The sequence below is a fragment of the Streptomyces sp. NPDC090741 genome (assembly GCF_044769045.1).
Lineage (GTDB): Bacteria > Actinomycetota > Actinomycetes > Streptomycetales > Streptomycetaceae > Streptomyces.
Window position 1 is genome coordinate 164,471 of sequence record NZ_JBIVXF010000005.1, and the last position, 55,064, is coordinate 219,534.

Sequence of the window (55,064 nt, forward strand, 5' to 3'; positions counted from 1 at the left end):
AAGTGGGACTCCACGGTGTACTACTTCAACCAGCGGAGCCAGCGAGCCGGCGGCGGGTTCGTGACCGACGGCGGTGCCCGCCCGGTCTCGAACAGCACGTACCAGCAGAACGCGTTCACGATCCGCAACATGCAGGCCGTCGGTGCGGTCACCGGCTACTCCCAGGCTGTCACCCGTGGCCTGGTCCAGGACCTGAAGCAGCAGGAAATCGAGGGGTCCATCCAGGGCCTGTACTGGGACATCGAGAACGCCATCCTGTGGGGTAACTCCAACTCGACCCAGTACGGCGCGTACCCCCAGTTCGACGGGCTCGACACGCTCGTGTCGACGTACTCCGGCAATGGCCAGAACGCGATCGACTTCAACGCCGGCATGTCGCTGGGCGCCCTCGACAAGCTGATCGACATGGTGGAGCAGCAGGCCGCCATGGCGGTCCAGGACGCAGCCTGGATGCTCGTCATGTCGCCGACGGCGGCGTCGAAGGTCTCTCAGCTCCTGCAGAGCGCGCAGCAGTTCATGGACAGGGTTGACGTCGCGGGTGGTCTCAACGTCATGAGCTACCGGAACGTGCCGATCATCAAGAGCTCGTTCCTGTCGGCGCGCGGCTACGGGATGGGGACTGTCACCACGGCGACGGCCACCACCGGCGGCACCCTCGCAGCGGCCACGTACTACTACCAGGTGGTGCCCGTCATCGCACGTCAGGGCGAGATCCAGCCGTCGACCGAAGTGTCGCAGGCGACCACCGGCGCGACCTCGACCGTGACCCTCTCGTTCAGCACTCCCACGGGCCTCGACGGCTCCCAGCCGAACCTCTACAAGGTCTACAGGTCCACGGCGACTGGTACCGAGACGCTCCTCGGCTACGTCGATGCCGTTGTCGGTGTCGGTGCGGACGGTGTCACGCCGGTCCTGACCGTGTCGATCGTCGACGACGGCGCCAAGCTCACCCCCAAGAACGGCTCGACCGTCCCCGCCACGGTCCCGGCCACCTACGTCGGCACCAACGCGTCCGCCAAGCCGTCGGCGGCGGGCCAGGAGAACATCTACCTGATGTCCCGCGACCCGAACTTCGTGGTCCGGCCCTACGTCCGGGAGCTCACTCCGCTCGACGTCTACCCGACCACGGCGAGCCCGGACACGCTGCCCTACGCCATCGTCTCGGACACGACGCTGGCCGTGCGTGCGCCGCGCTACCTGGGCCGGCTCGGGCGCGTCACCACGACCCTGTCCAGCTGACCCCCTGGCGCGTCGACCACCAAGTCGGCGCGCCCCCAACCGCAAGGAGGAGTCCCCTTATGGCTCTCATCCGCAAGGCCGCAGCGGGCAGCGACTCGCACGGTCACGTCTGGGATTGCGACGGCGCGGTCGTCGAGATCGATGACCCGGACCAGATCGCCGCGCTCATGGCGATCCCCGACGCCGGCTTCAGCGAGGTCACGCCGAGCGGCAAGGCCGAACCGGCGCCCGCTGCCCCCGACCCCGCGGAAGACGACAGCGACGACGGCGCGGACCTCGCGGCCGACGAGATCGCCGAAGTCGACCCCAAGGACGAAGACGTCGAGGCGCCGAAGGCCGCCGCGAAGAAGACGGCGGCCCGCAAGACGACCGCCAGCAAGCCGGAGTAACCGATGGCTGCGGACTCCCCGGTACCGCTCGCCAGCGCGTCCGACATGGCGGCCGGGCAGTTCGCCGACCTGGTCCGCGACTACAGCGCCGACGCCCTCGCCCAGCTGATGATCGAGTCGACCCGGCAGTGCGAAGGGATCGCAGGCCGCCGGCTGGCCCCGTTCACTGGCGTTCCGGAGTCGCATCGGGCGACGGGCATCGACCCGGACGAGCTGTCCGGGTCCGGGGCCAGGCCCATGGACCTCGCTGGGACCGTCGGGCAGTCCTACGCCAACGCGTTGGGCAGCACCGGCGACCAGGTCCGCCACGTCTGGCTGTCCGAGTACGCGCCCCGCTACCCAGAGATGTGGACCTACTCCTCCCTGCAGGTCACGCTCATTCGGTCCTACGGTGGATCGCAGACGATGACGGCTGCTTCGCTGATCGGCGCGGAGAACGACAGCGGCCACGTCTGGTTCACGCTCGGTACCTACCTGCCTGTCGGCTCGCTGATCCGCGTCGTCTACGGCGGCGGATATACCACGGTCCCCGCAGACCTCGGTCGAGCCTCCAAGCTCTTGGCGGCCAGCCTGGTCCTGGGCGAGATCGATCCGGCGGGAACCCAGTTCGCTCACGACCGTGGCGTCCTCACGGCGCAGGCGGAGGCCATCCTCTGCCGCTACCAGCACACGTAGGGGGCCATGGTGAGCAGCGCTGATGCGGTCGCCCGGGAAGCGGCGTGGCTGACGGCCTTCGATCCCGCGGACGGGCTGCCGGCCTTGCACGCTTCGCAGGGCGGCCCGTTCGATGTGATCCAGGGCTATGTACCGCGGACCCCGCAGCAGCGCCGGACGCAGCTGTACGTCATCCGTCAGCGCCTTCACGAGGTGCGGACTGCGCACGTGCGGAGGATGGCCCGGCACCACTTCCAGCTGCGAATCGTATGGCCGTCGTCGTCGCCGTCAGGGGCGGCGGAGGCCCCTCAGCAGGCCTTGGACGATGCGATCGAGCTGGTGCTGCTGCGGGTCGGCGGCCTGATGCTCGACAAGACGCACGGCGGACGCTTCCTGTCCGTGGCCGAGGACCCCGCCGAGGTCGTCGTCGACTTCGCCGATCCGACCGACTCGCTCCCCAACCGTGCTGATCTCCTCTGCACCGTCAGCTATGCGGCGGACGACCCCGAGATCAACGGCTGACCCTGTTCCTGCTAGCCCCCGGACCGTCTGGCCGGGGGCTTTCCCACGCCCCGACATCGGGAGAGCCCTGTGCGCCAGCGCAACGAGACCGGGGCGGTCTGGCACTTCGCCAGTACGCCCGCCACCGACGACCAGCCCGAGCAGGCGCCGTACAGCGTCGAGCCGGGTGACACCGCCGACTATCCGCAGCTCCTTGATGGATGGACGCCCGTCACCCAGGTCCCGCCTATGACGAAGACCCGCGGCAAGAAGGCCGCCGACGAAGAGGGAGGTGAGCCGTCGTGACGCTCCTCTCCCGGCTCGGATGGATCGGCATCGCCAAAGAGACCACCCAGGGCACATTCGTTGCTCCCACGTTCTATCTGCCGGTCACCAAGTCCGACTTCAACGTCGAGTACACGCAGCTCAAGGACACCAGCGTCAGGGCCAACGACACCAACCTGCAAGGGCTGTACCAGGGCGTCGGGGAGACCTCGGCGAGTCTGGAGATGGCTGCGTACCCCGACGTCCTGGGCTACTTCCTGCGGATGATCGGCCCGGACACCGTCACCGCGGGCGTGTCGACGACCCTGTCGTCGTCCTCGCTGGCCGGTGCCACGTCCATCTCGACGGCCGCCACGATCCCGGCCGGGTCGACGATCCGCATCGACACGGCCGCGAACACGGAGTACGCGATCACCGGCACTCCCTCGGGCTCTGGTCCGTACACGATCCCGATCGCCACCCCGTTGACCGGCCTGACCCTGGCGCACTCCTCGGCGGTGGCGGTCGTCGCCCAGACCACCCACACGTTCAAGCAGTCGACCTCGGTCGCGAAACCCACCTACTCCTTCGTCGACAGCAACGTCAACGAGACGTGGGGATACCCGGGCTGCATGCTGTCCGAGGTCGGACTCAAGATCGACCCGAAGGGCATGGCCACCCTCGACGCCAAGCTGACAGGCTGGATCCCCACGATCCAGACCGGCCTTGCCGCGCCGACCTTCACCGCGCTGCAGCCCCTGCTCGGCTGGCAGTGGGCCATGACCAACGCAGGCAGCTCCTCCACCCGCGGCCTGTCCTACGACCTGACGCTCAAGCGCAGCACGGACGCCATCCACGCCAGCAACGGCTCCCAGCAGCCCCGCGAAGTGTTCTCCGGGGTCCTCGACGCCGACATCAAGTACAAGGCGATCTACGAGAGCACGGCTGATTACAACCTGTACTTGCAGGCCCTGCAGACGCAGCCGACGACGGCCGTCCTCACCCAGCCCGTGACCGCAGGCGGATCGTCGCTGACGCTGACCACGACCACCCCCGGCTGGTCGAAGGGCGGCTACGACAAGGGCGGCACCTACGTCACCGCCGACTTCGAGATCAGCGGCATCTACAACAGCACCGACGCCGGCGCGATCCAGGCCGTCCTGAAGACCTGGACCACCTCCGCGTACTGACCGAGCTCCCTGGCCGTGCCGCACGTGAGGGCGTCACGGCACGGCCAGGGTCTGACGCCCTCGACGCCCTCACTTCTGGAGACGCGCTATGTCTGGCTACACCAACCCCTACGTCCTGCTGAAGTTTCCCGACCTCGGCAGTGACGTGTCCGTACTCATGCGGAACCCGCAACTGCTGCCTCAGAACGTCCTGACCCCCAGGGACGTCCCCCTGGATGAGCACGGGCAGCCCGTCGACCAGCAGGACGCGAACGAGGCGATGTACGAGGTGTTCGCCCGCGTGATCGTCGCCTGGAAGGTCTACGACGGCTCCCAGGCGATGCCACTGGAAATCACGGAGGACGCCGACCCTGTCGCCCTCTTCGAATCGCTTGGTCAGGGCGGCGACCAGCCCCGGCTCGGTGCGATCACCACCGACAATGTCGCCAAGATGCCGATGCGCATCATCAAGAGCGTCATGGAGGAGATTGCCCAGGTCGCGGACCCTCAGTAGGCCCTGGCTCCCCGTACTACGAGGATGTCCTCCTCCCGGTCGAATCGATCATTGAGGGGACATGGGGCTCCGACGACGCCCCAGCTGAATGGGCCGACTTCATCCTGATGAGGCGCATGCACTGGTCATGGGAGCAGCTGCAGGCCACCCCGCTGTACGTGCGCCGGTACTGCCTCGACATCCTCGGCATGGTCTCCGAGCATGAGCGGCAGCAAGCCGAACGGGAGCACGCCAAGGCCGATCGGGCGCGCGGGGGGTGACATGATCGAACTCCGTCCCGGTTTGTTCACCACGCTCTTCACGGAGATAGCGGCAGATGGGCAGCTCAAGTCAAAGTCCCTCCTGACTCAGCTGGCCAACGCGATCGAGCGGCAAGCGAAGGTCAACGCCTCATCGGGCTCGCACCATCGAGGCACTCCCACCCCGGCGAGTCCCGGATCGGGGCCGGCGGTCATCTCGGGAACGCTGCGCCGCTCCATCACCCATACCGCGGTCGCGCCGAGCGGGACGGGCTGGGAGACGAAGGTGGGCACGGGCGCGGGAATCTCCCCGCCCTACGGCCGGACGCCGGCCAGTAAGTACGGCTTGGCCCTGGAGACCGGCCTACGCAACGGCTCCACCTACCCGTTTCTGAAACCAGCTTTCCGGTTCGGGGTAACGGTCGTCGCTCCCCAGCTGTACGTGAGCATCTACCGCGCGGGCTGGCCCCGTATCTGAGCCCCCACCGCCGCTGACGACGAGAGGCGGTGGCCGTGCCTGAAGTTGCCGACCTCTTCGTTCGACTCCGGGCCGAAACGAGCCAGTTCACCGCAGGCATGGCCGCCGCAAGCCGCGGTGGCGAGAGCTTCATGACCCGCATGGGTGGCGTGCAGGGCCTCCTGACCAAAGTCGGTGCCGCCACCACCGTCGTCGGCCTGGCCTTCGTCGCCTACGGAGTCAAGGCGGCCGGTGACTTCCAGCAGCAGATGAACCTGCTGGTCACGGCCTGCGGCGAGTCCCAGTCGAAGCTCAAGATGGTCTCCGACGGGGTCATGTCCCTGGCCCGCAATACGGGTACATCCACCGGTCAGCTCGCCGAGGGCATGTACCAGGTAGAGAAGGCCGGCTACCGGGCTGGCGACGGCCTGCAGGTCCTGAAGGCGGCGGCGCAGGGCGCGCGTGAGGAAGGCGCCGACCTCAAGGACGTCACGAACGCGATGACGTCCGTGATGGCCTCGTATCACCTTGAGGCGTCTGACTCGGTCCGCGTTATGAACGCGCTGAAGACGGCGGCCGGCGAGGGCAAGATGACCATGCAGGAGTTCTCTGCGTCGCTGGCCACGGTCATCCCGATCGCCTCCGCCAACAAGGTCTCTTTCGCCGAGGTCGGCGGCGCCATCGCCACGCTGACCCAGCACGGCACCTCTGCGCGCGAGGCCACCCAGGAACTTGCCTCCACCATCCGCAACCTCGCTGCCCCGAATAACGTCGCAGTGCAGGAAATGCAGAGGCTGGGCCTTTCCTCCACGGACGTGGCGACGAAGCTCGGCGAGCGTGGTCTGACCGGAACGCTAGACCTGCTGTCGCAGACGGTCCTGAGCAAAATGGGCCCGTCCGGCACCCTGCTCCTGAGTAGCTTCAATCAAACGAAGCAGGCTGCAGAGAACGCCCAGACGATGATCAAGTCGATGCCGGCGAGCATTCAGGAACTCGCCCGTTCCTACAGCTCAGGGTCGATCTCGCTGGCCGACTGGCGCAAGGAACTGAAGGCGCTGCCGCCGGAACAGGCGAACCTCCTCAGCCAGTACGCCACCCTGCAGAACAAAGCGAATGGCTTTAGCGCCGAATTGAAAAAGGGCGGGCCAGCCGCTCAGACGTACACCGAGGCCATCAAAAAGATGACCGGCGGCGCCATCGGCCTCAACACCACTTTGCAGCTCACCGGCGAGAACACCGAAGGCTTCAAGGAGCGCGTCGAGAAAGTCGGCCACAGCTTCAACAACGCCAGCAAGGACGTTGAGGGCTGGGCGCTCACCCAGCAGTCCTTCAACGTGCAGATGGGTCGCCTGAAGGAGGCGGTGACCACCGCGGCGATCACGATCGGGCTGAAGCTGATCCCGGTCATCCTCGCCGTGATCACCTACTTCGAGCGGAACAAGCCCGCAGCGATCGCCCTGGCCGTCGTGATTGGCACGATTCTCGTGGCCGCCATGGCGGCCTTCACGGCATCCCTATATGCGATGGCGGCTGCGGCGGCGGTCAACCCGGTCACCTGGATCATTCTGGGTGTCATCGCCCTGATCGCGGCGATCGTCCTGCTGGCCACGCACTGGGACACGGTCTGGGCGTGGATCAAGTCCGTCGCGAAAGCTGCCGCGGACAACATCCTCCGAATCTGGGACAACATCGCCTCGAAGAATGTGGCGATCTGGAATGGAATCGTCGCCGTCATTTCAGGCGCCTGGCATGGCATAGCCTCGTTCTTTGTCGCAGCCTGGCATTTCGTGGTGGATCCGCTCGTCACGGCCTGGAACTGGGCCTCTCGGGTCACGGTCGCCGCCTGGGACGGGATCACTGCATTCTTCCGTCACTGGTGGCCGCTCCTGCTGGTAATTTTCGCTCCGGCGGTTGCGCTTGTCATGTCGATCTGGAATCACTTCCATTCGACGATCGTTGGCACAGCGGTCAACGCCTGGAATATCACGGTTGCATACCTGATACAGGCCTGGAATGCCATAAAGGCTGGCGCGGGCCTCGTTTGGGGCGGAATTCAGGGCGCGATCATCACGCCGATCATGACGGTTTGGGGCTGGCTCGTCTCTGCCTGGAATGCCGTATCCGGCTGGCTGCACAGCAACTGGGGCGGCATCAAGTCCGGCGCGAGCAGCGTCTGGGGCGGAATCCGCGATGTGATCATCAGTCCTCTCGTACAGGCCAACAACATGATCCACGCCACAGTGGACCGCATCGGCGCCACCATCCGCGACAACCTGCGCAAAGCCTGGAGCGACACCAAGAATTTCGCGGCCTCATTCTGGGACATCGGCGTCGCGATCGTTCAGGGCATCGTCAACGGGATCCGCGCCGGCGCCGGCTGGCTGTACAGCAGCCTGAAGAACCTCGCAGCAAACGCCCTGTCCGCGGCCAAGAGTTTCCTCGGTATCCAGTCCCCGTCTCGCGTCTTCGCAGATCAGGTCGGCCGCAACATCTCGGAGGGCGTGGCCCAGGGCATTGACGACCACGCCCACCGGCCGGTGTCGTCCGTGCGGGGCCTTTCTGGGCAACTTGCCAAGCAGCGGATCGCGGTGCCGGCGATCGCCTCCGCCGGGGGCTTCGCGCTTGCCGGCGGCGGTGGCGGCTCCGCCGGACCCACTGCGAACGTCACGGTCATCGTGCACGGCAGCGTCCTCTCGGAGCGCGACCTGCGCGACACGGTCGAGGAGCAGATGCTGCGTCTCGGCATGCGCAACTCGACCACCTACAGCCCCTACCAGCGGTGATCCCCCCGTCGTCGCGCCTCCTGGCGCCCGCCAGTCAGGAGGCGTGATGCCGAATCCCAAGATCTCCACCCTCATCGACGCCTTCACTGCGGCCACGCTGAACACCAGTCTGTGGAACTCGATCACCGGCACGGCCACCCTCGACACCACCGCCGACGTCGTGACCCTCGCGCACCCGACGGTCAGCGGCACCACCAACACCTTCGGGTCGACGAGCCTGTACGACGCGACCAGCAGCAGCGTGTACGCGCAGGTCACGGCCGCCCCCAACGGCAACGGAAACACCAAGACCGCGATCGTCCTGCGCGTCGACGCGAACAACTCCGTCGCGATCCGCGTGGAATCCGGTGCCCTCAAATTCACGCTGCAGACAGCCGGCAGTACCGTCACGACCGGGCTCGGCATCTACGACCCGCACACGCACCGCTGGTGGCGGATCCGCGAATCCGCAGGCACCTGGTACGCGGACACCTCGGCTGACGGCTGCACGTGGACCCAGCGGACGTCCTCCTCATACAGCTGGGCCGCGTCCGCCGTCGCGATGACCTTCGCCTTCCAGACCTCCGCCGGCGCCACTGAGGCGTCGGGCATGACAGCGACCATTAGCCACATCGACACCCCCCTCGGGGGCGGAATCAATCCGAACTGGCCCCTGATCGACGACGGGTGGGGGCCTTACTGGAATGCCAGCAGCGGCGTCCTGAACGACCGCTACGTCGAGCTCAACGATCGCACGCGGGGCGGTGCGGGAATCAGCCGCGGACGCCAGTACGAGCTGGACCAAGTCCGCTCCGGCGAGCTCAACGCGAGCTTCGCCAACACGGACGGCATGCTCGATCCGACGAACGCAACCTCGCCGTTTGCCGGGCGAATCCTCCCGTACCAGCCCTTCCGTAAGCGCGCGCAGTGGCCGCCCACCCCCAATCTCTGCTCGCAGACAGCAGCGACCGGCGGCGACCAGGGCGGATACGCGATCGGCTCCACGCTGACGGCCGACTCCATTTTCAGCGACACGGACGCATCCGGATCCTGCGCCATCACGCTCAGCGCATCAGCCTGGATGGGCCTCACAGTCCTCCAGGCCGGCGTCACGTCAGGCGCCACGGCTTCGGCGCGCATCGGGCACACGACTCAGCCGTCCGTGCTGCCCGGCGCCACGTACACCCTGCAGATGCGGGTCCGGAACGTCACGGCGTCCACATCACTTCAGGTCAAGGCCGGTATTGGCTGGTACAACGCGACGACGGGCGGCACTGCCACCGGCTTCACGTACAGCTCCAGCAGCACCCTGACGGGCTCCTCGACCGCGGCCTGGACGTACATCACGGTCACGGCGACGGCCCCCGCGAACGCGGCGGGCATCGATGTCGGGGTCATGGTCGCCGCGACGGCCGGCGCTACCTGCGCCATTCAGGTTGACGGCTGGCAGCTGGAAAAGGGAGCGGCAGCAACCCCCTGGGCAGCGCCGGGCGCCTGGTACTCCATGTACAACGGCTGGGTTGAGCGCTGGCCTTCAGGCTGGCGTGAGGGCGTCTACGGCACGATCGACCCGACGTGCGTCGATGCCTTCGCCCTTCTGTCACAGGTCAAGCTGTCGGATCCTCTGACCCAAGAGATCAACTCGCACGACCCGCGCTTCCTGTACAAGCTGGACGACCCGCAAGGCTCCGATGGGGCGAGCGATGCCACCGGCAATTTCGGGCAGGCAGAAATCGCCGTCTCCAAATATGGGCCCGGCTCCCTCGTCTTCGGCTCCCAGATCACCTCCAACAGCCCAGGCGGGGGCTTCACCGGCAGCTCCGGAACTGTCGTCACCATCGACAACCCCAACCCGGGCACCTCCATCCCCAGCGCGGCAACGTACCTCAAGCTGGGGCAGGCCGGCATCAATGGCCCAGCCGACCCGACCCTTTGGGTCAGGATGCTGGCGTTCAGGTACACCGGCCCTACACCCACGGCCGCCGCCTACATGTGGACGTCCATGGACGGCCAGCGCTCCGGCGGCTTCCCGTCCGGCTCCAGGATCTGGCTCAGTCTCGACAACACGGGGGTGCCCCGGTTCTGGCTGGCCGGCCCTACAGCGGCAGGTGCCCTCTACGCACCGGCTGGCAGCCCGAATTGCGCTGACGGCAACTGGCACTGGGTGATCTTCGGGTACAACGCGACAACGGCGCAGGCTCTGTTCAGCGTGGACGGAGGAACCTCCGCCTACTACCCGTCAACACCCGCCACCTACACGCCGACCGGCCTGATCAGCGACAATGTCGGCGGATACGTCGACAGCGGCCTCGGCGGTGGCACCTACCAAAACTTCAAGGGCGAACTTGCGTTCGCCGGGGAACTCCAAGGATGGGTCAGCAGCGCCGCCCAGATCACCGGCCTGTACAACGCCTGGAAGAACTCGTTCACGGGCGAGTCCACCACCGCTCGGTACCAGCGCATCCTGAGCTACGGCGGCTGGCGAGGGAAGACCGACCTGCAGACCGGCCTCACTACCTCCATGGGGTCGGCGAATTTCGGGGGTCAGGACGCCCTGTCTGCCCTGCAGTCGGTCGTCGACACGGAGGGAGGCGCCCACTACGCCGCAGGTGACGGGACCCTGGTCTTCCGATCCCGCGCCGCCCGGTACAACGCCACCACGGCTGCGCTGACGTTCGGAGAACGGGCCGATCTAGGCGAGTACTCCTATGAGGAGTGCAAGCTCGACTACGACCCCACCCGGCTCGCCAACGAGGTCACCGTCACGCAGGCCGGCACAGGCCAGGTGTTTGCGGCGCAGGACGCGGCGAGCATCAACGCGTACTTCCCGCGGACCCTGACCCGGACGATCAACAGCTCCTCGGCCACCGAATGCCAGGACGCTGCTTCCTACCTGCTGTCCAGGTACAGGCAGCCGGCCACCCGCGTGACCAGCCTGAAGCTCCACCCGTCGGCCATGCCGGCCCTGTGGCCTGCCGTCCTGGGGCTGGAGCTGGGCACCAGGATCCGGGTCATGCGCCGTCCCCCCAACGTCCCGGCGATCCAGTGCGACTGCTTCGTCGAGTCGATCAAGTGGGACATGGACGATCGCGGCGAGGCGTTCGTCACCCTGCAATGCTCGCCGGTCGACACCACCCCCTACGGCATCTTCGCGAGCTGGCACACGACGCTTCAGTCATCGGTGTCCTCCGGAGTGAGCAGCATCGTCGTCACCGCGAGCGCCGACACCACCAACCCACTCGCCGCCCAGCTGGGGTTCAACCAGCAGATCGTCCTCGGCCAGAACACGACCAACCAGGAGACCGTCACGGTGCTGTCCGTGTCGGCGACTACGGCCGGGTGGACAAGCGCCACGATCGCCCTCACCGCGGCCACCACCAAAGCCCACACTGCCGGCGACCTCATCTGCGAACCGCTGCCCGCCGGCGTCACCGACCCCACCACCTGGGACGTCACCACCCGATTCGACCAGACCGCATTCGCCTACTAGAAGGAGGGGGCCCGCCATGCCACTCCCGGTTCCCACCCCGGCATCGGTGAGCGCCGGCGACTACATCACCGGCGCCCTGTGGAATGCCAGCGTCTACAACGGGATCAACTTCCTGGCCTCCCGCCCGTTCTTTATCGGCGTGCAGACCGTCGTCCAGTCCATCGCCAACGCGACCTGGCAGCCGATCACCCTCGACACAGAGACGGCCGACCCCTACGGCGGGCATTCCACTGTCTCCAACACGTCGAGATACACGTGCCAGGTCGCCGGCTGGTACCGCGTCGGGGGTCGCGTCGCTTTCGCCGCCAACGGCACCGGCAGCCGCGGCGCACGCATCCACATCAACGCGAACTACATCCAAGGAGGGGCCGCCCTGTACGGGGCAGGCACCCTCATGGGCATTCCTGAGGTCGAGCACATCCTCTACCTGAGCGTCGGCGACTATGTCGAGCTCGCGGGCGGCCAGAACTCCGGCGGCTCCCTGTCCACGGCCTACGTCAACGAGGGCGCCAGCGTCATGTACGTCTTCTGGGAGCACGCATGATCACCTGCAAGTGCGGGGAGCCCGCGGTCGTCCAGTGGAGGCGCCGCCCCACCGACGGAGAGCTCACTTCGGCCCGTACCGCCGAGTCTGTCCGCCGCGCTCGAAGCGCGCCTGACGAGCGCATTCAAGCGCCCCTACCGTCGGCCGCCGACACCACGATCCCTGTGTACGCCTGTGCCGATCACGCACTCGCCCCGGCGCTGGCCGCCCTCGTACATCAGGCGACATGCGCCGGCCCGGACAAGAACGGCTCCTGTCCGTGCACCCCGGAGCCGGCGCCTGTGGACTTCCCCGAGGACCCCAGCAAACCGAAACGACGCCTACCGAAGGGCTGGTAGCCATGGGCATCTACGGACAGGACTGGGCCTCGTATCAGGGGACAGAGCCGAGCGTGGCGGGTCTGGACTTCGTCTTCACGAAGATCACGGAGGGGCTCGGGTACACGAGTCCGAAGTGGGTCCGCCAGCGCGACCACGCCAAAAAGACCGGCTTGGTCTGGGGCGCCTACCACTACCCCCACATGGCCAACTCGCCGCGCGAGGAAGCTGACTACTTCCTCGATCAGGTCGCCTGGCAGCCGGGCGACCTGATCGTCCTGGACTGGGAGGGCTACGACCCTGCCAACGAGGGCGTCAGCAAGGCCCGCCAGCTCGCATACAAGGAGGAGTGGCTCCGGTACGTCAAGGGCAAGATGCCGGGCCACCGCGTCGGCATGTACGCCAACGTCGACTACTGGAAGAACGTCGACAACACCGGCTACTGCGGCGACTTCCTGTGGATCGCCACCGCCGGCCGCAAGGCCGGTGACCCCGGGATCAAGTCGAGCTGGATGTTTCACCAGTACGGGGACAACCCCGTCGACAAGGACTACTGCCCCCTGTCCAGCCGCGAGGAGCTTCGCGCCTGGGCTCTGCTTGAGGAGGACGACATGCCCACAGCCCAGGAACTCGCCGCCGCGGTCTGGAAGTACCAGGTGACGAACGCGGCGACCGGACGGCCCGTCGCTGTTGAGGACGTCATGGCCTGGCAGGACAAGATCCACAACACGCAGGTCGAAATCCTCACGCGCCAGAACGCCGCCACCAACGCCGCGATCACCGCGCTCGCCACCCAGCTCGGCCAGCACGCCAACGTCGACACTGCCGCGCTCATCGCCGCGGTCGAGCAGGCCATCGCCGACGCGGTTGTTCACGTCGATGTCAACGTCACCGGCACCCCGACTCCCTCCGCCTGAAAGGCCCTCACATGAACCTCGCCCTCGACCGCGCCTACTGGCTCGGCCTCCTCGTATCCGTGGTGCTCCCGGTCCTCGTCGGCCTGGTCACCACCCGCGTCACCTCCGCCGGCACCAAGGCCGTGCTGCTGCTCGCGCTGTCCACGGCGAACGGCCTCCTCGTCGAGGTCGCCAACCCGGGCCCCGGCTTCGACCTCGGCACCGCCGCGATCCTCTCGCTCGTGGCCTTCGCGACCGGCGTCCTCGCCCACTTCGGCCTATGGAAGCCCGCCGGCGTCAGCGGCAAGGCCCAGGACTCCCTGATCACGGCCAGCTCCGCGCCCCGGAGCGTGTAGGTGAAGTGCCGTGCGGTCCGGCGGCTCAGGCGTCAGCTGGGCCGCCGCGGCACCATCCTCAGCTGCTACGGCATCGTGTGGCTGCTCGTCGGCTGGGGGCAGATCGTCCAGCCGCAACCCGACCAGCGCGGACTGAAGGTAGTGCTGGCCCTGATGCCTCTCACCGCGTGGGCATGGTGCTGGATCGTCGCTGGACTGATCGCATTGGTAAGCGCGTGGGCTCCGCCGGGCCGTGACGCTGCTGGCTTCGTCGCCCTGGTACTCGTCGTAGTGCCGTGGATGACGACCTATCTGGCCTCCTGGCTGCTCGGGGTCTACCCCCGGGGCTGGGCGGCAGCAGCAGTTTGGGCGGCAATCACCGTCCCAATCATGGTGGTGCTGGGGTGGGCAGAGCCGCCCCGGCGGAAGCGAGCGGAGCCTCCGTATGAATGCTGAGACGTGGGCCTCGATAGGCGTGTCGGCGGTGACCGGCGTGAGCGGTGTGTGGGCTGTACGGTCAGCACGCCGCACCCCCAAGCAGGAGCGCAGGGACGATTTCACCGCCGTCAGTGAGCAGCAGGCCGTCGTCGTCGAGCAGCAGGGCAGGGCCATCGAGCGTCTCGAGCGGCGCGTCGAGCAGGGCGAGACGAAGGCTGCAGTCCAGCAGGAGCGGCTCGCCGAGAACGATGAAGCCATCGCTTGGGCCCTGGTCCGCATCCGGGATCTCGTCGCCTACATCCGCAAGTCCGGCGGTGAGCCGCCGGCGTCACGGCCGATGTCCGCCCGCGCGGCTCGCGTCCTCGAGCGCAGCGACGTGTGAGAACTGGAGTGCGATCGTGATCGGCATCCTGCTCGCCCATCTCGCGGGCGACTACCTACTCCAGTCCCACTGGATGGCGAACGAGAAGACGAAGCGATGGTGGCCAGCGTGGGCGCACGCGCTCACCTACGGCCTACCGTTCCTGCTCGTCACCCAGTCGCCGGCCGCATTGACGGTCATCGTCGGCACGCACGCGGTCATCGACCACTATCGACTCGCCCGGCATGTGGTGTGGGCCAAGAACTTCATGGCCCCACGCAGTCACTGGCGTCCATGATCGGAGTGCTCGGCGACCGGCTATCCCGAGGACGTACCGCCGTGGCTGGCGGTCTGGCTGCTGATCATCGCGGACAACACGATCCACCTCGTCATCAACGTCGCCGCCGTCCGCTACCTCTAGGAGTCCGTCCCGCCCCCTCCTTCGGGAGGGGGCTTTCGTCATGCCCGCAGACCAGCACTCGCGATAACCGCCTCAGACCGAGGCGGACTTGGGGAGGCGTGACCTCGATAAGATGCCATACGGATGTTCGCCCCTGCCGCCTGCGCGGTGGGGGCCTCTTTGCGTTCGGGGCGTTCATCAATCGGTCGCCACGTGAATCTGAACCGGATGAGCCCCGAACTCAGCGATGGATACCGCCGTTTGTTCATCAATCAGTTCATCAAAGTGCTACTGTTCAAGAACTAATCGGCACCGTTTGATGATCAAAGGAGGGGTGGATGGCCCTGATCGGACTCGTCCGGGTCAGCCTCGACAAGCAGAACACCGAACGCCAGCACGACGCTCTGGATCCGATCTGCCTCAAGGTCTTCGAGGAGAAGGTCAGCGGCAAGCTCATGACCGAGGAGCGGCCTGCACTTGTGGCCGCCCTTGAGTACATCCGTGATGGCGACATGCTCTGCGTGCAGGAAGTCGACCGGCTCGGCCGCAACCTCCTCGAAGGGCTCATCGTCCTGAACGATCTCTTCGAGCGTGGTATCGCCGTCAAGGTGCTCGAGGGCATCGCGGCCGGCGAGCACAGGGAGAGGTCCCTGATCCTCGATCTAGCGCTCGCCCTCGCCGAGGACCGCCGCCGCGACATCGTGAGGAAGACGAAGGACGGGCTTGCCGCAGCCAAGGCCCGAGGTCGAGTCGGCGGACGGCGACCCGTGATGACGGAGCCTCTCGTGATCCAGGCCGTCGCCCTGCGGGACAAGGGATTCACGATCCGACAGATCCAGCCTCACCTCCGCATCACCGAAGGAAAGAACAAAGGCAGAAACCCCAGTGTCGGAGCCATCTCGCAAGCGTTGAGCGCCCACGACGCCGCCATCACCGACCGGCTCAATCCCCAGGAGGACCAGTGACCAGCACTGCCGTAGACCGCGCCGTCTCAATCCTTCGCAATGTCGGCCTGACCCCGCTGGCTGCTGACGAGGCGCGGGGGTTCAAGGCAAGTGGCTTCACCATTGAGCCCGGCCCGGAGGAGGACTCGGTCCGCATCACTGGCGTCGCCAAGTTCACCAGCCAGGACAAGTACGACCAGTGGAACGAGGCCAGGATCATCGCGCAGAAGGCGGTGGACGTCCTCGAACGTCAAGGCGCCGGCTGGGGCGAGCTAGACGGGCGTGAGCCGAACTGGGTGGTCGACGTCTTCCTGCCTAGCGAATAGGCAGTCGTTATGCGCTGGTCCGTGAGATGACGAAGGGAGGCGAGATGGAAGCCGACGAGAAATGCGCACACTGCAAGCAGGCGGGTAAGCACCTGTGGTGGTGTCCGACTAGGCGCCGAGACCACGTCCCCGCCTGACCGCCCTGCCACACTGGTGCCCCGCCGCTGGAGGAGAACCCATGCCGCTGCTCGACCGCCCCGCCCTGTCCGTCGATGAGGCTCGCGTATTGCGGGCGGAAACCTGTCGGGACCTGCTGCTGTACGCGGCCACGTCGTTGATGCTGCTCGGTGGGGCCCGGCCGCGCGAAGTAGGTGAGGCCGTGGTCAGCGACTACGAGTCTGGCGGGGCCGCCCGGATCTGGCTCGGCCGGCGATGGGGCGGCCTGCGTCAGGTCTGTATCGCGCCCTCGGCCGCCCGCGCCATCGACGCCTACCTGACCACGCAGGATGCAGATCCGGACGAGCCGCTGTTCCTCGGCCTGCAGGAGACAAGCACGCTGCATGACCTGGTCCGGTGGGCCGCTGTGCGTGCGGGTGTCGATGCTGGGGTGCATTCGCTGCGCCAGGCGGCGATCGCGGCGGCACTGTATGACGGGGCGCCCGTCAGTCACATTGAGGCGTACTTCGGGATCGGCAAGTGGGTCGATCCGGTCCGGCCCGCGGGGGTGCCGGAGGGCTACGACGTGGCGATGGCCCGCACCCTGGAAGCCGTGTTCGGAGCCTGACCGCCCTGTCACACTGGAGCCACCCGAAGGAGGAGACGTGGCGTCTTCGATTGTTCGCGCTGCCCGCGCCTACTGGCGGTTCAACGAGAGGGTCTGGCTGCTGATCCGTCGCGCGACGGTTCCGCTGCTGGTGGTGGGCGGCATCGCGTCAGTCGCTCTCTGGGCTATCGGCGTCGCGCGGGACAGCACGCCTTTGCAATGGGCACCGGCCGTCTACGCCTGGGTATTTCTCATCAGCTTCCAGCTGGCTCGGAGTCCCCGCTAGCGCCTGATCCCCTGCGCGCTGTCGGCGCCCCGTGCCACACTGGACTTGGTCCTGGTCTCCCACTAGGTAAGTGGCGTAAGCGAGGAGTGGAAGCTCACAGCCCGCCAGGACCGCGGATGCTCGTCTGCCACCGGGAAACCGTGGCACCCGGCATGTCGGCTTAAGCCGGGCGACGCCTCAGCCCCCGCCTTCGGGTGGGGGCTCTTTGCGTTCAGGGCCGCTTCGTGTCCGGGGTCTGATGGAGTGCGCTTCTGGCCGCGTCAAGGAACGCTGCCCGAGAGGCGTCTACCTCACTCCGTGCGCTGATGTACATATGACGTGGGTCATCCTCTGGAGGCCCGACGTACTGGGCACCGAGGCCGGCCGCCAGCTTTTCGACGGTGGCGAGCATCGAGCTGACGGCCTGATCAACCGACTCGGGCCCCAGCATTTGCACCCGTTCGGCAGCTTTGCGAAACGGGCGACGGTGCTCGGTCACGCGCTCGACGCAGGCGTTGAACGCTTCGTCCCAAGAGTCCGTGTCGTTGATTGCCCTAAGGCTCTCGTCGCTGAGCACGCGCTCCTCCAGTCGGGAGATCACTTCGTCCCATGCGGCGATCAGCGCGACGAACGCCTCCTGCCGCTGCCCTCGAAGCCACTGGCCATGCTCGACTTGCGCTTGATCCCGCAGCTGCGAACGACCTATGAACAGGCCGCTGAACGCGCCGATCAACGCGACGGCCGCCGCGGCGGCCATCCCCCACCCCTCAGTCATAGGCGTCATCCTGCCGTACCGGCGCCGGGGCGGACCAGCGGCGGGCGTTCTACTGCCCGCCCTCCTCGTACATGTGCGGCTTCCCGCCCTGCCAGGCGATGACCTCGGAGTCGGCGAGGACCAGCTCCTCCGGGTCGGGTACTTCGATCCGCCGCAGGAACTCGATCAGGTCCCGGTCGCTGTAGGCGATGCCGAGGACGGTGTCGACGCCGTGCACTCGAATCACGACCCGCCGGCCACCCGACGGGCTGATCCGATGTACGAGGATCGGCGCATGCTCCATACGTCCAGCGTGCGACGGGCCGGTCAGTCCAGCACGCCGAGCGCCGTGTCGGGCCGGCAGTGCGTGCACGCCTCAACCCCGTCGGCGAGCGCGCGCCGGGCGGTGTCCCGGGTGGCGGGGTGGCAGCGGGATCGGGTGTCCCAGCAGTGCCCGACGTGGACGCGGACAGGGTGGGCGCCGACACCGATGCCGTGCTCGATCAGCCAGTCCGGCGGCGGGGCGGGCGGCCGGCGGGCGGCTTCGGCGGCCAGGCGCTGCTCCTCGGCGGCGATCCAGCTGCGGGTCCGCTCCAGGTCGCCGACCTGCACCCGCTCCAGGAAGCGGAGGAGGTCGAGGCGGGAAGGCTGCGGATCGGACACAAGTTCGATTCTATGACTTCCGAGTTTTGGGTATCCATAACCCCCTGTCAGGAGTATGTTCTGGGTATCCAAAACCCGGAAGGAGTTCCAGTGGACGACCCCGACAAGGGCGGCAGGCCCGCCATCGGACCGAAAGTCCCAATCAACTTCCCTGCCGACCAGCTCGCCCAGGTCGACGACCTGGCCCGCGAGGCAGGCATCACCCGCGCCGCCTGGATTCGCCAGGCCGTCGCCGACGCCATCCAACGAGAGGAAACCGCCGTGCGCCTGCGAATCACCGTCTCCGACATCCGCCGACTCCTCAGCTCCGGCAGCGAACAGCCCGTCCTGTACGTGAACGTCGAGGATGGCCCCGCTCAGATCGACGTTTGGGCTGGCGCCTACGTAGCAGGCCACTGGCGCATCGCCACCCGCGACGAAATCACCGACATGATCGGCGACAGCCCCTCCGACAGCGACATCCGCGGCATCCTCGGCGACCTCCAGGAAACCGTCAACGAGATCGAGCTCTGACCTGACTCTCCACCGTGGAGACCGTAACGAAGGGGACCGAAGGCTGATGTGCTACACCGACGAGGACTTGGCTTCCCCCGGATTCGAGCCCGAGTGCAGCGGGGGCTACTGCATCCCCACATGCGTCGGCCCCTGCTGCCAGGACTACAAGGCAGCCGAGGGCGACGAAGACGAGGGCGAGGAGGTCGTCTACGTCTACGAGGCGCGCGTCCGCACCCCGCGCGGCGAAGTGCGGACGACCACGGTAGAAAGCACGGCGGATGTTGACCACCCGGCAGACTTGGAGCATCTCCAGCGCCGCCTGCAGAGGCAGGGCTACACGCTGCTCGACCTGACCCGGTTGACTGGCTGAGCGCGCACATCGCCGTTGTCAGTGGCCGGGTCTACCGTGGACACATCAACCGCGAGCATTGCTCCTGACTTGCGGGGATGCTGCGGGCTGCAGCTGCACGATCCCGCCCCACCGGACCCCCACAGGGGGACAGCGCCCGGCGGGGCGGCGGCACGTCAGGCCTCGGGCGGTGCCGGATGCAGGGCCTTCGTCACGACGTCTTTCTCGAGCTTGAGCCGGTTCTCCAGGCCGTACTTCGCCGCATGCTCCGTGACCGCGTTATGGAAAGCATTCGCCGCCTCCAGCCATGGCCGCCACCGCTCCGCTGAGTACGGGCCCTGCTGCGCTTCGATACGCGCTTTCTCGCTGGCCAGCTTCAGCTCGACTAGTCGCTGCCGCGCCGCCGCTTCGTCTACCTGTTCGTCTACCACGCCCGGATCCTAGGCGGCGGGCGGCTTGGTGGGCTGCTCGACACCTGGACGGCCGACGTACCACTCGATGAACCGCCGCAGTTCTGCCGAGCGGTCCGAGTCGGCTCGGCCGGCTGCTGCCGCGAAGTCCTGCCATAGCTCGTCGTCTACGCCACGCAGTCCGCGCAGCTTTTCTTTGTGTTGGTTGGCCATGGGTCGATTCTCTCAGGGTGGTTGACCACCTGTCCAGGGCGTGCCATAGTTAGGCCATCGAGGTGGTTAACCACCTAGGATCTGCGGAAACGGGGAGACGGCAATGGAACTCACCACGGTCACCTACAACGGCACCACCGAGACGGCCATCTCCTCCGGCCTGTTCAGCTGGACCGCTGGCGACCTGACCCTCCGCGTCCGCCCCGACCTCCGCTGGACCGCCACCCGTGGCGAGAAGAACGCCACGGGCACCACCGCCCAGGAAGCAGCCGACGCACTTGCTTCCGCGGAGGCCAAGGCCGAGCGCGTCGCCAAGCTGACCGCCCGCTCCACCAAGGGCCAGATCTTCGCCCGCGAGATGCGCGCCTACCTCCACATCGGCGCCCGCACCCGCCGCTTTGCCAAGCGCTGGACCGCTGACGGCCACCGCGACGTCATGCAGGCCATCGCCGACGCCAACAACTACTGCGGCTCCCTGAATGCCGAGCGCGAGGCCATCTTCCGCACCGCGTTCTCCGCCCTCTGCTCCTGGGAGAAGCACATCGACGGCTACCGCGCCGACGCGGCCCTCATCTCCCACATCAACGCCATGACCCCGCACCAGTTCGTCAGCCTCATCGGCGACATGATCGACGCGGGGATCAGCAACGTCGGCGAAGGCGAGCGGTTCTTCGCCGAAATGTCCCGCCGCCTGTACGCCCAGGCCGCCTAGGCAGCAGGTGTGACAGCGGCCCGCATCGCCGCAGCCCACTCCTCGAGCAGCTCGGCATACCGCGCCGTGTCCGCCCCGCCCGCGGCAACCAACGCCCGAATCTCCGCGTTGATCTCCGCGAGCGGACGCACCGGGCCAGGGCCGGCAGGAGTGGGGGACATGTGTCCGATCTTACGAGCCGCCGCCCACAATCGGTACCGGCCGGCCGCGGCCCCAAAGCACGTCCACGTGCTGGGCGAACCGGTCGTACAGGCCGTCGTCCTCGAGCCGGCGCAGATGGAACAGAGGCGACTCATGCCCGAGACCGTCGCCGATGTGCGGCGTGTACAGCAGCTGATCGTCGAAGACGAACACCGACTGGGACAGGTGCGCGGGTGAATCGCTGAAACGGGCCTCAACGCCGGGAGTCGGACCCATCTTCGCGAGTTGGTCCAGCGTGATCTGGATCCGGGTGGACACCGTCAGCGGGACACCCTCCAGCTCTTCCCGCTGCCGGGTCATCTCTGCGTCGGGATCCCCGAGGAGGAAGCGGATCTCGCAGCCGGCCGCGGCCTTCGCTTTCAGCCGGTCGGCGATCCGCGGGTGGTCCTGCCACAGGAAGTAGCTGGTGTAGCCGGCCATCGTGATCCGCTTGCGCGCCCCGTCGAGCAGGCCCGCCCACACACTGGTCGGGCACAGGTTGCGGAACGGGTACGTGGCGACAATCTCCCGATCATGCCCCAGCTTGATCGCCGACTTCACCGCCTGCGGCCACAGCGATTCCGCACTCACGCCCAGCACCTCAGCCACCCTCATCCGAGTATCGGGATGCGGCGCCCGACCGGCATCGGCCAGCCACCGCTCGACCGTCTTCACGGCCACATCGACTCTACGGGCCAGCGAAGTGGCGGTCATGCCAGCCTCCGCCAGCGCGTCTCTGAGCGCCTGATTCACGATCCCCCCTGGGCCGTCTGGGTGTCCCTGGGACGCTACCGCCAGAGCGTCCCAGGTGTCCCGTCGGGGACGGTAGAAACGTCCCAAGTGGCCGGGCAGAGTGCAGGCATGAGCAAGCCGCCACCCCTCTTCCCCCCACTCCCTCCGGTCGCCGACCTGTCGGAGCAGCAGGTCCGCGGGGCCGCCTGCGTGTACTGCGGGATCCACCTGGACAACGCGACCGCGGTAGATCTCGGCGAGCGGCACGTCAACCGTGCAGGCGCCCCGGTCCGCTGGTTCCCCCGCGCCTGCCCCCAGCACGGGGAGGCGTCGTGACCGCCGGCCGGATCTGCTGCGTCTGTGACCAGCCGATCACCGGCGAGGCGAACACGATCACGCGGCACAGTGCGAGCGGCGCCCGGCCGAACGACTACTCGCACAAGGTCGGCGACCCGGACTGCGTCCCGCGGCGGAGCGTCCCGGCTATGACGGCCCGGTACGCCCGGCGTCGCCCATAAGCTCCCGCCCCTCCTGCTGCGGCGGCTACGGGAGGGGCGGGTGCCAGCCATGTACCGGCCGGTAGGATTGTGTTCGCTTCAACAAAGTTTCAGACGCTTGTTCGATCAGACATTAGTCAAGTGTTGGGTAGAGCCTGACCGTTAGTGGCGAATTCGCAGGTCGGCACCGTGATGCATGTGCATATATCTGTGAACCCTCTGGCGACCAGTGCATGGGGCAGGCAGACTGGGGCAATCGCAGGGAGTGGCCGAAAGGTCACCTATGCAATGAGCGTGGCATCAGGGCATCAGGTCCCGCACTGGGACGCGCACGATACGAGCGATGCGGACGAGGTGGCTGAACCGTGGGTCTGTCTGGCCGTACTCAATGCGTTGGTACGTATTCCTTGGAATGTCGGCCTGCAGGTACACCTGTTCTTGCGTCAGTCGAGCCGCGCGCCGGGCGTCCTGGATTCTAAGGCCGAGCCATCTGAGCGCCTCCTGCTGATCGTCGTGCACCCACAAACGCTGCGGGTTTCATGATCATAAGTCAGCCCCAGGGCTGGGGCTTTTTGTGATCTTGGTCGCCAGTCGACCGATAGGCGCCGCCCTTACTTGGCGCGGCGAAATGAGGCGGGGAGAGTGGAATGACCGAGGCGGACTTCTTGGGGCCGTACAGCTGGGCGCCTGGCGTCTGCTTTCGTCACCCCCTGCTAGGAGAGGTCCAGACAGCGCAGATCGAAGTGCTGCACCCGCGTGGCGCACCTGACGTAGTGGTGCGGGCATGCCGCGAGTGCGTTCTAGAGCTGGAGGCAGATCGCCGGCGGGCGAGGAGCGCCTCGGGTGAGTGCGAAACCGCAGACTGAGCGCCCACCCCTGGGGAGTCGCTGGGGGGAGCGTGGGGAGTGGGGGGTGCTCGGGGAGACCCAGATGCCTCAGTCAGTCTCACTCAATCCAATTCAATGAGACTCAATATCAGCAGGTCATGGCCTCCACAGCGACCCCTGACAAAGAAACTGCAGGCGGCGGACCACCGGGCGACAGAACCCGGCGTACAGCTCCGGTTGTTCTGCACCCGACGAAGCCGAAGGGCCCGTCCCCGTCAGGGGGCGGGCCCTTCGCCGTCCTCGCCGTACGTCCTCGCCGTACGTCCTCGAACCGGCCCGCTAGCGCAGGTGCGAGGTGTCGTTCAGCAGGCGCACCGAGGCGTTGCCGTCGGCGTAGTAGGCCACCGCCGAGAGGGAGGCCGCGGAGAGCTCCATCTTGAACAGCGCCTCCGGCGGGGCCCCCAGCGCGAGCCGGACCAGGATCTTGACCGGGGTCACGTGCGTGACCAGCAGCACCGTGCGGCCCGCGTGCGCGGCCAGCAGCCGGTCCCGGGTCGCCGAGATGCGGCGGGTGGCGGCCGTGAAGCTCTCGCCGCCGCCCGTCGGGGCCGCCTTCGGGGAGTCCAGCCAGGCCTGGAGGTCGTCCGGGAAGCGCTCGCGCACCTCGGCGAAGGTCAGGCCCTCCCAGGCGCCGAAGTCCACCTCGCGCAGGCCCTCCTCGACGGTGACCGTGAGGCCGAGCCGGTCCGCGACGGCCTGCGCGGTCTCCCGGCAGCGGCGCAGCGGGGAGCTGACGATCGTCTGGACGGTGCCGCGCGCGGCCAGGGCCTCGGCCACCGCCGATGCCTGGCGGCGGCCGGCCGGGGACAGCTCCGGGTCGGTGCCGCCGCTGCCGGAGAAGCGCTTCTGCGGGGTGAGGGCCGTCTCCCCGTGACGCAGCAGGACGAAGGTCGCCGGGGTCCCCATGTCGGGGCCCCAGCCCGGCGTGGCGGACGGGGCCCGGGCCGGGCCCGGCGCCGGGGCGGGGACGTGTCCCGATGCGGTGGGGCTTTGCTCCGCGAACAGGGTGTCGGCCCCCGCCTCCTCGCGTGCCGGTGCGGTGGCCGACGTACCGGAAGCCGTGGCGAGGGCTGCCCGTACGGCCGCGGCCCCCTTCGCGGCATCCCCCGGAGGGCCGGCCGGCGGGGTCGCCAGGGCGCGGGCCGCCGAGGCGTCCAGGGCCGCCGAAGAGGCCGAAGGCTCCCACTGCCCGCCGCGCTTGCCCGCGTCCATCGCCTCGTTGGCGAGCCGGTCCGCGTGCTTGTTCCGCTCGCGCGGGATCCACTCGTACGTCACCTGCGCGCGCGGCAGGATCTTCGCCGCCTCCGCCGCGAGGGGCTTCATGTCGGGGTGCTTGATCTTCCAGCGGCCCGACATCTGCTCGACGACCAGCTTGGAGTCCATGCGGACCTGCACCACGGCGTCCGGGGACAGCTCGCGGGCCGCCTTGAGGCCGGCGATCAGGCCCTTGTACTCGGCCACGTTGTTCGTCGCGACGCCGATGTACTCCGCGCGCTCGGCCAGCGTCTCGCCCGTCGCCGGGTCGAGGACGACCGCGCCGTAGCCGGCGGGCCCCGGGTTGCCCCGGGAGCCGCCGTCCGCCTCCACGACGAACCGGGCAAGCCTCCGCATCAGATGCCCGAGTCGGCCGTACGGACCAGGATGCGGCCGCAGTTCTCGTGACGCACGACCTGGTCGCGGGCCGCGGCCTTGATCTCGTTGACCTCGGCCATGTCGAGCTCCAGGCGGCAGCCCTCGCAGCGGCGCTGGTACAGGCGGGCGGCGCCGACGCCGCCCTGCTTGACGCGGATCTTCTCGTACAGAGCCATCAGGTCGGCCGGCATCGAGGCGACGATGACCTGGCGGTCCTTGGTGGCCTTCGCGGCCTCGGCGTCGAGCTCGCCGGTGGCCGCGTCGCGGCGGGCGGTGGCGTCCGTCAGCTTCGCTTCGAGGGCGGCGACCCGATCGGTCAGCTCGGTGACCCGCTCCTGCGCGCCCTCCAGGCGCTCCATGACCTCCAGGACCACGTCCTCCAGGTCGGCCTGGCGCTTGGCGAGGGAGACGACCTCGCTCTGCAGGTTCGCCAGGTCGCGGGCGGAGATGCCCGCGCCGGAGTCGAGCCGCTGCTGGTCGCGGGCCGCGCGCTGGCGCACCTGGTCGACGTCCTGCTCCGCCTTGGTCTGCTCGCGGGCGGCGTCGCTCGCCTGCGTCTGGGCCGCCACGAGCAGGTCGCGCTGCTGCGTCAGGTCCTTGGTCAGGGACTCGACCTCGGTGTGCTCCGGCAGCGACTTGCGCTTGTGGGCGAGCTGAGACAGCCGGACGTCCAGGGCCTGGACGTCGAGAAGTCGGATCTGGTCGGCGGGCTCGGCGTTCAGTTGGGGGCTCCAGAGATAGAAGGGGGTGTGACGGACGGCGCGTGCACCGTCCACGGGTCGGTGACCGTGCGCGAGACGTGGGTGCGCAGACCCCAGCCGTGGCGCTCGGAGATCGCGTCGAGCTGCGCGGCGGCCTGCTCGCACCAGGGCCACTCGGTGGCCCAGTGCGCGGCGTCGACGAGGGCGAGCCGGCTCTGCTCGCGGGCCTCGGACACGGGGTGGTGGCGCAGGTCGGCGGTGAGGAACACGTCCACGCCGGCGGCCCGGACCTGTTCGAAGAGGCTGTCGCCCGAGCCGCCGCTGACGGCGACGGTACGGACGAGCAGGTCGGGGTCGCCGGCGACGCGGATGCCCTGGGCGGTCTGCGGCAGCCGGGCGGCGGCGCGGGCGGCGAACGCGCGCAGGGTCTCGGGGTGGTCCAGCTCGCAGATCCGGCCGAGGCCGCGGCGGCCCTCGGGGTCGGTGGGATCGGGGACCAGCGGGCCGGTGATCCGCAGGTCGAGGGCGCCGGCGAGGGCGTCGGAGACCCCGGGGTCGGCGCTGTCCGCGTTGGTGTGGGCGACGTGCAGCGCGATGTCGTTCTTGATCAGCGTGTGCACGACGCGGCCCTTGAAGGTGCCGGCCTCGACGGTGGTGGTGCCGCGCAGGTAGAGGGGGTGGTGGGTGACGACCAGGTCGGCGCCCAGCTTCACTGCCTCGTCGACGATCTCCTGCACGGGGTCGACGGCGAACAGGACGCGGGAGACCTCGGCGTCGGGATCGCCGCATACGGTTCCGACGGCGTCCCACTGCTCGGCCCGCGAGGGGGGCCAGAGGGCGTCCAGCGCGGTGATGACTTCGGAGAGACGGGGCACAGGCCAAGGCTACCGTCCGTACGGGAGCTGGTCCGTCCCGACGGGGTGGCGGTCGTACGGGGTGACGGTCGTAGACGTCCGGGCGGCGTTACGGGGTCGAACCCCGCTCACCCCGGACGCGCCGCCTTCGCACAGCACAATCGCCCGCGCCGGCAGCGGAGAACCGCCCGGCGGCCACCCGTACGTGTGAAGCGCGGATGGTCGTGTTGTTCGGCCCGAAGTGCGAAAACTAGCTTCCTCCCCGGAGGTGACGCACGGATGACTGTCTGTGCCATCGAGATCACGACGACGGCCCCGTTCACCATCGCCGCGGACGGGTCGTACGCGGCCCGGCTGGCCGGGAACGGGGACGCCCGGTACCCGGAGCGCTGGACCCTGGCCGGGCCCGAACCGTACGCGGTGCCGCTGCCGCTCGCGCAGCCCGAGGAGGCCGACAGCGAGGTGCTGGCGCTGGCCGACGGCCGGGTGCTGATCCACCGGCGGGTCGCGCAGCGGCACGCCTTCGCGCTGCTGTACCCGACGGGCGGCGCCGCGGCCGGCCCGCGGACCGGGGAGCTCCCGCTGGGCTCGGTGGAGCCCGGGCACGAAGGGGTACGGGTGTCCCTGCTGCCCCCGTCCCCGGACGGATGCGGCGCCTTCGCCCTGGCCGCGTCGGCCGCCGGGACCACGGTCTGGCAGGTGGCCGGGGGCCCCTTCGGGCCGGTCGCCCGGATCCCGGGCCGCTGCTCCGGCGGCGTCTGGCTGGACCGGGCGGGCCGGTTGCTGGCGCTGGACCGCGAGCTGGACGGCACCACCAAGGCCGTCGCGGTGGACCTGGGCCGGGGCGGCGAGGTCTCCCCGCTGCTCCAGATCGCGGAGGGCAGCGACGACCGGCTGCTGCTGGCCGACCCCGACAGCGGGCTGCTGCTGATCCGCTCGGACGCCCCGGGCGAACCGCGCCTGGGCTGGGGGGTGCTGGGCAGCTCGCTCCCGGTGCGCTTCCCCGAGTGCCTGCGCGGGGAGGCGGGGACCCCGTTCGCCGTGCAGCCGGGCCAGGCCCTGATGCCGGAGAGCTGCGGGGTCGCGCTGCGGCTGGAGGGCGGTGGGATCGGCCTGTGGCGGCCCGCCGACCGGCACGTGTTCCGGCTCGCCGCGCCCGAAGGCTGGCTCGGCACCGGGCTGTGGAGCCCGCAGGGCCGCCTGCACCTCCCGTACGCGACCCCCGAGACCCCCTGCGGGATCACGGGGCTCACCCTGCCGGTGTCCCCGCCGCCGCCGGTCCGGCTGGACCCGCCGCCGGCGGCCGCGCCCCGGCCCGTACCGCTGCAGCAGGCGCCGCTGTAGCAGCGGCTGCTGCCGTGGCAGAGCCCGCCGCCGGGTCAGCGGCCTTCGAAGGCCAGGTCGCGGGCCGCGTCGAGCGCCGTGGCCACCGCGCCCAGCAGCACGGCGTCCTCCCCCAGGCCGCTCGGCGCCACCTTCGGCCGCAGCGGCGTGAGGGTGCGCAGCGTCTGGCGGACCGTGCGCAGCAACAGGTCGGCGTTGTGGCCGACTCCGCCGCCGAGCACGACGAGGTCCGGGTCGAGTACGGCGGAGACGACCGCGACGGTGTGGGCGAGGCGTTCGCCCTCCTGCTCGACGGCCCGGGCGGCGGCCGGGTCTCCCGCCCGGGCGGCGTCGAAGACGTCCTTGGCGGTGAGCGGCCCGGTCATCCCGTGGGCGCGGGCCGCCTGGACCACGGCCTCCGCCGAGACCGCGTCCTCCATGCTGTCGGCGGTGTGGGCAGTGTCGGCGGTGCGGGCTTCGGAATCCGGTTCGCCGCGGGCCGCCCAGGGCAGGAAGCCGATCTCGCCGGCCCCGCCGTGCGCCCCGGTGAACAGCCGGCCCTCGTTGACGATGCCCATGCCGAGACCGGTCCCGATCATGACGTAGACGAAGAGCCGGCTGTCCGCGCCGACGCCGTACGTGTACTCCCCGAGCGCGGCGAGATTGGCGTCGTTCTGGACGGCGACGGGCAGGCCGAGCCCGTCGCGGATCCGGTCGAAGAGCCCCGGGCGGCCCCAGCCGGGCAGTTGCTGGGCGTACCGGACCCGGCGCTTGTCCTCGTCGTAGACGCCGGGCGTGCCGACGACGGCGTGGGTGACCTTGCGCGGGTCCAGGGCCGAGTCGGCGACGAGCCCGCGGGCGGTGGACACCGCCAGGTCGGCCATCGTGTTCGCGGTGCGGGCCTGGTTGCGGACGTCGCAGCGGGCCACGACGGTGCCGTCGAGGTCGGCCAGCGCCACCCGCAGCCAGCTGCGGCCGATGTCGATCCCGAGGGCGTAGCCGGCCGTCGGATCGGGGGCGTAGAGCACGGCGGTGCGGCCCCGCTCGGGGGCGTGCGTACCGGCCTCCCGGACCAGGCCGGCCTGTTCGAGGGCGGCGAGCGCGCTGGAGACGGTGGGCTTGGACAGCCCCGTCTCCCGCGCGAGCTGCGCCCGCGAGGCGGCCCCGCCGGAGCGCAGCCGCTCCCACAGCAGCCGCTCGTTGGCGCTGCGCTGCCGCTGGGGGTTCCAGGGCTGCTCGGCGCCCTCGTCGCTGCTGGTCATCCGCCCATTCTCGCCCAGCCGGGGCCACGGGGCGGCCTACATCTGCCGGGCCGTCGAGGGGTGGTGGCGTTCCCCCCTAGTCGTGCTTGAGGCCCAGGACCTCCGCCGCGGCGAAGGTCTCGCCGGCCGGGCGGGAGTCGTAGTGCGCAGTGAGCAGTCCGTCCAGTTCCTCGTAGGAGAAGGCCTCCTTCGCGGTGTCGAACTTCGCGGCCACCTTCGGTCGTTCCATCACGACGACGATCCCGCCGTGCACGACGAACAGCTGCCCGTTGGCCTTCGCCGAGGCCGGTGAGGCCAGGTAGCCGACCAGCGGGGCGACGTGCTCGGGGGCCAGCGGGTCGAGCTTTCCGTCCTCCGGGAGCTGGAAGCCGGCGAAGACGTCCTCCGTCATGCGGGTCCGGGCGCGCGGGCAGATGGCGTTGGCCGTCACCCCGTACTTGGCGAGGGCCAGGGCGGTCGAGGTGGTCAGGCCCACGATGCCGCCCTTGGCCGCCGCGTAGTTCGGCTGGCCGGCCGAGCCGCCGAGGAAGGCCTCGGAGGAGGTGTTGACGATCCGGCCGTAGACCGGTCCGCCCGCCGCCTTCGACCGCTCGCGCCAGTGCACGGAGGCGAAGTGGGTGGTGTTGAAGTGGCCCTTGAGGTGGACCCGGATCACCGAGTCCCACTCCTCCTCCGACATGGAGAAGACCATCCGGTCCCGCAGGATGCCCGCGTTGTTGACCAGGACGTCGAGCTTCCCGAAGCTGGTGACGGCCAGCTCGACCAGCTCGCGCGCCTGCTCGAAGTCGGCCACGTCGCCGAGGTGCGCCACCGCCTGCCCGCCCGCGGCGCGGATCTCCTCGGCCACCTCCTCCGCCGGGGCGGCCGAGGCCTCTCCGGAGCCGTCCCGTCCGCTCTGGCCGAAGTCGTTGACGACCACGCTCGCGCCGAGCCGCGCGAGCTCGATCGCCTCGGCCCGGCCGAGCCCTCGGCCGGCGCCCGTGACGATGGCGGACAGTCCCTCAAGTGGGAGTGACATCTACCGGATTCCTCTCGGAGCTCTTGGATCTGTCGGGATGCTGCCGGAACGCTCAGAGTTCGATGCAGGTGCGCAGCGCCACGCCCGTACGCATCTGGTCGAGGGCGTCGTTGATCTCACCGAGGTGCACCCGGTGCGTGATCAGGCCCGCCAGGTCCACCCGGCCCGCCCGCCACAGCGCGATGGTGCGTTCGTACGAGCGGAGCACGTCCCCGCCCCCGTACATCGACGGCAGGATCTTCTTCTCGTCGAAGAACAGCGAGAACATGTTGACCGAGTAGTTGTCGTCGAGCGCGCCCGCGCCGACCACGACGACGGAGCCGCCGCGCCGGGTCATCTCGTACGCGGTGTGCGTGGTGGCGGACTTGCCGACGACCTCGAAGACGTAGTCGAATCCCTCGCCGGCCGTGATCCGGTTCTTGGCGTCGCCGAAGGCCTCCGGTGCGACGGCCTCGGTGGCGCCGAAGCGGAGCGCCGCCTCGCGCCGGGAGGCCACCGGGTCCACGGCGATGATCTGCGCCGCGCCCTGCACCTTGGCGCCCTGGATGACGGAGATGCCGACGCCGCCGCAGCCGATGACGGCGACCGAGGACCCGGCCTCCACCTTGGCGGTGTTGATGGCGGCGCCGAGGCCCGTGGTCACCCCGCAGCCGATCAGCGCGGCGATGTCGTACGGCAGGTCGTCGGGGATCGGCACGGCGCACGCGGCGGGCACGACCATCTCCTCGGCGAAGGTGCCGGTGCCGGCGAAGCCGAAGATGTCCCCGCCGCCCGCGCGGCGGAAGTTGGGCGTGGCCACGTTCGCGAAGGACTCCAGGCACAGGTGGCCCTGGCCGCGCTTGCAGGCGGGGCAGTGTCCGCACGGCGGCAGCCAGCAGACGAGGACCCGGTCGCCGATGGCGTGGGTCGTGACCCCGTCGCCGACGTCGACGATCTCGCCCGATCCCTCGTGGCCGGGTATGAAGGGGGCGGGCTGCGGCAGCACGCCGCTCATCGCGGAGAGGTCCGAGTGACACAGGCCGGTGGCCTTGATGCGGATCCGGACCTTGCCGGGGCCGAAGCCCGCGGTCTCCATGTCGTCGACGACCTCGAGCTTGTCCTGGCCTATCTCGCTCTGCAGTGCTGCGCGCACGGTGCGGCTCCTTGTGTGGTCGGGCGTTACGCGTGTTCGACGACGGTGTCGGCGAGGACCGGCGCGTCGTCCCGTTCGACGGCGGTCACCGAGACCCGGACCTGCCCGGGCTCCTCCCACATCCGGATCCGCAGGGTCTCGCCCGGGAAGACGATCCCGGCGAAACGCGTGCGGTAGGCGCGTACCCGCGAGACGTCCCCGCCCAGCGCCGTGTCGACGACGGCCTTGAGCGTCATCCCGTACGAGCACAGGCCGTGGAGGATCGGCCGGTCGAAGCCGGCCATCTTGGCGAACTCGGGGTCCGCGTGCAGGGGGTTCCAGTCGCCGGACAGCCGGTACAGGAGCGCCTGCTCCTCGCGGATGTGCCGCTCCTCGACCCGGTCGGGCGCCCGCTCGGGCAGCTCGGACGTGACGGAGGGGCCGCGCTCTCCGCCGAAGCCGCCCTCACCGCGTACGAAGATCTGCGCGTCGCTGGTCCAGAGCGGCCCGTCGGCGTCCGCGACCTCGGTGCGCAGCACGATCACGGCGGCCTTGCCTTTGTCGTAGAGGGCGGCGACCTTGGCGGAGGAGGTGGCGCTGCCCTTGACCGGGATGGGCCGGTGCAGCTCGATGGACTGGCCGCCGTGCAGGACGTTGGCGAGGTTGACCTCGATCCCGGGGGCGGCGAGGCCGCCCAGCATGGCCATGCCAGCCCCGGCGACGGTCGCGAAGCTGGGGAGTACGTGGAGCTTGGACTCCAGGGTGTAGCGCAGTTCGTCGGGGTCGGTGGCGGGGCGGCCGGCGCCGAGGCCGAGGTGGTAGAGCTGGATGTCCTTGTGGTCCCAGGCGATGTTCCCCTGGCGGGGGTCCGCGGCGAGGGCCCTGGCGGCATCGATCGGCATTGAGGATGCTGCTCCTTGTTCGGTTCTTCGGTTCCCATTGCGTGGAAGACCTCGGTGCGGCCGTCCGCACCGTCGGCCGCACCGAGGTCGTTTGCGGGACCGGTTCGGTTCTAGAACGCGTTCTAGGATCGAGCGGTGAGGAATGTATAACGCACGCCCCAGCAGTTGGGAAGACTCCTGACTCCACGTCAGGATGAGCTTGGCCGAGGCGTGTTGCCGGGTCCGTACGGGGGCGGCCGCCCTAGTCTGGCCGCGTGGACGAGATGCCGGTGAACCACCGCCCCGCCAGGTCCCTGCGGGTGCTGCTGTTCCCGCCGGATCCGGCGCTGGCGCTGCGGCTGGGGCTGCAGCCGGACATCGAGGTGGTGGCCTCGGCGCTGGCGCGGCCGGCCGTGGCCCTGGTGGAGGAGCTCGCGTCGGTGACGGCGCTGCTGGCGGAGGACCCGGAGTGCCGGGTACTGGTGCTGACCGGTTCGGCGCATCCGGGACTGCGGGACGCGGCGCTGGCGGCGGGCGCGGCGGGCCTGGTCCTGCGCGACGGCCCCCTGGAGGACCTGGCGGAATCCATCCGCCGCGCCTCCCGCGGCGAAACGGTGATCGACCCGTCCCTGTCGGACCCGTAGCCAGGCCCGGCCGCCACCCCGTGGCCCCGGCCGTCACCCGCGTGGCCCCGGCCCCCACCCCGTGGCCCCGCCCGGCCGCTATTTCCGCAGCAGGGTCACCACCGCCGCTCCGCCCAGGCCTATGTTGTGGGCCAGGCCGACCCGGGCCCGCGGGACCTGGCGGGGGCCGGCCTGACCCCGTAGCTGCCAGACCAGTTCCGCCGCCTGCGCCAGACCCGTCGCTCCCAGCGGGTGGCCCTTCGAGATCAGGCCCCCGGAGGGGTTCACCACCCACCGCCCGCCGTACGTGGTCGCACCCGATTCCACCAGCTTCCCGGCGGCGCCCTCCCCGCACATGCCCAGCGCCTCGTAGGTCAGCAGCTCGTTGATCGAGAAGCAGTCGTGCAGCTCGATCACGTCCACGTCCTCGATCCCGAGCCCGGACGCCGAGAACACCTGCCGCCCCGCCGCCTCCGTCATCGGCTTGCCGACCACGTCGATGCACGAGCCGGAGGCGAACGAGGACTCCGTGTCCGTCGTCATCGCCTGCGCGACGATCTCCACCGCCTTGTCGTGCAGCCCGTGCCGCACGACGAACCGCTCCGACACCACCACCGCGGCCGCCGCCCCGTCCGAGGTCGGCGAGCACTGGAGCTTCGTCAGCGGCGCGTGGATCGGCTTGGCCCCGAGGATCTCGTCCACCGTGTACACATCCTGGAACTGCGCGTTCGGGTTGTTCGCCGAGTGCCGGTGGTTCTTCGCCCCGACCGCCGCCAGCTGCGCGGGCGTGGTCCCGTACCGCTCCATGTGCTCGCGGGCCGCGTTCCCGAAGATCTGCGCGGTCGGCGGGGACATCTCGAAGCCGTGCCCGGCGGCCATGATCCCGTAGTGCCGGGCGACCGGCGAGGTCTTGAAGTCGGAGCCCGCGTCGGCGCCGCCGCCCAGCGCACCCTTCTTCATCTTCTCGAAGCCCAGCGCCAGCACGCAGTCGCTGATCCCGCCCTCCACGAACTGCCGCGCCATCATCAGCGCCGTCGACCCCGTCGCGCAGTTGTTGTTCACGTTGTAGACCGGGACCCCGGTCAGCCCCAGTTCGTACGCGGCCCGCTGGCCGGCCGTGGAGGCCTGGAAGCAGTAGCCCACCGGCACCTGCTCCACCTGGTCGTACGCGATCCCCGCGTCCGCCAGCGCCGCCGTCCCCGCCTCCTTCGCCATGTCCCAGTACTGCCAGTCCCGCGACTGCGGCTTCTCGAACTTCGTCATGCCGACGCCCACGATGTACGACTTCATCACTGATGCCCTTCAGTCCCTGGGAAGGCCGAGAATCCGCTCGGCGACGACGTTGAGCTGGACCTGCGTGGTGCCCCCGGCGATGGTCAGGCAACGGGACATGAGCATCCCGTGCACCGCCCGCTCCCCCGCCCCCTCCCGCACCGCGCCCGCCGGGCCCAGCAGTTCGAGCGCGAGCTCGGCGGTCCGCTGCTGGTGCGGGGTCTGGACGAGCTTGCGTACGGAAGCACCGGCGCCCGGCTCCAGCCCCGACACCTGCTGGAGTGTGGTGCGCAGCCCGATGCAGGCCAGGGCGTGCGCCTCGGCGGTGAGCGCCCCGATCCGCGCCCGGTACGCGCCGTCGAGTTCGGCCGAGCGGGCGATCAGCGCCTCCAAACCGGTGTCGAAGGTCATCTGGTCGGCCATGTGGACCCGCTCGTTGCCGAGCGTGTTGCGGGCGACCTTCCAGCCGTCGTCGGGCGCGCCGACGAGGGCGTCCGCGGGGAGCAGGACGTCGTCGAACCACACCTCGTTGAACAGGGCCTCGCCGGTGATCTCCTTGAGCGGGCGCACGTCGATGCCCGGGGTGCCCCGCATGTCGACCACGAAGTAGCCGAGCCCCTTGTGCTTGGGGGCGGCCGGGTCGGTCCGGGCCAGCAGGATCCCGAAGTCGGCGCTGTGCGCGGAACTCGTCCAGACCTTCTGTCCGTTGACCTTCCAGGAGCCGTCCGCCGCGCGCTCCGCCCCGGTCCGCAGCGAGGCCAGGTCCGAGCCCGCCCCCGGCTCGGAGAAGAGCTGGCACCAGGTGACGTCCCCGCGCAGGGTCGCCCGTACGTACGTCTCCCGCTGCGCCTCGGTCCCGTACGCGAGCAGCGAGGGCACGACCCAGGTGGCGATCCCGAGGTCGGCGACCTTCACCCCGGCCGCCGCCAGTTCCTGCTGGACGACGAGCTGTTCGACGGGGCCGGCGCCGAGCCCGTACGGGGGCGGCAGGTAGGGCGCCGCGTACCCGGTGGGCGCCAGGATCCGGCGGGCGGCGGCCGGGTCGAGGCCGCGTGCGTCCTCGATGGCGGTACGGGCCTTCGCGCGATGGGTCTCCGCCTCGGCCGGCAGCTCCAGGCGCAGCTCCCGCCGCGCGCCGCCAGCCGCGAGCCGCACCGCCCGTACGCGGTGCCCGTCCCCGGCGCCGAGCAGCTGCCGGGCGACGATCGCCCGGCGCAGGTGGATGTGGGCGTCGTGCTCCCAGGTGAAGCCGATCCCGCCGAGGATCTGGATGCAGTCCTTGGCGCAGGAGTAGGCGGCGTCGAGGGCGCTCCCGGCGGCGAGCGCGGCCACGAGCGAGCGCACCTCCGGATGCTCGTCCGCCGCCTGGGCGGCGTCCCAGGCCAGGGCCCTGGCCTGTTCGAGGCGTACCAGCATGTCGGCGCACAGGTGCTTGATCCCCTGGAACTGCCCGATGGGGCGGCCGAACTGCTCGCGGACCTTGGCGTACTCGGCGGCGGTGTGCAGTGCCCAGGCGGCGGTGCCGCATGCGTCGGCGGCGAACAGGGCGCAGGCCAGGTCCCGGACGAGGGCCGCGTCGAGGTCGAGGAGGCGGCCGGGTGCCACGGTGACCCCGCGGGCGCGCACCTCGGCGGTGGGCCGGGTCGGGTCGGCGCTGTCGTGCGTACGGATGTACAGCGCGGCGGCGTCCACGGCGAACCAGCACGTGCCGTGCGCGGCTTCGGCGGCGAGCAGGACGAGGTCGGCCTCACCGGCGCCGAGCACCGGGGGCGCGAGCCCGTCGAGCAGGTGCCCGCCGCCCTCGACGGCGACGGCGGTCAGGCTTCCGGGGCCGAGGGCGACGGCTGCGACGCGGGTGCCGTCGGCCAGGGCCGCGGTGAGCGCGTCCGCGCCCGCGCGGTCCAGCAGTACGGAGGCCAGCGCGCTGGGCAGGTAGGGCCCGGGCAGCGCCGCCCGGGCGGCCTCCTCGACGGCGACGGCGAGGTCGAGGAGGGTGCCGCCCTCCAGGTGTGGTGCGAGGAGCCCGGCGGCGGCGAGCCCGTCCCAGTACGCGGGCCGTACGCCGGTCCGCGGCGGGGTCTCCAGCAGTTTGCGCACTTCCTCGGGTGGCACCGCGCGCGCCGCCCAGCCGCGTACGGCCTCGGCCAACTCCCGCTGTTCCTGCGTGATTCCGATGCCCATACGGATCCCTGCCGCCTCTCCGACGCCCCGGCCGGCGCCGGGCGGTCCCCCTGATCGCGGGTCAGAGTAGAACACGTTCCATTCTGACGGAAGGTCAGGTGCGCGGCGGACGGAAGGCGCCGCAGAACCGGCCATGTCCGGAAATCGCTCTAGATCCCTCCGCGCCAAATGACCGAATCTGGGGCGTTGACGCCGACCCCAATTCATTTCAGGAAGGAAATGACCGTGAATTGCATCACGTATGTGGACCTGCACCGGAGCGTCGCCCCGGACATCCAGGCGGAATTGGAGGCGGCCGTCTCGAGCCTCACCCCCGCCTCGGGCAGCGGCGCCGCCAGGAACGCCGTGGGCAAACTCCTCAGGCATCAGAAAATGCGGCATCCCCTCTCGGTGCTCCCGATGATGGTGCACGCCATCGAGACGGGAAATCCCCGACCTGCCGCCCCGCTGGCCGCCGTGCACGTGCTCTGGTGGACCTCGGCCTGCTACCTCGACGACCTCGCCGACGGGCACGGCACGACCGCGTCCGACAGCATGAGCCAGGACGAAGCACTCCTGGCCTCGGTACTCAGCGGCACGGTGCTGCCGATCCGGATCATCCGGTCGCTCCCGGTGCCGCCCGCGGTCCAGGTCGCCCTGACGGCCGAGGTCGCGACGGGCTGGGCTGTGGGCGCCGAGGGCCAGCTGACCGATATCGACGCCGCCGCCGACCTCGCCACCCGGAACTCGGTGATCGAGACCTACCGCGGGAAATCCGGCGGGCCCTACTCGATGGTCACGGCGATGGCGGCGATATTGTCGGGCGCGAGTGACGAAAGAGTCGAACTGTGGCGGGAGTTCGGATACATATTCGGCATCCTGTGGCAGTTGTTCAACGATCAGGAGGACATCCTGACCGGCCGCAATGAAGACCTCCGCAACGGGACGGTCACCTATCTGCTCACGTGCGCCCTCGACGACGCGCCCACACCGCGGGCCCGGGAGGACATCCTGGGCCGGAGCGCGGCGGCGCGCAGCTGCGGGCGGGCGCGCGCGGAGCTCGGCCGCATCCTCCTCGCCCCGGACGTGCTCGACCGGTACGCCGCGGACCTCGACGCCTTCCGAGCCGAGGCCCACCGCCTGCTCACCGCGCTCGGCGGTGACGAGAGCCACCTGCCGGTCATGCGGCACCTCGTGGACCACGCGGCGCGGATGCTCCTGCGGGCACGCCTCGTCCCGGCCGCCGTGTAGGCCCCGTCAGTCGGCGCAGCCGGCGAACACGCCGGGGGCGCAGTTGGTCGGGTAGTTGTCCGCCACGGTGGTGGCGGTCAGCGAGACGGTGCTCGCGTCGTTGAAGATGCCGCCCGGCGCCCCGCCGGCGTAGTTGTTGGTCACCGAGCTGTTCCGCAGGACGAGGGAGGCGCCGGAGATGTTGGAGATACCGCCGCCCGACGCCCCGGTCTCGACGGCCCGGTTGGCGAAGACCGTGGTCCGCTCCAGGGTCAGTGTCGACTGGCGGTTGAGGATGCCGCCGCCCCCGTCGTTGTCCTCGGCCGTGTCGTTGCCCTGGACGAGGGTGTCCGTGACGGTCCCCGTCAGCATGAAGGCGCTGATGCCGCCGCCGTCGAGCCTGGCGGCGTTGTCGGTCACCCGGCTGCCGGTGAGGGTCAGATTGCCGCGCGCCTCCAGCCCGCCGCCGGCGTCCTTCGCGGTGTTGCCGGTGATGGTGGTGTTCGAGATGTTCGCGGTGCCGGAGCTGTAGACGCCACCGCCGTTGTTCGTGGAGATGTTGTGGCTCACGGTGCTGTTGCGGAGGTTGAGCGTGCCGGAGCTGATGATGCCGCCGCCGGCTCCTGAGAGCGCCGAGACGTTCGCGGTCACCGTGACCGAATTGAGGGTGAGCACGCCCTGGTTGGCGATCCCCCCGCCGCCCGCTCCGCCGCTCTCCGACCGGCCGCCGCGGATCGTCAGGTTGTTCAGGGTGAGCCTGCCGTTCGGGGCGGTGACCTCGAAGATCCGGAACCCGGTCGCCGACCGGCGGCGGATGGTGCTGCCGTTGCCCACGATGGTGATGTCGCCGGTCACCTGCGGCAGCCCGTTGCCGGGGTTGTCGGGGGCCGCGAGGGTGTACGTGCAGCCGGGCGCGAGGAAGAGGTGCGCGGGCCCCGCGACGGTGTTGGCCGTGGTGATGGCGCTCGCGAGCGCGGCGGCGGTGCACGGTACGAACTGCTGCGCGCGGGCCTCGGCGGCGGGCAGGGCGACCACGGTGGCGAGGGCGGCCGTGGTGGCGGCGAAGACTCCGAGTCTGAACATGGCGGCCAAAGTACGCACATCGGATAAGCGGACTGCGGGGCGGAAAAGGACGCGCCGGAGGCGGTCCCCCTGAGGGGGGAGCCGCGCCCGCCAGTCGGACGGGCCGCGGGGAGGCGTCCGCCCCGGCCGGCGTGACGCCCGGCACCCGACCCACCGGTAACACCGCAGGCGGCGTACGGCACGATGGACCGCCACACCCGCGTACCCGCCGGAGGAACCCCATGGCCCCCGCCACCCCCAAGCCGGAGACCCTCGCCGCCTTCGAGGCCGCCAAGGGGTTCATGCCCGTACGCGAGGGCCTCGCCCTGTACGAGGCCGCCGCCGCGGCGGCGGCGCTCGGGCTGCCGCTGCTGGAGGTCGGCACGTACTGCGGGCGTTCCACGATCCTGCTGGCCGACGCCGCCCGCGAGGCCGGGGTGGCCGCGATCACGGTCGACCACCACCGGGGCAGCGAGGAGCAGCAGCCTGGCTGGGAGTACCACGACCCGACCGTCGTGGACCCGGAGGTCGGGCTGATGGACACCCTCCCGACCTTCCGCCGCACCCTCCACAAGGCGGGTCTCGAAGACCACGTCATCGCGATCGTGGGCCGCTCCCCGCAGGTCGCGGCGGCCTGGGGCGGCAAGCTGGGCTTCGTCTTCATCGACGGCGGCCACACCGACGAGCACGCCGCCGGCGACTACGAGGGCTGGGCCCCGCACGTCGCCGAGGGCGGGATCCTCGCCATCCACGACGTGTTCCCCGACCCGGCCGACGGCGGCCAGGCCCCGTACCGGATCTACCTCCGCGCCCTGGCCTCCGGCGCCTTCGAGGAGGTCTCGGTCACCGACTCCCTGCGCATCCTGCGCCGCACCGCCCCGGGCGTCTGAGGGCTCCCACCCGGCGGTCACACCCGGCGGACGCACGTATAAGCAGATAAGCGCACCACGCCCCCATATGGCCCACGGTCCGCGCCGACGGCGGGCGGCCGGTCTAGCATCGCGGCGTGCGCTACGACGACAGTCCCCCATCCCCCGAGTCCGCCTCCTCGGTCAGCCCGGAGCGGCGGTGGTTCGCGCGCCGCTCCGGCCTCGCCGTCGGGGCCGCCGTACTCGCCCCGACCCTCCTGGCGGGGTGGGTCCTCGTCCAGCTGACCACCGGGGCGGGGGCGGACGACGCCCGCCCGCCCCGGATCGTGATGCCGGCCGCCTCCCCCACCGTCACCCCGACCCCGAGCGCGAGCGCGAGCGCGAGCGCGACCGCCCCGCAGGCCAAGGGCCCGCTCGCCGGCAAGACCGTGGTCATCGACCCCGGCCACAACACCGGCAACTTCGAACACACCTCCGAGATCGACAAGAAGGTCGACATCGGCACCGCCCGCAAGGAGTGCGACACCACCGGCACCACCACCAACGCCGGTTACAAGGAAGCCGAGTTCACCCTCGACGTGTCCCGCCGGCTGCGCACCGTCCTGGAGGCCAAGGGCCTCAAGGTGGCCCTCACCCACGAGGCGGACCGCGCCTGGGGCCCGTGCATCAACGAACGCGCCCGCATCGGCAACGAGGCCGCCGCCGCCGCCGTGGTCTCGGTCCACGCGGACGGGGTCTCCGAGGGCAGCCGCGGCTACCACGTCATCCTCCCTGCCAAGGTCAAGGGCGGCGCCGCCGACACTGCCAAGATCGTCGGCCCCTCTCGGGACCTCGGCGAACGCATCGGCTCGAACTTCGCCCGGACCACCGGCTCCGCCCCCGCCAACTACCTCGGCAGCGGCACCGGCTTGGTCGTCCGCGACGATCTCGGCGGACTCAATCTCTCGACACAGCCCAAGGTGTTCATCGAATGCGGCAACATGCGTGACGCCAAGGACGCGGCGCTGCTGACGAGTCCGGAGTGGCGGCAGAAGGCCGCCCAGGGCATCGCGGACGGCATCGTCGGCTTCTTGGGCGGGTAGTCCCCCGGGGACAGCCTGCCGCCCCGATCCTCTCGGTTGCCGGGAACCTCCGTACCATGGTCCCGCCCGCCCCGCTCCTGCACGTGCGCGACCGCGGCACCACGAGACGACCGAGACCGAGAAGGACACCTAAGACGTGAACATCCGCTCCCTCACTCGAGGCGACGGCGTGGTGATCGGAGCAGCGGCGCTGCTGTTCATCGCCTCGTTCCTCGATTTCTACTCCGCGACCGGCGTCGACATGCCGAGCGCGTGGGACACCGACGCGTACGGTCTGGCGCTTCCCGCGATCTTCCTGCTCGGCTTCATCGCGGCCGGTCTGCTCATCGCGGGCCGCTTCCAGCCGGAGACCTTCAAGCTCGCGGGCCTGCCGCTGGCCGCGTGGGGGACGGTGCTCGCGGTCGCGGCCGCGTGGTCCTCCCTCTGGTCCCTGATCGTCAGCCCGAGCAGGTTGAACGTCGGCCCCGGCTCCATCATCGCCTTCCTCGCCACCCTCGCACTGGCCGGCGTCGCCGTCGCGGGCGCGAAGATCCCCGCGCTCGCCGGCGGGCTGGTGCCCGAGCCCAAGCCCGTCGCCCCCGCGCCGTACGGGGCCCAGCCCCAGCCCGGCACCGGGTACGGCTACCCGGGCGCCCAGCAGCAGGGCCAGCCGTACGGGTCCGCCCCGCAGCCGGTCCCGCCGTACGGCGGTACCCCGGCTCCGGCCCCGGCTCCGGCCCCGGGTCCCGGTCCTGGTCCGCAGGACTCGGCGCCCGCCCCGGCGGCGGACTTCACCCCGTTCTGGTTCGCGGTCCCGGTGGCCCGCCCCCTCTTCCCCGAGGACGGCTCCCCCACCCCGATCGCCGAGCTCGCGCCGGGCACCTGGTACCTGGCCGTGGACCAGCGCGGCCCGGCCACGCTGATCGCCCAGACCCAGGACGGCCGCCGCGGCGTCCTGAACGACACCTCGGGCATCCAGCGCGGCTGACCCGCCCCCGCTCGGCCGACGGCCCCCCGCCCTTCCGGGCGGGGGGCCGTTGCCCTACAGTCACCTGACGCATCGTCAGATATGGCTGGAGGGGACGTACATGCGCCTCGGACTCGCACTCGGCTACTGGGGCCGCGGCCCCGACCGGACCCACCTCGCCCTCGCCGCCGAGGCCGAGGACCTCGGCTACGACTCGGTGTGGACCGCCGAAGCCTGGGGCTCGGACGCCTTCACCCCGCTCACCTGGATCGCGGCGCACACCTCGCGGATCCGCCTCGGCACCGCCATCGCCCAGATGGCCGCCCGCACCCCCACCGCCACCGCCATGCACGCCCTCACCCTGGACCACCTCTCCGGCGGCCGGATGATGCTCGGCCTGGGACTGTCCGGCCCCCAGGTGGTCGAGGGCTGGTACGGGCGCCCCTTCCCCGCGAGCCCGCTCACCGCCACCCGCGAGTACGTGGACGTCGTCCGCCAGGTGCTGCGCCGCGAGGGGCCCGTCGCGCTCGACGGCCGCTTCCACCAGCACCCGTACCGCGGGGAGGACGGCACCGGCATCGGCAAACCGCTGAGGCCCATCACCCACCCGCTGCGCGCGGACCTGCCGCTCCTGCTGGGCGCCGAGGGCCCGAAGAACATCGCCCAGACCACCCGCATCGCGGACGGCTGGCTCCCCCTCTACTGGTCGCCGACCCGCACCGACGTCTACCGGGCCTCGCTGGCCGACCTCCCCGAGGGCTTCATGATCGCCCCGATGGCCCGGGCGAAGGTCTGCGACGACGTCGCCGAGGGGCTGCTGCCGGTCAAGGCGATGCTCGGCTTCTACATCGGCGGGATGGGCCACGCGGCCCGCAACTTCCACGCGGACCTGATGGCGCGGATGGGCTACGAGGAGGAGGCCCGCCGCATCCAGGAGCTGTTCCTCGCCGGGCGCAGGCAGGAGGCGGTCCTCGCGGTCCCGGACGCGTTCGCCGACGAGATCTCGCTGATCGGACCGCGCGAGCGGATCGCCGAACGCCTCGACCTGTGGCGCAAGGGCCCGGTTACCGACCTCCTGCTGACCGCCCCGGACCCCCATACCCTCCGCGTCCTGGCCGAACTCAACAGCCAATGATTCCGATGCGGAAATCAGATGTGACAGGGACTGACCGAAAGTAGATGATGATCGCCGCCGCTCGTTCTCTGCTTGAAGGAACCCCCTGTTGCGTCCCACTCGTACGACCGTCCTGCTGGCCGCGGGTCTGGTCACCCTTCTCGGGGTTCCGGCCGCCGCCGCGGCCGACACCCCGTCCACGCTCTACGTGAACAACTCCTACCTCCCCAACTGCTCCGACGCCGGACCCGGTTCCGAAGACACTCCGTTCTGCACGATCTCGGCGGCCACCAAGGTCGTGCAGCCCGGCCAGACCGTGCGGGTCATCGCGTCCAAGCCGTACGACGAAGCGGTCACCATCGAGCGCTCCGGGGGGCCGGGCAAGCCCATCTCCATCGTCGCCGGGCCGAACGCCGGCAGCCTCGCCCGGGTCAAGAGCCTCAAGGTCCAGGGTGCCTCCCACGTGGTGGTGCGCGGGCTGAGTTCCTCCGGTGGGATCCAGGTCAGCCGTTCCACCGACGTCGAGCTGGACCGGATCACCAGCTCCTCGACGACCGACCCCGCCTCCGTCGTCATCGGATGGGACAGTGCCGACGTGCGCGTGAGCAGGAGCTACCTGCTCTCCCCCGTCCGGATCGAGGGCGGCTCCCGGGGCACCGTGCTGAGCCGCAACCAGATCCGCGGCGGCATCACGGCGGCGGTCGACGCGGTCTGGGGCCCGGGCACCATCGTCACCAACAACACCCTCTACCTCAGCTGTGATGCGGCCGTCTCCTTCCGCAGCGCTTCCACCGGTTCCGGGGCGTTCAACAACCTGATCTTCACCAGCACCCCCAAGTCGTGCGTCAACCCCGGTCCCCGCAGCGGCATCCTCGTGGGACAGGACTCCGCGACCGGCACCCGCGGCGACTACAACCTGCTGGCCGGCTTCCCGGCGGACGGGGTGGTCCCCTACAAGTGGGCCGAGGTCGTCCACACCACCTCGGCGGCGCTCCAGGCCGCGACCGGCCAGGGCGCGCACGACATCCTGACCCCGACGCCCTCGGACGTCGGCCCGTGGGAGCGCTCCCCCACCGTCGACTCCGGCGACCCGACGGCGCCGGGCGTCCTGCCCACCGACTACAGCGGGTACCCCACGACGGACGACCCGCGGGTGCCCAACACGGGCAAGGACGGCGGGTTCATCGACCGCGGCGCCCACGAGTCCCAGGACGAAGTACGCGGCGTCCAGCTGGAGATCGCCCAGAACTGGGCCCCGGTCGGCACCGCCGTCCAGGTGAAGGCCGTGGCGGACAACAACTGGCCCGGAACGCTCACCTACCGCTACGACTTCGGTGACGGGACGGCTCCGCTCGTCACCACGTCGGCCACCGTCGAGCACGTCTACCAGTCGCCCTGCGCGTGCACGGTCCAGGTGAAGGCGATCACCGCCGCGGGGAAGGAGGCCTTCCGCCAGCAGTCGATCAAGGTGACCCCGGCCTCGCCGCTGGCCACGGCCTTCACCGCGCAGCCGTACCTGCCGAGCGCGAGCGACCCGAACCAGCTCGTGACGCCGCTGTCCGTCCAGGTCGACCCGCAGAGCGCCGCCGCCCCGTGGCCGATCGCGCGGATGGACGTGGACTACGGCGACGGCGCGAAGGACACCGGCATCACGCCGGACCCGGTCCAGCACGCCTACAAGCAGCCCGGCACGTACAAGGTGACCGTGACCCTCACGGACATCAAGGGCGCCACCTCCACCGCCGAGCGGACGGTGCAGGTCGCCTACACCCCGGCCGGCTACGTCGCCGTCCTCCCGTCCCGCGTCCTGGACACCCGTACGACCGGCTCCCCCGTCCAGGGCGGCACCGCCACCCCGATCGACGTTCCCGTCCACTACTACAGCTCCGGCCCCCACCACACGGCCGGCGCGTCCGCCGTGGTCCTGAACGTGACCGTCACCGGCGCCACCGAGGACACCCACCTCAGCGTCTGGCCCTCGGGCCAGCCCCGCCCGGTCACCTCGAACGTCAACGTCAAGGCGGGCGGCACCTCCTCCAACACCGTCACCGTGCCCATCGGCGCCGACGGCAAGATCTCCGCGCAGCTCAACTCCGGCAAGGCCGCGCTCATCGTGGACTACGTCGGCCACTACCAGCCGAACACCGGGCAGCGGTTCACCCCGCTCGCTCCGACCCGAGTCGTCGACACCCGCATCACGGACGGCGCCCTGGCCGGCGGACAGACGCGCTCGGTGAAGGTCGCCGGAGTGAACGGGATCCCCGCCGACGCCACCGCCGTCACCTTCAACCTGACCGGCACCGGCTCCACCGAGAACGCCCACGTCATCGCCTACCCGGACCCGACCAGGCGCCCGGCCACCTCGAATCTCAACCTCGAACCCGGCAAGGACAAGTCGAACCAGGCCATCGTTCCCGTCGGCCCCGACGGCACCATCACCCTCTACACCAACACCGGGTCCACCCACCTCGTCCTCGACGCCGTCGGCTACTACGCGAAGGACGGCAAGGGCCTCTTCACCCCCGCAGTCCCACAGCGCCTCGGCGACACCCGTAGCACCGGCAAGCTCACCCCTGGCGCGACGACCACCGTCACCGGGATCCCGACGGGCGCGATCGCCGCGGCGCTGAACGTCACCGCGACGGACTCCACCGGCCCCGGCTTCCTGACCGTGTTCGGGTACGGAAGCATCCGCCCGGGCGTCAGCAGCCTCAACACCCGCCCCGGTGAAACCGTCCCCAACCACGTCACCACCCCCGCGGCGGACGGCCGCGTCGTCATCGGGAACAGCTTCGGCGGCAGCACCCACGTGATCACCGACCTCCTCGGCTACTTCACCGAGGGCTGATCACACACCGAGCACGTCAGGAGCCCCGGCCACCGCGCACACCGCGGCGGCCGGGGCTCCCGGCGCATCAGGGGGCGGGGGTGTCCGCCGGGCTGTCCGCCGCATCCGGCGGGGGCACCGCCGCCAGCAGTTCCCGCAGGTCCAGCGGCATGACGGCGATCTCGATGGTCCCGGCGTCCGCGCCGGCCCCGCCGGTCTCGCCGGCCTCGCCGGTCCCAGCGGGCCCGTACGTGCAGGCCACGATCCGCGATCCGGGGTTGATGGAGATCCCCTCCCTCACGGACGGCGCCCGCACGCCGGTGGCCTGGCCGCCGGGCAGCGGTACGGGCTCACCCCGGCGGGGCACCCAGCGCGCCCCGCCGGGGCCGGTGAACACCCGGCCCATCCGCCAGCGCCCCGCGCCGGCCGGATGCCGGGCCATGCACGGAATCCCGTCCGGGGTCCCGGCGGCGATCCGCTCACGCCGCTCGCGCCGCTTGCGCCGCAGGAAATCGATCATCCGCCCATTCAAACAGCCCGCGGGCCGGCCGGGCGACACTGCCCGACCGGCCCGCGGTGTACGAAGGCCTATCCGCCGCTCAGCTGGGACAGGCTCGGGACCTTGTCGGTCACCGTGGCGCCGGCGCCCTGGCCCGCGCCCTTGACTCCGGTGATGACGTCCTGGAGCGAGTTCAGGTCGGCGTCGCTCGCACCGCCCTTGCGCAGCTTGGTTCCCAGGCCCTTGAGGGACTCGATGCCCGCCGTCAGCGGGGCCACCGCCTTCGACAGCAGCGGGTCGGCCTTGGCGTTGTCCGCCGCGGCCTTCAGCCGGTTGTACGCGAAGGCGCCCGCGAGGCCCGCCTTGACGAGAGCGAACGTACGGCCCTTGGCGCCCTTCTTGAACTTGCCCGCGCGGTACGGCTTGATGATCCACTGGTACGTCGCCCCGGCCGCGAGCCCCGCGTTGGCGACGAAGCGCGCCTTCGCGAACTTCTGCTTCTCCGCAGTGGTACTGGGCGTGGGCTCGGCGAGGGCCGCGACCTCCGCCGCTTCCGCCGCTCGCCACGCTTCGGGCGCCCCCACCTCGGCGGCCGGCGCCGCCGGCACCGACAGGGCCACGTCCTCGCCCCTGCCGCCCCTGCTGCCGGCTTCGCTGCCGCAGGCGGTGGCGCCGGCGAGCAGCGCACCGGACAGGAGCAGGGCGGTGAAGGCACGGCGGAATCGGGTGGTACCGGGTATGGACACGCTGGGTTTCGACACGGTGGCCTCCGGGGAGTGAGGTGTCTCCCGCAGCGTCACCCGGGCCCCGGCGTTGCGCCACTTGGATGACCCATTCGGGTTTGCTTCACACCGACGGGGCAAGACGCGGTGCATGCGCACACACACCGGAGTACACGCCCGAGGAGGCGTTCAGGCCGGCCGGGTCGTCGCCGCGGTGGCGGACGTGCCGGCCTTCACGATCGGCTTGTGGGTCCTGCTCTATTTCCTCGACGCCAACCGGGGCAACGGCCTGGTGGAGTTCATCCACGACGCCGCCACCTGGCTGGCCGGCTGGTCCTACGACCTGTTCACCTTCGACCGCGAATGGGTCCAGGTGGTGGTGGGCTACGGCGTGGCGGCCGTCGCGTACCTCGTCCTGGGCCACCTCGTCGCGGGCCGGCTCTACCGCCGCTGACCGCGGGCCACGTACGGGCAGGCCGCCTCCGAGGCGGCCTGCCCTGCCCGTATCCCCGTCCGTCTCCGGGCGGACTAGGGGCAGCAGTCGGGCTCCAGTCCGGACGGCAGCTCCAGCCCCCCGAACACCGCCCCGGTGGCCTCGTCCCCGCCCAGCGCGGCCACGGCGAGCAGCAGCGACCCGGCCGTCCAGGTCGTCTGCTCGACCGGCCACACCGCCTTGTCCTCGAAGACGTAGCCCGTCCAGTACATGCCGTTGTCCGCGCGCAGGTGCGTGATGGAGCGCAGGATCTCCAGCGCCCGGTCCGACTCGCCCATCGCCCACAGGGCCAGGGCCAGCTCGCAGGACTCCCCGCCCGTCACCCACGGGTTCGGCAGGACACAGCGCACACCGAGCCCGGGGACCACGAACTCGTCCCAGCGCTCCTCGATACGCGCCTTCGCCTCCGCGCCGCCCAGCGCGCCGCCCAACACCGGGTAGTACCAGTCCATCGAGTACCGGGACTTGTCCAGGAACCGCTCCGGGTGGCGCCGGATCGCGTGCCCGAGGGCCCCCGCCGCCAGCTCCCAGTCCGGCTGCGGCTCCTCTCGGTGCTCGGCGATCGCCAGCGCGCACCGCAGCGCCTGGTGGATCGAGGAGGAGCCGGTGAGCAGCGCGTCCGTCACCGCACTGCCGTCGGCCTCCCGCTTCCAGCCGATCTCACCGCCCGGCTGCTGGAGTCCGAGGACGAACTCGGTCGCCGCGAAGACGACGGGCCACATGCGGTCCAGGAACCGGTCGTCGCCGGTGGCCAGGTAGTGGTGCCAGACCCCGACGGCTATGTACGCGACGAAGTTGCTCTCCCGGCTCGCGTCCTGCGGCTCGGCGGTGTCCACCCCGTCCGGCCGGTCCGCGTACGCCGCGTACCAGGAGCCGTCGGCGTTCTGGTGCCGGGCCAGCCAGTCGTACGCCCGCTCCGCTGCCTCGTGCTCGCCCGCCGCGTCCAGGGCCATCGCGGCCTCGGTGTGGTCCCACGGGTCCAGGTGGTGGCCGCGGAACCACGGGATGGCCCCGTCGGAGCGCTGCGCGGCGAGGATGCCGGCCACTGTCCCGGCGGCCTCCTCGGCGGTCAGCACACCGTCCAGGACCAGGCGTTCGGTGCGCCCGGGCGAGCTCACTTCGCCGCGCCGACGGGAAGGTGCGGCTTCGTCGCGTACGCCACGAAGCTCTTGCCGATGACCGGGTTGAGCGCCTGCTCCGCGAGCCGCGTGGCCAGCGGCTTCTTCATGATGTCCCAGACCAGGAGCTTGTGGTACGCCTTCACCGGCAGCGCCTGGTCGTTGTCGACGCCGAACGCGCACTTGAGCCACCAGTACGGCGAGTGCAGCCCGTGGGCGTGGTGGGTGCCGTACGGCTTGAGGCCGGCGGCCTCCATCTTCCCCAGCAGCTCGTCCGCCTTGTAGATGCGGATGTGGCCGCCCTCGACCTCGTGGTACGCGTCGCTGAGCGCCCAGCAGATCTTCTCCGGGCCGTAGCGCGGGACGGTGATGGCGATGCGGCCGCCGGGCTTGAGGACCCGGACCATCTCGGCGAGCACGCCCTTGTCGTCGGGAATGTGCTCCATCACCTCGGAGATGATGACGACGTCGAAGGACTCGTCGGGGAAGGGCAGGGCCAGCGCGTCGCCCTCCATGGCGGTGGCGGTGGCGCCGGCCGGAGCCTCGCCAGCCTCCTTCATGGCGGCGAACCACTTGGCGACCTCGCGGATCTCCTCGCCGTTGCGGTCGACTGCGACCACCTGGGCGCCGCGCCGGTAGCACTCGAAGGCGTGCCGGCCGGCGCCGCAGCCCAGATCGAGCACACGGTCGCCTGCGGCGAGCGGGAACCGGGAGAAATCGACGGTCAGCACGGGGTCCTGCCTTCGCGGTCGCGGGGGTGTTCGGGGGTGGTGTGGAAAAGGCGGAAGGTCACCGCGCGCGGCGGCTGCGGGCGGCCTGCTCGACGGCGGCGCGGTAGTGCGCGGCGGTGCCCTCGGCGGCTCTGGCCCACGTGAACCGGGACAGCACCCGCTCGCGCCCTGCGGCGCCGAGGCGGGCCCGCAGCTGTGCGTCGCCCAGCAGCCGGCCCAGCGCGGCGGCCAGCTCGCCCGCGTCGCCGGGCGGCACCGCGAGGCAGGTCTCGCCGTCCGGGCCCGCGACCTCGGGAATCGCACCGCCGGTGGTGGCCACCAGCGGGGTGCCGGTGGCCATGGCCTCGGCGGCGGGCAGCGAGAAGCCCTCGTACAGCGAGGGCACGCAGGAGACCTGCGCGCTACGCACCAGGTCGACGAGCTCGGCGTCGGTGATGCCCTTGACGAAGCGGACCGCGTCCTGGAGCCCGTACGTCTCGATCGCGCGGGCGACCGGGCCCCGCTCGGCGCGCTTGCCGACGACGACGAGGTGCGCCTCGGGCTGCTCGGTGCGCAGCTTCGCGAGCGCCTCGACGAGGTGTACGAGGCCCTTGAGCGGGACGTCGGCGCTGGAGGTGGTGACGATCCGCCCGGGCACCTCGGCGACGGAGGCGTCGGGCGACCACAGGTCGGTGTCGGCGCCGATGTGGACGACGTGGATGCGCTCGTCGCGCACGCCCAGGTGCTCGGCGATCTCCTGCTTGGAGGAGCCGGAGACGGTCAGCACGGAGGGCAGCCGGCGGGCGACGCGCCCCTGCATGCGCGTGAAGCCGTACCAGCGCCGCACGGAGGCCCGCTTGCGGCGGTCCTTGGCGGCGGCCAGGTCCAGCTTGCGGTCGACGGTGATGGGGTGGTGGATGGTGGTGACCAGCGGGGCGCCGAGGTCGGCGAGCAGTCCGTAGCCGAGCGTCTGGTTGTCGTGGATGACGTCGAACTCGCCGGCGCGGGCGGCGAGATGGCGCCGGGCCCGGAGCGAGAAGGTCAGCGGCTCGGGGAATCCGCCGGTCCACATGGTGGCGACCTCTACCGCGTCGATCCAGTCCCGGTACTCGTCGCGCTTCGGCGTGCGGAAGGGGTCGGGGTGCCGGTACAGGTCCAGGCTCGGCAGTTCGGTGAGCGTGGCGCCGGTGTCGAGGACCGGGTACGGCTGCGCGCCGATGACCTCGACGGAGTGCCCCAGCCTCACGAGCTCCCGCGAGAGGTGCCGGACGTAGACGCCCTGGCCGCCGCAGAACGGGTTCCCCTTATAGGTGAGGAGTGCGATGCGCAACGGGCGGTCGCCGTCGGTGGCGGAACCCACGAAAGGGCTCGTCACCATGGCCTCAGCGGTCACTCTCGGCCCCCTTCTCCCTGCACTTTCGCCGGAGCGTAACCGCTCGCATAATGTAGAACAAGTTTCAGACTTGATCCGTCGAAGACCATTGAATCTACCGGCCGGAAACCACACCGTAAGAGGCGGAGCAGGTGATTCGCGCCACGGCTCGGACGCCTGAGATGCTGGCTGCCGATCACGACGCGAACAGCCCGGAATTCAGCACCGCAACGACACGGAACGCCATGGAACGGGACAGATGACAGCGGACGCGAAAGCCGTCGCCATGACGGCGTCCCCTCCCCTGACGGAGCGCCAGGAGGCGCGCCGCCGCCGAATCCTGCACGCCAGCGCGCAGCTGGCCAGCCGGGGCGGCTTCGACGCCGTCCAGATGCGGGAGGTCGCGGAGGCGGCCGGGGTCGCGCTGGGCACCCTGTACCGGTACTTCCCGTCGAAGGTGCACCTGCTCGTCGCCACCATGCAGGACCAGCTCCAGCACATGCACACGACGCTCCGCAAACGGCCCCCGGCGGGCGAGGACCCGGCGGCCCGGGTCGCGGAGACGCTGATGCGGGCCTTCCGCGCCCTGCAGCGGGAACCGCACCTCGCCGACGCGATGGTCCGCGCACTGACGTTCGCGGACCGCAGCGTGAGCCCCGAGGTGGACACGGTGTCCCGGCTGACCACGGCGATCATCCTGGACGCGATGGGCCTGGACGCCCCGCCGACGGCGGAGCAGCTCTCGGCGGTCCGGGTGATCGAGCACACCTGGCACTCGGCGCTGATCACCTGGCTCTCGGGCCGCGCCTCGATCGCCCAGGTCAAGATCGACATCGAAACGGTCTGCCGCCTGATCACACTGACGGCACCGACCAAGGATTCGGCCTGAACGAAGCGGCGGGGAAGGGGCGGGGCGGGGGCTTCGGGGGCGGGGTCCGCGTGCTCGGGGTCGGAGAGGTCGGCCGGGGCGTCGGGGTCGGGGCCCCCTCATTGGGGTCGGGCGAGCCGGTCGGGGTGTCGGGGGCGGGTCTGCGTGCTCGGGGTCGGGAGAGGCGGGTCGGGACTTCGGGGTCGGTGTCCCGGTCGGCCGGGGTGTCGGGGGCGGGGTCTGCCGGCTCGGGTCGGAGAGGTCGACCGGGATGCCCGGGGTCGGGCCCCTGTCGTTCGGGGTCGGTGGTGTGTCCGGGGGCGTCCCGTCAGTCCACTGTCCTTCCGTGTCGGGTCGGTCCGTCAAGGGCGCTCACTTCGTTCGCGTCGCTTCGCGATGGCCTTCGGCCACCCTTGACCGACCGCCCCGCCCCGGAATGCCATAAGACTGCCGGGAAGCCCCCGAAGGAATGGCCGGGAGGTTTACCGACCAGGAGCGGCCGAGTCAGAGACCTTGACCGGCGTCCCCTGTCCATCCGCACCCCACTCCCGGGGACCACCGAGCCCGGCCGGTGACGGGGGCGCGGGGAGAGCCAACCCGCACCGGACAGTGATGAGATGACGATGTAGGCCCCAGGACGCGGCGGATCGCTACGCGCTTCTCCCGGCTTGGCGTCCGACGACCGCCTGGGGCTGGACATAGGCCGCCCACGACCGGCACGGAGGCCCCTTGGCCTGCGACAGCAGGCGGTTTATCCCTTTTGGCAGCCAATCGGGACCCACAAGCGGCCTTGCCGGAGTGGGAGGTCGAGAAATCCGGCATCACACTCCCTCACACCCCCTTTTCGCCCCCTCTCGCCCTCTTTTCGGGCCCTCTCGCCATTCTTTTCGGCCCAAAGAGCGTCCAGACAGCCCGCAGACGCCCGAAAACCTGGCCACGGACGTCCTCTGGCGGCCCCCAACGACGTGCAGACGCCGGAAGACCGCCCACCTGCGCCGCGTGGGCGGCTTATGTCCAGCCCCGGACGGTCGCCGGACGCTATACCCAGAGAAGTGCGTAGCGATCCGCCGCGAACTGGGGCCCCATCGTCATCTCATCGCCGTCTGGTGCAGGTTGGCCCTCCCCGCGCCCCCGTCACCGGCCGGGCTTGGTGGTTCTGGTGGGCGGGGTGCGGATGGACAGGGGGCGCCGGCCGGCATCGCTGAGGGGCGCCTATCGGAACGTGAACCTCCCGGCCATTCCTTCGGGGGCTTCCCGGCAGTCTTATGGCATTCCGGGGCGGGGCGGTCAGTCAAGGGTGGCCGAAGGCCATCGCGAAGCGACGCGAACGAAGTGAGCGCCCTTGACGGACCGACCCGACACGGAAGGACAGTGGACTGACGGGACGCCCCCGGACCCTTCACCGACCCCGGCCAGGGACGGTTCCGCCGCTCCCACACCCCCGCCCCGCGGCTCACGCGGGCGTCGACCCCGACGCCTCGTTCTCGCTGAACAGCTCTTCGCAGGCGGCATCGTTGTGGAGGGCCTGGAGGGAGAGGCCGGACTTGGCGTTGACGAGTACCAGCTCCCAGGATCCGTTGGTCATCATCAGACCGTACGGGCGGTCCCGGTGGGCGGTGGTCGTCCAGCCGCGGCCGGCCAGGCCCACGACCACGTCGCGCAGCACCTGCGGGTCGATCCAGTTGCGGCTGTACCAGCCCACCGCGCAGCCGGCCGCGCGGCCGAACTCCTCCTCGCGGTCGGCCTGCGGCACGCCCAGCGCCCCCGCGCCCGAGGCGGTGAGGACGGCCTCGAACTGCGAGTCCACCATCTCCCGCGACGGGTCCGCTCCCGCGGGCGCGGCGGCGGAGGCCGACTGCGCATCCTTGACCCAGCCGTTGCCCGCGTCCTCGCCGACGTCCGAATCACTCAGGCCCGCGGCCACCAGTACCCCGGTCGCCGCGACCAGCCCGACCGCCCACTTGGTCCTGCTCATGTCGTTCCCCCTGCGATCCCCCGCGAGGACCCCGGGCAGGATCGCCCGGTGGCCTCGCAGGAGTGTCGCACTCCGCCGTGCGCGGCTCCGAGCAGGGAAGAGAAGGGAAGGGCAGAGCACGGAAGGTCAGGGCAGGGGCTATTCCTCCGGCGGGAACACCGCCTCCCCCGTTCCCGCCAGCGTGATCAGGATCGCCTCCACCGGGCAGCCCTCCGCCGCCGTCAGGATCGGCTCGTTCGCGTCCGTCTCCGGATTCCGCGGATGCGACTGGCGCGCCGAGTCCAGCGCGAAGCCCTCCGGCGCGTGGTTCACGCACATCCCCGAGCCGATGCAGACCCCCCGGTCCACCTCCACCACCCAGCGGTCACCCATGGCGCTCACGCACCCGCCGTGTAGCCCGCCGGCAGGTGGATCATCTTGTGCTCCAGGTACTCGCTCAGCCCCTCGGGCCCGAACTCCCTGCCCACACCGCTGTTCTTGTAGCCGCCGAACGGCCCCAGCATGTCCAGGCTGAAGGTGTTCACGTTGAAGGTGCCCGTCCGCACCTGCCGGGCGAAGTCGATGCCGTGCTCGACGTCCCCCGTCCAGACGCTGCCGCTCAGGCCGAACTCCGAGTCGTTGGCGACCCGTACCGCCTCCGCCTCGTCCCCGTACGGGATCAGACAGACGACCGGTCCGAAGATCTCCTCGCGGGCGATCCGCATCGAGTTGTCCACGTCCCCGAAGAGCGTCGGCTCCACGTACCAGCCCCGCTCCAGCCCCGCCGGGCGGCCGCCGCCCGCCAGGACCTTCGCGCCCTCCTCCTGCCCGATCCGGATGTAGTCCAGCGACCGCTGCTGCTGCCGCCGGGCCACCAGCGGCCCGAGCTGCGTCGCCGGGTCCAGCGGGTCGCCGACCACCAGCGCGCCGGCCGCGGCCGCGAGCGCCTCGGCGACCTCCTCGTACCGGCTGCGCGGCGCGAGCACCCGGGTCTGGGCCACACAGGCCTGCCCGTTGTTCATCCAGGCCGCCGGGACGATCCCGGCGATGGTCGATTCGAGGTCGGCGTCCGGCAGGATCACGGCGGCGGACTTGCCGCCGAGTTCGAGCGTGACCCGGGTCAGGTTGCGGGCGGCGACCTCCATCACGCGCTTGCCGGCCGCGACCGACCCGGTGAAGGCCACCTTGTCGACGCCGGGGTGGCCGACCAGGTACTCGCTGACCTCCCGGTCGGCGGGCAGGATCGACAGGACGCCCTCCGGCAGCCCGGCCTCGCGGGCGATGTCGGCGAGGATGTACGAGTCCAGCGGCGACTCGGGAGACGGCTTCAGGATCACCGTCGACCCCGTCAGCAGCGCGGGCGCGAGCTTCGCGGCGGCCACGAACTGCGGCACGTTCCACGGGATGACGGCCGCGACCACGCCCACCGGCTCCCGGCGCACCAGGATCGGCCCGAGCGCCCCCTGGCGGTGCTCCTCGTACGGGTAGGCGCGCGCCACCTGGATCGCGGCGTCGTAGACCATCATCGGGCCGAGCGCCTGCGCGAGGACGCTCCAGGAGTACGGGGACCCGTTCTGGGAGCTGATCGACCGGGCGATCTCCTCGTGCCGGACGGCGATCGCGTCCTTGATCCGGGTGACGACGGCGATCCGCTCGTCCAGGGACATCCGGGGCCAGGGCCCCTCGTCGAAGGCCTTGCGCGCGACCGCGACGGCGCGGTCCACGTCCGCGCGGGAGGCGTGCGGGACGCTGCCGATGACCTGCTCGGTGTGGGGGGAGACGATCTCGATCGTGTCGGTGCCCAGCGGATCCGTCCACTCCCCGCCGATGAACAGGTGTCCGTGTTCCACGAGCTCGGTCATGGCTGCTGCCTCCTGCGGCTTGGCGTTCCCGAACTGATACCAGTTCTAGTTCCAGGAGTCCACGGTCAGGACGGAACAGCCCGGAAGATCCAACAAGGGGTTGCGACTAGTCAGAACCGGCTACAGATGGTCGACTTGGGCGACTACTGCAACACGTTCTCGTGAGAGTGAGCCGGGCGGCGCAGACGCGGCCGGGCGCAGCGCAGACAGGGAGCCCTCATGCCGCAGGACACGCCGCCGCAGGACACGGCACCACAGGCCGCACCGCCCACCGAACCCGGGGCCACGCCCTCCGTCACCCCGGCCGTCACCCCGGCCGTCACCCCGCACGTCACCGACCACGGCGGCGGCGTGCGCGGCATCAAGGTCCCGATTCCCGACAACCCGCTCGGCCACACCC

General features: G+C 70.4%; 61 protein-coding genes (2 of these 61 running past the window's edge). 35 read left to right on the forward strand and 26 right to left on the reverse strand.

All coding sequences use genetic code 11. The features are described 5' to 3' along the window. From ACIQU4_RS15660 to ACIQU4_RS15755, 20 genes are all read left to right on the forward strand, one after another. Positions 1-1,239: the 3' portion of a hypothetical protein gene (locus ACIQU4_RS15660; RefSeq protein ID WP_403730101.1), read on the forward strand. The gene continues 135 nt to the left of window position 1, outside the view; the window shows 1,239 of its 1,374 coding nt (coding positions 136-1,374); its start codon lies off the left edge, out of view; the stop codon is at positions 1,237-1,239. A 59-nt stretch (positions 1,240-1,298) separates the two neighbouring features. Next, on the forward strand, positions 1,299-1,628 hold the full coding sequence (locus tag ACIQU4_RS15665; protein ID WP_403730103.1) for a hypothetical protein: 330 nt from the start codon (positions 1,299-1,301) through the stop codon (positions 1,626-1,628). A 3-nt stretch (positions 1,629-1,631) separates the two neighbouring features. Further along, positions 1,632-2,303: a hypothetical protein gene (locus tag ACIQU4_RS15670; protein WP_403730105.1), complete on the forward strand. Its 672-nt coding sequence runs from the start codon at positions 1,632-1,634 to the stop codon at positions 2,301-2,303. A gap of 6 nt (positions 2,304-2,309) precedes the next feature. Further along, positions 2,310-2,804, forward strand: coding sequence for a hypothetical protein (locus ACIQU4_RS15675; RefSeq protein ID WP_403730108.1), 495 nt, complete (start codon positions 2,310-2,312; stop codon positions 2,802-2,804). A 69-nt stretch (positions 2,805-2,873) separates the two neighbouring features. After that, positions 2,874-3,089 carry a hypothetical protein gene (locus ACIQU4_RS15680; RefSeq protein ID WP_403730109.1) on the forward strand — a complete coding sequence of 72 codons (216 nt, stop codon included), beginning with the start codon at positions 2,874-2,876 and terminating at the stop codon, positions 3,087-3,089. Further along, a complete protein-coding gene (locus ACIQU4_RS15685) occupies positions 3,086-4,237 on the forward strand; it encodes a phage tail tube protein (RefSeq protein WP_403730111.1) in 1,152 nt (383 codons plus the stop codon). The genes ACIQU4_RS15680 and ACIQU4_RS15685 overlap by 4 nt, the downstream gene beginning before the upstream one ends. An 88-nt stretch (positions 4,238-4,325) precedes the next feature. Then, positions 4,326-4,730: a hypothetical protein gene (locus ACIQU4_RS15690; RefSeq protein ID WP_403730114.1), complete on the forward strand. Its 405-nt coding sequence runs from the start codon at positions 4,326-4,328 to the stop codon at positions 4,728-4,730. A 116-nt stretch (positions 4,731-4,846) separates the two neighbouring features. Beyond that, positions 4,847-4,990, forward strand: coding sequence for a hypothetical protein (locus ACIQU4_RS15695; RefSeq protein ID WP_403730117.1), 144 nt, complete (start codon positions 4,847-4,849; stop codon positions 4,988-4,990). A 1-nt stretch (position 4,991) separates the two neighbouring features. Next, entirely contained in the window at positions 4,992-5,447 is a 456-nt protein-coding gene (locus ACIQU4_RS15700) for a hypothetical protein (protein WP_403730120.1), read from the forward strand. Between the two features lie 35 nt (positions 5,448-5,482). Then, a complete protein-coding gene (locus ACIQU4_RS15705; protein WP_403730123.1) occupies positions 5,483-8,209 on the forward strand; it encodes a phage tail tape measure protein in 2,727 nt (908 codons plus the stop codon). 46 nt (positions 8,210-8,255) lie between these two features. Continuing rightward, positions 8,256-11,678 carry a hypothetical protein gene (locus ACIQU4_RS15710; protein ID WP_403730126.1) on the forward strand — a complete coding sequence of 1,141 codons (3,423 nt, stop codon included), beginning with the start codon at positions 8,256-8,258 and terminating at the stop codon, positions 11,676-11,678. 16 nt (positions 11,679-11,694) lie between these two features. Then, complete coding sequence (locus ACIQU4_RS15715; RefSeq protein ID WP_403730129.1) at positions 11,695-12,222, forward strand: hypothetical protein; 528 nt, start codon at positions 11,695-11,697, stop codon at positions 12,220-12,222. A gap of 340 nt (positions 12,223-12,562) precedes the next feature. Continuing rightward, on the forward strand, positions 12,563-13,456 hold the full coding sequence (locus ACIQU4_RS15720) for a glycoside hydrolase family 25 protein (RefSeq protein ID WP_403730132.1): 894 nt from the start codon (positions 12,563-12,565) through the stop codon (positions 13,454-13,456). 11 nt (positions 13,457-13,467) lie between these two features. Beyond that, positions 13,468-13,791, forward strand: a complete 324-nt coding sequence (locus ACIQU4_RS15725; protein WP_403730135.1) for a hypothetical protein — start codon at positions 13,468-13,470, stop codon at positions 13,789-13,791. Positions 13,792-14,215: 424 nt separating this feature from the next. Next, positions 14,216-14,590, forward strand: coding sequence for a hypothetical protein (locus ACIQU4_RS15730; RefSeq protein WP_403730138.1), 375 nt, complete (start codon positions 14,216-14,218; stop codon positions 14,588-14,590). A 16-nt stretch (positions 14,591-14,606) separates the two neighbouring features. Then, positions 14,607-14,867, forward strand: a complete 261-nt coding sequence (locus ACIQU4_RS15735; protein ID WP_403730141.1) for a DUF3307 domain-containing protein — start codon at positions 14,607-14,609, stop codon at positions 14,865-14,867. Between the two features lie 440 nt (positions 14,868-15,307). After that, on the forward strand, positions 15,308-15,934 hold the full coding sequence (locus tag ACIQU4_RS15740; RefSeq protein ID WP_403730144.1) for a recombinase family protein: 627 nt from the start codon (positions 15,308-15,310) through the stop codon (positions 15,932-15,934). Then, positions 15,931-16,239 (forward strand): hypothetical protein, encoded by a 309-nt coding sequence (locus ACIQU4_RS15745; protein WP_403730147.1) that lies wholly within the window; start codon positions 15,931-15,933, stop codon positions 16,237-16,239. The genes ACIQU4_RS15740 and ACIQU4_RS15745 overlap by 4 nt, the downstream gene beginning before the upstream one ends. 178 nt (positions 16,240-16,417) lie before the next feature. Continuing rightward, the gene (locus ACIQU4_RS15750; RefSeq protein ID WP_403730149.1) at positions 16,418-16,963 is read left to right on the forward strand and encodes a hypothetical protein; all 546 of its coding nucleotides are present in this window, start codon (positions 16,418-16,420) and stop codon (positions 16,961-16,963) included. A gap of 37 nt (positions 16,964-17,000) precedes the next feature. Continuing rightward, positions 17,001-17,228, forward strand: a complete 228-nt coding sequence (locus ACIQU4_RS15755) for a hypothetical protein (protein WP_403730152.1) — start codon at positions 17,001-17,003, stop codon at positions 17,226-17,228. A 211-nt stretch (positions 17,229-17,439) separates the two neighbouring features. On the opposite strand, the gene ACIQU4_RS15760 is transcribed toward ACIQU4_RS15755, so the two are convergent. From ACIQU4_RS15760 to ACIQU4_RS15770, 3 genes are all read right to left on the reverse strand, one after another. Continuing rightward, entirely contained in the window at positions 17,440-17,964 is a 525-nt protein-coding gene (locus ACIQU4_RS15760) for a hypothetical protein (protein ID WP_403730155.1), read from the reverse strand. Between the two features lie 67 nt (positions 17,965-18,031). Then, positions 18,032-18,265 (reverse strand): hypothetical protein, encoded by a 234-nt coding sequence (locus ACIQU4_RS15765; protein WP_403730158.1) that lies wholly within the window; start codon positions 18,263-18,265, stop codon positions 18,032-18,034. Between the two features lie 23 nt (positions 18,266-18,288). Then, positions 18,289-18,624: a DUF6233 domain-containing protein gene (locus ACIQU4_RS15770; RefSeq protein ID WP_403730161.1), complete on the reverse strand. Its 336-nt coding sequence runs from the start codon at positions 18,622-18,624 to the stop codon at positions 18,289-18,291. A 90-nt stretch (positions 18,625-18,714) separates the two neighbouring features. On the opposite strand from ACIQU4_RS15770, the gene ACIQU4_RS15775 reads away from it, so the two are divergent. Further along, on the forward strand, positions 18,715-19,137 hold the full coding sequence (locus tag ACIQU4_RS15775; protein WP_403730166.1) for a CopG family transcriptional regulator: 423 nt from the start codon (positions 18,715-18,717) through the stop codon (positions 19,135-19,137). A 46-nt stretch (positions 19,138-19,183) separates the two neighbouring features. After that, positions 19,184-19,489, forward strand: coding sequence for a hypothetical protein (locus tag ACIQU4_RS15780; RefSeq protein ID WP_403730169.1), 306 nt, complete (start codon positions 19,184-19,186; stop codon positions 19,487-19,489). Positions 19,490-19,644: 155 nt separating this feature from the next. Here ACIQU4_RS15780 and ACIQU4_RS15785 read toward each other — a convergent pair whose 3' ends face one another. After that, a complete protein-coding gene (locus tag ACIQU4_RS15785) occupies positions 19,645-19,899 on the reverse strand; it encodes a hypothetical protein (RefSeq protein WP_403730172.1) in 255 nt (84 codons plus the stop codon). Between the two features lie 9 nt (positions 19,900-19,908). Then, positions 19,909-20,091 carry a hypothetical protein gene (locus ACIQU4_RS15790; protein WP_403730175.1) on the reverse strand — a complete coding sequence of 61 codons (183 nt, stop codon included), beginning with the start codon at positions 20,089-20,091 and terminating at the stop codon, positions 19,909-19,911. A gap of 103 nt (positions 20,092-20,194) precedes the next feature. On the opposite strand from ACIQU4_RS15790, the gene ACIQU4_RS15795 reads away from it, so the two are divergent. Continuing rightward, positions 20,195-20,803 carry a hypothetical protein gene (locus tag ACIQU4_RS15795; protein ID WP_403730178.1) on the forward strand — a complete coding sequence of 203 codons (609 nt, stop codon included), beginning with the start codon at positions 20,195-20,197 and terminating at the stop codon, positions 20,801-20,803. On the opposite strand, the gene ACIQU4_RS15800 is transcribed toward ACIQU4_RS15795, so the two are convergent. Together ACIQU4_RS15800 and ACIQU4_RS15805 are read right to left on the reverse strand one after the other, a co-directional pair. Beyond that, entirely contained in the window at positions 20,800-20,964 is a 165-nt protein-coding gene (locus ACIQU4_RS15800) for a hypothetical protein (RefSeq protein WP_403730181.1), read from the reverse strand. The two genes, ACIQU4_RS15795 and ACIQU4_RS15800, sit on opposite strands and share 4 nt — an antisense overlap. Positions 20,965-20,974: 10 nt before the next feature. Next, positions 20,975-21,736, reverse strand: coding sequence for a helix-turn-helix domain-containing protein (locus ACIQU4_RS15805; RefSeq protein ID WP_403730184.1), 762 nt, complete (start codon positions 21,734-21,736; stop codon positions 20,975-20,977). 108 nt (positions 21,737-21,844) lie between these two features. Here ACIQU4_RS15805 and ACIQU4_RS15810 point away from each other — a divergent pair, with 108 nt between their 5' ends. Next, entirely contained in the window at positions 21,845-22,051 is a 207-nt protein-coding gene (locus tag ACIQU4_RS15810; RefSeq protein ID WP_403730186.1) for a hypothetical protein, read from the forward strand. Between the two features lie 461 nt (positions 22,052-22,512). On the opposite strand, the gene ACIQU4_RS15815 is transcribed toward ACIQU4_RS15810, so the two are convergent. The 4 genes from ACIQU4_RS15815 to ACIQU4_RS15830 all read right to left on the reverse strand — a co-directional run bounded on the left by ACIQU4_RS15815 (position 22,513) and on the right by ACIQU4_RS15830 (position 26,307). Then, complete coding sequence (locus tag ACIQU4_RS15815) at positions 22,513-22,731, reverse strand: helix-turn-helix domain-containing protein (RefSeq protein ID WP_403730189.1); 219 nt, start codon at positions 22,729-22,731, stop codon at positions 22,513-22,515. 647 nt (positions 22,732-23,378) lie between these two features. Beyond that, positions 23,379-24,710: a bifunctional RNase H/acid phosphatase gene (locus tag ACIQU4_RS15820; protein WP_403730191.1), complete on the reverse strand. Its 1,332-nt coding sequence runs from the start codon at positions 24,708-24,710 to the stop codon at positions 23,379-23,381. Further along, the gene (locus ACIQU4_RS15825; protein WP_403730930.1) at positions 24,710-25,453 is read right to left on the reverse strand and encodes a zinc ribbon domain-containing protein; all 744 of its coding nucleotides are present in this window, start codon (positions 25,451-25,453) and stop codon (positions 24,710-24,712) included. Before ACIQU4_RS15825 ends, ACIQU4_RS15820 begins: the two co-directional genes overlap by 1 nt. Beyond that, complete coding sequence (locus tag ACIQU4_RS15830) at positions 25,450-26,307, reverse strand: Nif3-like dinuclear metal center hexameric protein (RefSeq protein WP_403730193.1); 858 nt, start codon at positions 26,305-26,307, stop codon at positions 25,450-25,452. The genes ACIQU4_RS15825 and ACIQU4_RS15830 overlap by 4 nt, the downstream gene beginning before the upstream one ends. Before the next feature lie 258 nt (positions 26,308-26,565). On the opposite strand from ACIQU4_RS15830, the gene ACIQU4_RS15835 reads away from it, so the two are divergent. After that, positions 26,566-27,630, forward strand: a complete 1,065-nt coding sequence (locus ACIQU4_RS15835; protein ID WP_403730196.1) for a hypothetical protein — start codon at positions 26,566-26,568, stop codon at positions 27,628-27,630. Positions 27,631-27,665: 35 nt separating this feature from the next. On the opposite strand, the gene ACIQU4_RS15840 is transcribed toward ACIQU4_RS15835, so the two are convergent. From ACIQU4_RS15840 to ACIQU4_RS15855, 4 genes are all read right to left on the reverse strand, one after another. Next, positions 27,666-28,871: an ROK family protein gene (locus ACIQU4_RS15840; protein WP_403730199.1), complete on the reverse strand. Its 1,206-nt coding sequence runs from the start codon at positions 28,869-28,871 to the stop codon at positions 27,666-27,668. Between the two features lie 76 nt (positions 28,872-28,947). Beyond that, positions 28,948-29,889: a 3-oxoacyl-ACP reductase gene (locus ACIQU4_RS15845; RefSeq protein ID WP_403730202.1), complete on the reverse strand. Its 942-nt coding sequence runs from the start codon at positions 29,887-29,889 to the stop codon at positions 28,948-28,950. Positions 29,890-29,941: 52 nt separating this feature from the next. After that, positions 29,942-31,021: a Zn-dependent alcohol dehydrogenase gene (locus tag ACIQU4_RS15850; RefSeq protein ID WP_053693365.1), complete on the reverse strand. Its 1,080-nt coding sequence runs from the start codon at positions 31,019-31,021 to the stop codon at positions 29,942-29,944. A 26-nt stretch (positions 31,022-31,047) separates the two neighbouring features. Next, positions 31,048-31,902, reverse strand: a complete 855-nt coding sequence (locus tag ACIQU4_RS15855; protein ID WP_403730205.1) for a MaoC/PaaZ C-terminal domain-containing protein — start codon at positions 31,900-31,902, stop codon at positions 31,048-31,050. 263 nt (positions 31,903-32,165) lie between these two features. On the opposite strand from ACIQU4_RS15855, the gene ACIQU4_RS15860 reads away from it, so the two are divergent. Continuing rightward, complete coding sequence (locus ACIQU4_RS15860) at positions 32,166-32,525, forward strand: DNA-binding response regulator (protein ID WP_403730933.1); 360 nt, start codon at positions 32,166-32,168, stop codon at positions 32,523-32,525. Positions 32,526-32,603: 78 nt separating this feature from the next. On the opposite strand, the gene ACIQU4_RS15865 is transcribed toward ACIQU4_RS15860, so the two are convergent. Together ACIQU4_RS15865 and ACIQU4_RS15870 are read right to left on the reverse strand one after the other, a co-directional pair. Further along, the gene (locus ACIQU4_RS15865) at positions 32,604-33,794 is read right to left on the reverse strand and encodes a lipid-transfer protein (RefSeq protein WP_403730207.1); all 1,191 of its coding nucleotides are present in this window, start codon (positions 33,792-33,794) and stop codon (positions 32,604-32,606) included. 12 nt (positions 33,795-33,806) lie between these two features. Then, positions 33,807-35,957 (reverse strand): acyl-CoA dehydrogenase family protein, encoded by a 2,151-nt coding sequence (locus tag ACIQU4_RS15870; RefSeq protein WP_403730210.1) that lies wholly within the window; start codon positions 35,955-35,957, stop codon positions 33,807-33,809. A gap of 219 nt (positions 35,958-36,176) precedes the next feature. On the opposite strand from ACIQU4_RS15870, the gene ACIQU4_RS15875 reads away from it, so the two are divergent. Continuing rightward, positions 36,177-37,187, forward strand: a complete 1,011-nt coding sequence (locus ACIQU4_RS15875) for a polyprenyl synthetase family protein (RefSeq protein WP_403730212.1) — start codon at positions 36,177-36,179, stop codon at positions 37,185-37,187. A 6-nt stretch (positions 37,188-37,193) separates the two neighbouring features. Here ACIQU4_RS15875 and ACIQU4_RS15880 read toward each other — a convergent pair whose 3' ends face one another. Beyond that, positions 37,194-38,249, reverse strand: coding sequence for a right-handed parallel beta-helix repeat-containing protein (locus ACIQU4_RS15880; protein WP_403730215.1), 1,056 nt, complete (start codon positions 38,247-38,249; stop codon positions 37,194-37,196). 221 nt (positions 38,250-38,470) lie between these two features. Here ACIQU4_RS15880 and ACIQU4_RS15885 point away from each other — a divergent pair, with 221 nt between their 5' ends. The 5 genes from ACIQU4_RS15885 to ACIQU4_RS15905 all read left to right on the forward strand — a co-directional run bounded on the left by ACIQU4_RS15885 (position 38,471) and on the right by ACIQU4_RS15905 (position 45,087). Beyond that, complete coding sequence (locus tag ACIQU4_RS15885; protein WP_403730218.1) at positions 38,471-39,118, forward strand: class I SAM-dependent methyltransferase; 648 nt, start codon at positions 38,471-38,473, stop codon at positions 39,116-39,118. A gap of 116 nt (positions 39,119-39,234) precedes the next feature. Further along, the gene (locus ACIQU4_RS15890; protein WP_403730221.1) at positions 39,235-40,179 is read left to right on the forward strand and encodes an N-acetylmuramoyl-L-alanine amidase; all 945 of its coding nucleotides are present in this window, start codon (positions 39,235-39,237) and stop codon (positions 40,177-40,179) included. 136 nt (positions 40,180-40,315) lie between these two features. Next, positions 40,316-41,146, forward strand: a complete 831-nt coding sequence (locus tag ACIQU4_RS15895) for a hypothetical protein (RefSeq protein ID WP_403730224.1) — start codon at positions 40,316-40,318, stop codon at positions 41,144-41,146. 100 nt (positions 41,147-41,246) lie between these two features. Then, positions 41,247-42,260, forward strand: a complete 1,014-nt coding sequence (locus ACIQU4_RS15900) for an LLM class F420-dependent oxidoreductase (protein WP_403730227.1) — start codon at positions 41,247-41,249, stop codon at positions 42,258-42,260. An 88-nt stretch (positions 42,261-42,348) separates the two neighbouring features. After that, positions 42,349-45,087: a PKD domain-containing protein gene (locus ACIQU4_RS15905; RefSeq protein WP_403730230.1), complete on the forward strand. Its 2,739-nt coding sequence runs from the start codon at positions 42,349-42,351 to the stop codon at positions 45,085-45,087. 67 nt (positions 45,088-45,154) lie between these two features. Here the strand turns inward: ACIQU4_RS15905 and ACIQU4_RS15910 are convergent, their stop codons facing one another. Both ACIQU4_RS15910 and ACIQU4_RS15915 read right to left on the reverse strand, forming a co-directional pair. Further along, a complete protein-coding gene (locus ACIQU4_RS15910) occupies positions 45,155-45,586 on the reverse strand; it encodes a hypothetical protein (protein WP_403730233.1) in 432 nt (143 codons plus the stop codon). Positions 45,587-45,654: 68 nt separating this feature from the next. After that, positions 45,655-46,305 (reverse strand): hypothetical protein, encoded by a 651-nt coding sequence (locus tag ACIQU4_RS15915; protein ID WP_403730936.1) that lies wholly within the window; start codon positions 46,303-46,305, stop codon positions 45,655-45,657. Between the two features lie 133 nt (positions 46,306-46,438). On the opposite strand from ACIQU4_RS15915, the gene ACIQU4_RS15920 reads away from it, so the two are divergent. Next, a complete protein-coding gene (locus tag ACIQU4_RS15920; RefSeq protein ID WP_403730236.1) occupies positions 46,439-46,741 on the forward strand; it encodes a hypothetical protein in 303 nt (100 codons plus the stop codon). Positions 46,742-46,815: 74 nt separating this feature from the next. On the opposite strand, the gene ACIQU4_RS15925 is transcribed toward ACIQU4_RS15920, so the two are convergent. The 3 genes from ACIQU4_RS15925 to ACIQU4_RS15935 are packed head-to-tail and all read right to left on the reverse strand — an operon-like array spanning position 46,816 to position 50,001. Further along, complete coding sequence (locus tag ACIQU4_RS15925) at positions 46,816-47,898, reverse strand: prenyltransferase (protein ID WP_403730239.1); 1,083 nt, start codon at positions 47,896-47,898, stop codon at positions 46,816-46,818. After that, complete coding sequence (locus ACIQU4_RS15930) at positions 47,895-48,629, reverse strand: class I SAM-dependent methyltransferase (protein ID WP_053693378.1); 735 nt, start codon at positions 48,627-48,629, stop codon at positions 47,895-47,897. Before ACIQU4_RS15930 ends, ACIQU4_RS15925 begins: the two co-directional genes overlap by 4 nt. A 58-nt stretch (positions 48,630-48,687) precedes the next feature. After that, on the reverse strand, positions 48,688-50,001 hold the full coding sequence (locus ACIQU4_RS15935) for a glycosyltransferase family 4 protein (protein ID WP_403730242.1): 1,314 nt from the start codon (positions 49,999-50,001) through the stop codon (positions 48,688-48,690). Between the two features lie 238 nt (positions 50,002-50,239). On the opposite strand from ACIQU4_RS15935, the gene ACIQU4_RS15940 reads away from it, so the two are divergent. Further along, complete coding sequence (locus tag ACIQU4_RS15940; RefSeq protein WP_403730245.1) at positions 50,240-50,869, forward strand: TetR family transcriptional regulator; 630 nt, start codon at positions 50,240-50,242, stop codon at positions 50,867-50,869. A gap of 1,432 nt (positions 50,870-52,301) precedes the next feature. Here the strand turns inward: ACIQU4_RS15940 and ACIQU4_RS15945 are convergent. The 3 genes from ACIQU4_RS15945 to ACIQU4_RS15955 form a co-directional block, all read right to left on the reverse strand. Continuing rightward, positions 52,302-52,823: a hypothetical protein gene (locus ACIQU4_RS15945; RefSeq protein WP_403730248.1), complete on the reverse strand. Its 522-nt coding sequence runs from the start codon at positions 52,821-52,823 to the stop codon at positions 52,302-52,304. A 138-nt stretch (positions 52,824-52,961) separates the two neighbouring features. Further along, on the reverse strand, positions 52,962-53,195 hold the full coding sequence (locus tag ACIQU4_RS15950; protein WP_403730939.1) for a ferredoxin: 234 nt from the start codon (positions 53,193-53,195) through the stop codon (positions 52,962-52,964). A 5-nt stretch (positions 53,196-53,200) separates the two neighbouring features. Continuing rightward, positions 53,201-54,664 carry an aldehyde dehydrogenase gene (locus tag ACIQU4_RS15955; RefSeq protein WP_403730251.1) on the reverse strand — a complete coding sequence of 488 codons (1,464 nt, stop codon included), beginning with the start codon at positions 54,662-54,664 and terminating at the stop codon, positions 53,201-53,203. Positions 54,665-54,883: 219 nt separating this feature from the next. Between ACIQU4_RS15955 and ACIQU4_RS15960 the strand changes: the two genes are divergently transcribed. Then, positions 54,884-55,064, forward strand: the start of a protein-coding gene (locus tag ACIQU4_RS15960; protein WP_403730253.1) for an MBL fold metallo-hydrolase. Its footprint extends 959 nt past the window's final position; only the first 181 of its 1,140 coding nucleotides appear in the window; its start codon is at positions 54,884-54,886; the stop codon falls past the right edge of the window.

What these genes read in the sequence shown, in the direction of transcription:
- ACIQU4_RS15765 (WP_403730158.1), bottom strand. Translation starts at nt 18,265, where the DNA reads ATGGAGCATGCGCCGATCCTCGTACATCGGATCAGCCCGTCGGGTGGC.
- ACIQU4_RS15670 (WP_403730105.1), top strand. Translation starts at nt 1,632, where the DNA reads ATGGCTGCGGACTCCCCGGTACCGCTCGCCAGCGCGTCCGACATGGCG.
- ACIQU4_RS15790 (WP_403730175.1), bottom strand. Translation starts at nt 20,091, where the DNA reads ATGGCCAACCAACACAAAGAAAAGCTGCGCGGACTGCGTGGCGTAGAC.
- ACIQU4_RS15795 (WP_403730178.1), top strand. Translation starts at nt 20,195, where the DNA reads ATGGAACTCACCACGGTCACCTACAACGGCACCACCGAGACGGCCATC.
- ACIQU4_RS15730 (WP_403730138.1), top strand. Translation starts at nt 14,216, where the DNA reads ATGAATGCTGAGACGTGGGCCTCGATAGGCGTGTCGGCGGTGACCGGC.
- ACIQU4_RS15810 (WP_403730186.1), top strand. Translation starts at nt 21,845, where the DNA reads ATGAGCAAGCCGCCACCCCTCTTCCCCCCACTCCCTCCGGTCGCCGAC.
- ACIQU4_RS15780 (WP_403730169.1), top strand. Translation starts at nt 19,184, where the DNA reads ATGTGCTACACCGACGAGGACTTGGCTTCCCCCGGATTCGAGCCCGAG.
- ACIQU4_RS15800 (WP_403730181.1), bottom strand. Translation starts at nt 20,964, where the DNA reads ATGTCCCCCACTCCTGCCGGCCCTGGCCCGGTGCGTCCGCTCGCGGAG.
- ACIQU4_RS15675 (WP_403730108.1), top strand. Translation starts at nt 2,310, where the DNA reads ATGGTGAGCAGCGCTGATGCGGTCGCCCGGGAAGCGGCGTGGCTGACG.
- ACIQU4_RS15840 (WP_403730199.1), bottom strand. Translation starts at nt 28,871, where the DNA reads ATGACCAGCAGCGACGAGGGCGCCGAGCAGCCCTGGAACCCCCAGCGG.
- ACIQU4_RS15945 (WP_403730248.1), bottom strand. Translation starts at nt 52,823, where the DNA reads ATGAGCAGGACCAAGTGGGCGGTCGGGCTGGTCGCGGCGACCGGGGTA.
- ACIQU4_RS15725 (WP_403730135.1), top strand. Translation starts at nt 13,468, where the DNA reads ATGAACCTCGCCCTCGACCGCGCCTACTGGCTCGGCCTCCTCGTATCC.
- ACIQU4_RS15920 (WP_403730236.1), top strand. Translation starts at nt 46,439, where the DNA reads ATGCGCACACACACCGGAGTACACGCCCGAGGAGGCGTTCAGGCCGGC.
- ACIQU4_RS15710 (WP_403730126.1), top strand. Translation starts at nt 8,256, where the DNA reads ATGCCGAATCCCAAGATCTCCACCCTCATCGACGCCTTCACTGCGGCC.
- ACIQU4_RS15955 (WP_403730251.1), bottom strand. Translation starts at nt 54,664, where the DNA reads ATGACCGAGCTCGTGGAACACGGACACCTGTTCATCGGCGGGGAGTGG.
- ACIQU4_RS15665 (WP_403730103.1), top strand. Translation starts at nt 1,299, where the DNA reads ATGGCTCTCATCCGCAAGGCCGCAGCGGGCAGCGACTCGCACGGTCAC.
- ACIQU4_RS15750 (WP_403730149.1), top strand. Translation starts at nt 16,418, where the DNA reads ATGCCGCTGCTCGACCGCCCCGCCCTGTCCGTCGATGAGGCTCGCGTA.
- ACIQU4_RS15690 (WP_403730114.1), top strand. Translation starts at nt 4,326, where the DNA reads ATGTCTGGCTACACCAACCCCTACGTCCTGCTGAAGTTTCCCGACCTC.
- ACIQU4_RS15855 (WP_403730205.1), bottom strand. Translation starts at nt 31,902, where the DNA reads ATGCCGATCGATGCCGCCAGGGCCCTCGCCGCGGACCCCCGCCAGGGG.
- ACIQU4_RS15695 (WP_403730117.1), top strand. Translation starts at nt 4,847, where the DNA reads ATGCACTGGTCATGGGAGCAGCTGCAGGCCACCCCGCTGTACGTGCGC.
- ACIQU4_RS15740 (WP_403730144.1), top strand. Translation starts at nt 15,308, where the DNA reads ATGGCCCTGATCGGACTCGTCCGGGTCAGCCTCGACAAGCAGAACACC.
- ACIQU4_RS15910 (WP_403730233.1), bottom strand. Translation starts at nt 45,586, where the DNA reads ATGATCGATTTCCTGCGGCGCAAGCGGCGCGAGCGGCGTGAGCGGATC.
- ACIQU4_RS15940 (WP_403730245.1), top strand. Translation starts at nt 50,240, where the DNA reads ATGACAGCGGACGCGAAAGCCGTCGCCATGACGGCGTCCCCTCCCCTG.
- ACIQU4_RS15950 (WP_403730939.1), bottom strand. Translation starts at nt 53,195, where the DNA reads ATGGGTGACCGCTGGGTGGTGGAGGTGGACCGGGGGGTCTGCATCGGC.
- ACIQU4_RS15865 (WP_403730207.1), bottom strand. Translation starts at nt 33,794, where the DNA reads ATGAAGTCGTACATCGTGGGCGTCGGCATGACGAAGTTCGAGAAGCCG.
- ACIQU4_RS15760 (WP_403730155.1), bottom strand. Translation starts at nt 17,964, where the DNA reads ATGGCCGCCGCGGCGGCCGTCGCGTTGATCGGCGCGTTCAGCGGCCTG.
- ACIQU4_RS15820 (WP_403730191.1), bottom strand. Translation starts at nt 24,710, where the DNA reads ATGCGGAGGCTTGCCCGGTTCGTCGTGGAGGCGGACGGCGGCTCCCGG.
- ACIQU4_RS15835 (WP_403730196.1), top strand. Translation starts at nt 26,566, where the DNA reads ATGACTGTCTGTGCCATCGAGATCACGACGACGGCCCCGTTCACCATC.
- ACIQU4_RS15880 (WP_403730215.1), bottom strand. Translation starts at nt 38,249, where the DNA reads ATGTTCAGACTCGGAGTCTTCGCCGCCACCACGGCCGCCCTCGCCACC.
- ACIQU4_RS15870 (WP_403730210.1), bottom strand. Translation starts at nt 35,957, where the DNA reads ATGGGCATCGGAATCACGCAGGAACAGCGGGAGTTGGCCGAGGCCGTA.
- ACIQU4_RS15900 (WP_403730227.1), top strand. Translation starts at nt 41,247, where the DNA reads ATGCGCCTCGGACTCGCACTCGGCTACTGGGGCCGCGGCCCCGACCGG.
- ACIQU4_RS15845 (WP_403730202.1), bottom strand. Translation starts at nt 29,889, where the DNA reads ATGTCACTCCCACTTGAGGGACTGTCCGCCATCGTCACGGGCGCCGGC.
- ACIQU4_RS15875 (WP_403730212.1), top strand. Translation starts at nt 36,177, where the DNA reads ATGACCGTGAATTGCATCACGTATGTGGACCTGCACCGGAGCGTCGCC.
- ACIQU4_RS15720 (WP_403730132.1), top strand. Translation starts at nt 12,563, where the DNA reads ATGGGCATCTACGGACAGGACTGGGCCTCGTATCAGGGGACAGAGCCG.
- ACIQU4_RS15715 (WP_403730129.1), top strand. Translation starts at nt 11,695, where the DNA reads ATGCCACTCCCGGTTCCCACCCCGGCATCGGTGAGCGCCGGCGACTAC.
- ACIQU4_RS15700 (WP_403730120.1), top strand. Translation starts at nt 4,992, where the DNA reads ATGATCGAACTCCGTCCCGGTTTGTTCACCACGCTCTTCACGGAGATA.
- ACIQU4_RS15885 (WP_403730218.1), top strand. Translation starts at nt 38,471, where the DNA reads ATGGCCCCCGCCACCCCCAAGCCGGAGACCCTCGCCGCCTTCGAGGCC.
- ACIQU4_RS15860 (WP_403730933.1), top strand. Translation starts at nt 32,166, where the DNA reads ATGCCGGTGAACCACCGCCCCGCCAGGTCCCTGCGGGTGCTGCTGTTC.